The organism is Cellulomonas sp. SG140 (assembly GCF_025770785.1).
Classification (GTDB): Bacteria; Actinomycetota; Actinomycetes; order Actinomycetales; family Cellulomonadaceae; genus Cellulomonas.
Window position 1 is genome coordinate 1 of the sequence record NZ_JANZLA010000010.1, and the last position, 57,671, is coordinate 57,671.

53 protein-coding genes (1 of these 53 running past the window's edge) are annotated in these 57,671 nt (G+C 73.7%); 11 read left to right on the plus strand and 42 right to left on the minus strand.

Going from position 1 to position 57,671, the window contains the following annotated elements; all coding sequences use genetic code 11:
* A partial coding sequence (gene infC / locus N0B34_RS16080) for a translation initiation factor IF-3 (RefSeq protein ID WP_263732287.1) occupies positions 1-848 on the minus strand: 848 nt, incomplete at its 3' end.
* A 317-nt stretch (positions 849-1,165) separates the two neighbouring features.
* Here infC and N0B34_RS16085 point away from each other — a divergent pair.
* From N0B34_RS16085 to N0B34_RS16095, 3 genes are read left to right on the plus strand one after another with little or no spacing between them, the layout of a single operon-like run.
* On the plus strand, positions 1,166-1,600 hold the full coding sequence (locus N0B34_RS16085; protein WP_263732288.1) for a DUF1844 domain-containing protein: 435 nt from the start codon (positions 1,166-1,168) through the stop codon (positions 1,598-1,600).
* A gap of 24 nt (positions 1,601-1,624) precedes the next feature.
* Positions 1,625-2,227 (plus strand): hypothetical protein, encoded by a 603-nt coding sequence (locus tag N0B34_RS16090; protein WP_263732289.1) that lies wholly within the window; start codon positions 1,625-1,627, stop codon positions 2,225-2,227.
* Positions 2,224-2,955 carry a S1C family serine protease gene (locus N0B34_RS16095; protein ID WP_263732290.1) on the plus strand — a complete coding sequence of 244 codons (732 nt, stop codon included), beginning with the start codon at positions 2,224-2,226 and terminating at the stop codon, positions 2,953-2,955. The genes N0B34_RS16090 and N0B34_RS16095 overlap by 4 nt, the downstream gene beginning before the upstream one ends.
* Positions 2,956-2,989: 34 nt before the next feature.
* Here N0B34_RS16095 and N0B34_RS16100 read toward each other — a convergent pair whose 3' ends face one another.
* The 27 genes from N0B34_RS16100 to mraZ all read right to left on the minus strand — a co-directional run bounded on the left by N0B34_RS16100 (position 2,990) and on the right by mraZ (position 33,649).
* Positions 2,990-3,712, minus strand: coding sequence for an SseB family protein (locus N0B34_RS16100; RefSeq protein WP_263732291.1), 723 nt, complete (start codon positions 3,710-3,712; stop codon positions 2,990-2,992).
* Positions 3,709-4,452, minus strand: coding sequence for a bifunctional 1-(5-phosphoribosyl)-5-((5-phosphoribosylamino)methylideneamino)imidazole-4-carboxamide isomerase/phosphoribosylanthranilate isomerase PriA (gene priA / locus N0B34_RS16105; RefSeq protein WP_263732292.1), 744 nt, complete (start codon positions 4,450-4,452; stop codon positions 3,709-3,711). The genes N0B34_RS16100 and priA overlap by 4 nt, the downstream gene beginning before the upstream one ends.
* Before the next feature lie 52 nt (positions 4,453-4,504).
* Positions 4,505-5,176, minus strand: coding sequence for an imidazole glycerol phosphate synthase subunit HisH (gene hisH, locus N0B34_RS16110; protein ID WP_263732293.1), 672 nt, complete (start codon positions 5,174-5,176; stop codon positions 4,505-4,507).
* A gap of 49 nt (positions 5,177-5,225) precedes the next feature.
* Positions 5,226-5,729 carry a hypothetical protein gene (locus N0B34_RS16115; RefSeq protein ID WP_263732294.1) on the minus strand — a complete coding sequence of 168 codons (504 nt, stop codon included), beginning with the start codon at positions 5,727-5,729 and terminating at the stop codon, positions 5,226-5,228.
* A complete protein-coding gene (gene hisB / locus N0B34_RS16120) occupies positions 5,726-6,328 on the minus strand; it encodes an imidazoleglycerol-phosphate dehydratase HisB (RefSeq protein ID WP_263732295.1) in 603 nt (200 codons plus the stop codon). Before hisB ends, N0B34_RS16115 begins: the two co-directional genes overlap by 4 nt.
* Positions 6,325-7,440 carry a histidinol-phosphate transaminase gene (locus N0B34_RS16125; protein WP_263732296.1) on the minus strand — a complete coding sequence of 372 codons (1,116 nt, stop codon included), beginning with the start codon at positions 7,438-7,440 and terminating at the stop codon, positions 6,325-6,327. Before N0B34_RS16125 ends, hisB begins: the two co-directional genes overlap by 4 nt.
* A 118-nt stretch (positions 7,441-7,558) precedes the next feature.
* Positions 7,559-8,881 carry a histidinol dehydrogenase gene (gene hisD / locus N0B34_RS16130; RefSeq protein WP_263732297.1) on the minus strand — a complete coding sequence of 441 codons (1,323 nt, stop codon included), beginning with the start codon at positions 8,879-8,881 and terminating at the stop codon, positions 7,559-7,561.
* A gap of 72 nt (positions 8,882-8,953) precedes the next feature.
* Positions 8,954-12,523, minus strand: a complete 3,570-nt coding sequence (gene dnaE / locus N0B34_RS16135) for a DNA polymerase III subunit alpha (protein WP_263732298.1) — start codon at positions 12,521-12,523, stop codon at positions 8,954-8,956.
* 64 nt (positions 12,524-12,587) lie between these two features.
* Positions 12,588-13,523 carry an RluA family pseudouridine synthase gene (locus N0B34_RS16140; protein ID WP_263732299.1) on the minus strand — a complete coding sequence of 312 codons (936 nt, stop codon included), beginning with the start codon at positions 13,521-13,523 and terminating at the stop codon, positions 12,588-12,590.
* Positions 13,520-14,155: a signal peptidase II gene (gene lspA / locus N0B34_RS16145; protein ID WP_263732300.1), complete on the minus strand. Its 636-nt coding sequence runs from the start codon at positions 14,153-14,155 to the stop codon at positions 13,520-13,522. Before lspA ends, N0B34_RS16140 begins: the two co-directional genes overlap by 4 nt.
* A gap of 20 nt (positions 14,156-14,175) precedes the next feature.
* Positions 14,176-14,631, minus strand: coding sequence for a TraR/DksA family transcriptional regulator (locus N0B34_RS16150; RefSeq protein WP_263732301.1), 456 nt, complete (start codon positions 14,629-14,631; stop codon positions 14,176-14,178).
* A 284-nt stretch (positions 14,632-14,915) separates the two neighbouring features.
* On the minus strand, positions 14,916-15,596 hold the full coding sequence (locus N0B34_RS16155) for a DivIVA domain-containing protein (RefSeq protein ID WP_263732302.1): 681 nt from the start codon (positions 15,594-15,596) through the stop codon (positions 14,916-14,918).
* 199 nt (positions 15,597-15,795) lie between these two features.
* Positions 15,796-16,071, minus strand: a complete 276-nt coding sequence (locus N0B34_RS16160) for a YggT family protein (protein ID WP_263732303.1) — start codon at positions 16,069-16,071, stop codon at positions 15,796-15,798.
* 3 nt (positions 16,072-16,074) lie between these two features.
* Positions 16,075-16,551 carry a cell division protein SepF gene (locus tag N0B34_RS16165; protein WP_263732304.1) on the minus strand — a complete coding sequence of 159 codons (477 nt, stop codon included), beginning with the start codon at positions 16,549-16,551 and terminating at the stop codon, positions 16,075-16,077.
* Between the two features lie 97 nt (positions 16,552-16,648).
* Positions 16,649-17,467, minus strand: a complete 819-nt coding sequence (pgeF, locus tag N0B34_RS16170; RefSeq protein WP_263732305.1) for a peptidoglycan editing factor PgeF — start codon at positions 17,465-17,467, stop codon at positions 16,649-16,651.
* Between the two features lie 3 nt (positions 17,468-17,470).
* Entirely contained in the window at positions 17,471-18,724 is a 1,254-nt protein-coding gene (gene ftsZ / locus N0B34_RS16175; protein WP_263732306.1) for a cell division protein FtsZ, read from the minus strand.
* Positions 18,725-18,933: 209 nt separating this feature from the next.
* Positions 18,934-19,872 (minus strand): cell division protein FtsQ/DivIB, encoded by a 939-nt coding sequence (locus N0B34_RS16180; RefSeq protein WP_263732307.1) that lies wholly within the window; start codon positions 19,870-19,872, stop codon positions 18,934-18,936.
* Positions 19,873-20,021: 149 nt separating this feature from the next.
* Complete coding sequence (gene murC, locus N0B34_RS18075; RefSeq protein ID WP_318529998.1) at positions 20,022-22,676, minus strand: UDP-N-acetylmuramate--L-alanine ligase; 2,655 nt, start codon at positions 22,674-22,676, stop codon at positions 20,022-20,024.
* Positions 22,669-23,916 (minus strand): putative lipid II flippase FtsW, encoded by a 1,248-nt coding sequence (ftsW, locus tag N0B34_RS16195; protein WP_412175760.1) that lies wholly within the window; start codon positions 23,914-23,916, stop codon positions 22,669-22,671. The genes murC and ftsW overlap by 8 nt, the downstream gene beginning before the upstream one ends.
* Positions 23,913-25,385, minus strand: coding sequence for a UDP-N-acetylmuramoyl-L-alanine--D-glutamate ligase (murD, locus tag N0B34_RS16200; protein ID WP_263732377.1), 1,473 nt, complete (start codon positions 25,383-25,385; stop codon positions 23,913-23,915). Before murD ends, ftsW begins: the two co-directional genes overlap by 4 nt.
* 33 nt (positions 25,386-25,418) lie before the next feature.
* Positions 25,419-26,501 (minus strand): phospho-N-acetylmuramoyl-pentapeptide-transferase, encoded by a 1,083-nt coding sequence (gene mraY, locus N0B34_RS16205; RefSeq protein WP_263732308.1) that lies wholly within the window; start codon positions 26,499-26,501, stop codon positions 25,419-25,421.
* The gene (locus tag N0B34_RS16210) at positions 26,498-27,943 is read right to left on the minus strand and encodes a UDP-N-acetylmuramoyl-tripeptide--D-alanyl-D-alanine ligase (protein ID WP_263732309.1); all 1,446 of its coding nucleotides are present in this window, start codon (positions 27,941-27,943) and stop codon (positions 26,498-26,500) included. The genes mraY and N0B34_RS16210 overlap by 4 nt, the downstream gene beginning before the upstream one ends.
* Positions 27,940-29,541 carry a UDP-N-acetylmuramoyl-L-alanyl-D-glutamate--2,6-diaminopimelate ligase gene (locus N0B34_RS16215; protein WP_263732310.1) on the minus strand — a complete coding sequence of 534 codons (1,602 nt, stop codon included), beginning with the start codon at positions 29,539-29,541 and terminating at the stop codon, positions 27,940-27,942. The genes N0B34_RS16210 and N0B34_RS16215 overlap by 4 nt, the downstream gene beginning before the upstream one ends.
* 35 nt (positions 29,542-29,576) lie before the next feature.
* A complete protein-coding gene (locus N0B34_RS16220; RefSeq protein ID WP_263732311.1) occupies positions 29,577-31,403 on the minus strand; it encodes a peptidoglycan D,D-transpeptidase FtsI family protein in 1,827 nt (608 codons plus the stop codon).
* A 101-nt stretch (positions 31,404-31,504) separates the two neighbouring features.
* A complete protein-coding gene (locus N0B34_RS16225; RefSeq protein ID WP_263732312.1) occupies positions 31,505-31,912 on the minus strand; it encodes a hypothetical protein in 408 nt (135 codons plus the stop codon).
* Positions 31,909-32,925: a 16S rRNA (cytosine(1402)-N(4))-methyltransferase RsmH gene (gene rsmH / locus N0B34_RS16230; RefSeq protein WP_263732313.1), complete on the minus strand. Its 1,017-nt coding sequence runs from the start codon at positions 32,923-32,925 to the stop codon at positions 31,909-31,911. The genes N0B34_RS16225 and rsmH overlap by 4 nt, the downstream gene beginning before the upstream one ends.
* 277 nt (positions 32,926-33,202) lie before the next feature.
* Positions 33,203-33,649 carry a division/cell wall cluster transcriptional repressor MraZ gene (mraZ, locus tag N0B34_RS16235; RefSeq protein WP_263732378.1) on the minus strand — a complete coding sequence of 149 codons (447 nt, stop codon included), beginning with the start codon at positions 33,647-33,649 and terminating at the stop codon, positions 33,203-33,205.
* A 424-nt stretch (positions 33,650-34,073) separates the two neighbouring features.
* Here mraZ and N0B34_RS16240 point away from each other — a divergent pair, with 424 nt between their 5' ends.
* From N0B34_RS16240 to N0B34_RS16250, 3 genes are read left to right on the plus strand one after another with little or no spacing between them, the layout of a single operon-like run.
* Entirely contained in the window at positions 34,074-35,078 is a 1,005-nt protein-coding gene (locus N0B34_RS16240; RefSeq protein ID WP_263732314.1) for an AAA family ATPase, read from the plus strand.
* Positions 35,078-36,337 carry a DUF58 domain-containing protein gene (locus tag N0B34_RS16245; RefSeq protein WP_263732315.1) on the plus strand — a complete coding sequence of 420 codons (1,260 nt, stop codon included), beginning with the start codon at positions 35,078-35,080 and terminating at the stop codon, positions 36,335-36,337. Before N0B34_RS16240 ends, N0B34_RS16245 begins: the two co-directional genes overlap by 1 nt.
* Positions 36,334-38,586: a DUF3488 and transglutaminase-like domain-containing protein gene (locus N0B34_RS16250; RefSeq protein ID WP_263732316.1), complete on the plus strand. Its 2,253-nt coding sequence runs from the start codon at positions 36,334-36,336 to the stop codon at positions 38,584-38,586. Before N0B34_RS16245 ends, N0B34_RS16250 begins: the two co-directional genes overlap by 4 nt.
* Here the strand turns inward: N0B34_RS16250 and N0B34_RS16255 are convergent.
* From N0B34_RS16255 to N0B34_RS16265, 3 genes are read right to left on the minus strand one after another with little or no spacing between them, the layout of a single operon-like run.
* Positions 38,531-38,923: a DUF3040 domain-containing protein gene (locus N0B34_RS16255; protein ID WP_263732317.1), complete on the minus strand. Its 393-nt coding sequence runs from the start codon at positions 38,921-38,923 to the stop codon at positions 38,531-38,533. The genes N0B34_RS16250 and N0B34_RS16255 overlap by 56 nt on opposite strands.
* 42 nt (positions 38,924-38,965) lie before the next feature.
* The gene (gene dinB / locus N0B34_RS16260) at positions 38,966-40,231 is read right to left on the minus strand and encodes a DNA polymerase IV (RefSeq protein ID WP_263732318.1); all 1,266 of its coding nucleotides are present in this window, start codon (positions 40,229-40,231) and stop codon (positions 38,966-38,968) included.
* Positions 40,228-40,566: an SAV_6107 family HEPN domain-containing protein gene (locus N0B34_RS16265; RefSeq protein WP_263732319.1), complete on the minus strand. Its 339-nt coding sequence runs from the start codon at positions 40,564-40,566 to the stop codon at positions 40,228-40,230. The genes dinB and N0B34_RS16265 overlap by 4 nt, the downstream gene beginning before the upstream one ends.
* Before the next feature lie 286 nt (positions 40,567-40,852).
* Between N0B34_RS16265 and N0B34_RS16270 the strand changes: the two genes are divergently transcribed.
* Positions 40,853-41,623: a spermidine synthase gene (locus tag N0B34_RS16270; protein WP_263732320.1), complete on the plus strand. Its 771-nt coding sequence runs from the start codon at positions 40,853-40,855 to the stop codon at positions 41,621-41,623.
* Positions 41,624-41,717: 94 nt separating this feature from the next.
* Here N0B34_RS16270 and N0B34_RS16275 read toward each other — a convergent pair whose 3' ends face one another.
* From N0B34_RS16275 to N0B34_RS16295, 5 genes are all read right to left on the minus strand, one after another.
* Positions 41,718-41,921 carry a cold-shock protein gene (locus N0B34_RS16275; protein WP_263732321.1) on the minus strand — a complete coding sequence of 68 codons (204 nt, stop codon included), beginning with the start codon at positions 41,919-41,921 and terminating at the stop codon, positions 41,718-41,720.
* A 212-nt stretch (positions 41,922-42,133) separates the two neighbouring features.
* On the minus strand, positions 42,134-43,063 hold the full coding sequence (locus N0B34_RS16280) for a proteasome assembly chaperone family protein (protein WP_263732322.1): 930 nt from the start codon (positions 43,061-43,063) through the stop codon (positions 42,134-42,136).
* A 116-nt stretch (positions 43,064-43,179) separates the two neighbouring features.
* Complete coding sequence (locus N0B34_RS16285) at positions 43,180-43,617, minus strand: response regulator (protein ID WP_263732323.1); 438 nt, start codon at positions 43,615-43,617, stop codon at positions 43,180-43,182.
* 118 nt (positions 43,618-43,735) lie between these two features.
* Positions 43,736-45,409 (minus strand): sensor histidine kinase, encoded by a 1,674-nt coding sequence (locus tag N0B34_RS16290; protein WP_263732324.1) that lies wholly within the window; start codon positions 45,407-45,409, stop codon positions 43,736-43,738.
* Positions 45,397-46,623 (minus strand): PP2C family protein-serine/threonine phosphatase, encoded by a 1,227-nt coding sequence (locus N0B34_RS16295; RefSeq protein ID WP_263732325.1) that lies wholly within the window; start codon positions 46,621-46,623, stop codon positions 45,397-45,399. Before N0B34_RS16295 ends, N0B34_RS16290 begins: the two co-directional genes overlap by 13 nt.
* Positions 46,624-46,837: 214 nt before the next feature.
* Between N0B34_RS16295 and N0B34_RS16300 the strand changes: the two genes are divergently transcribed.
* Both N0B34_RS16300 and serA read left to right on the plus strand, forming a co-directional pair.
* A complete protein-coding gene (locus tag N0B34_RS16300) occupies positions 46,838-49,081 on the plus strand; it encodes a HelD family protein (protein WP_263732326.1) in 2,244 nt (747 codons plus the stop codon).
* Positions 49,082-49,149: 68 nt separating this feature from the next.
* Positions 49,150-50,349: a phosphoglycerate dehydrogenase gene (gene serA, locus N0B34_RS16305; RefSeq protein ID WP_263732327.1), complete on the plus strand. Its 1,200-nt coding sequence runs from the start codon at positions 49,150-49,152 to the stop codon at positions 50,347-50,349.
* 191 nt (positions 50,350-50,540) lie between these two features.
* Here the strand turns inward: serA and N0B34_RS16310 are convergent, their stop codons facing one another.
* Positions 50,541-50,729, minus strand: a complete 189-nt coding sequence (locus tag N0B34_RS16310; RefSeq protein WP_263732328.1) for a DUF5302 domain-containing protein — start codon at positions 50,727-50,729, stop codon at positions 50,541-50,543.
* A 155-nt stretch (positions 50,730-50,884) separates the two neighbouring features.
* Between N0B34_RS16310 and N0B34_RS16315 the strand changes: the two genes are divergently transcribed.
* Positions 50,885-51,910 carry an aldo/keto reductase gene (locus tag N0B34_RS16315; protein WP_263732329.1) on the plus strand — a complete coding sequence of 342 codons (1,026 nt, stop codon included), beginning with the start codon at positions 50,885-50,887 and terminating at the stop codon, positions 51,908-51,910.
* On the opposite strand, the gene nrdR is transcribed toward N0B34_RS16315, so the two are convergent.
* Positions 51,890-52,456: a transcriptional regulator NrdR gene (nrdR, locus tag N0B34_RS16320; RefSeq protein WP_263732330.1), complete on the minus strand. Its 567-nt coding sequence runs from the start codon at positions 52,454-52,456 to the stop codon at positions 51,890-51,892. The genes N0B34_RS16315 and nrdR overlap by 21 nt on opposite strands.
* 126 nt (positions 52,457-52,582) lie before the next feature.
* Positions 52,583-53,026, minus strand: coding sequence for a LysM peptidoglycan-binding domain-containing protein (locus tag N0B34_RS16325; RefSeq protein WP_263732331.1), 444 nt, complete (start codon positions 53,024-53,026; stop codon positions 52,583-52,585).
* Positions 53,027-53,311: 285 nt separating this feature from the next.
* Between N0B34_RS16325 and lexA the strand changes: the two genes are divergently transcribed.
* Positions 53,312-54,058 (plus strand): transcriptional repressor LexA, encoded by a 747-nt coding sequence (gene lexA, locus N0B34_RS16330; RefSeq protein ID WP_263732332.1) that lies wholly within the window; start codon positions 53,312-53,314, stop codon positions 54,056-54,058.
* A gap of 83 nt (positions 54,059-54,141) precedes the next feature.
* Here the strand turns inward: lexA and N0B34_RS16335 are convergent, their stop codons facing one another.
* From N0B34_RS16335 to hflX, 3 genes are all read right to left on the minus strand, one after another.
* Complete coding sequence (locus N0B34_RS16335) at positions 54,142-55,146, minus strand: L-lactate dehydrogenase (protein WP_263732333.1); 1,005 nt, start codon at positions 55,144-55,146, stop codon at positions 54,142-54,144.
* A gap of 86 nt (positions 55,147-55,232) precedes the next feature.
* Positions 55,233-57,317, minus strand: a complete 2,085-nt coding sequence (locus tag N0B34_RS16340; protein WP_263732334.1) for an ATP-dependent DNA helicase — start codon at positions 57,315-57,317, stop codon at positions 55,233-55,235.
* A gap of 87 nt (positions 57,318-57,404) precedes the next feature.
* On the minus strand, positions 57,405-57,671 hold the end of the coding sequence (hflX, locus tag N0B34_RS16345) for a GTPase HflX (RefSeq protein ID WP_412175761.1). The gene runs 1,311 nt beyond the window's last position; the window shows 267 of its 1,578 coding nt (coding positions 1,312-1,578); its start codon lies beyond the right edge, outside the window; it ends in the stop codon at positions 57,405-57,407.

The window sequence follows — 57,671 nt, forward strand, 5'->3', positions numbered from 1 at the left end:
CTCGGCCGAGGCGTCGACGCCGGCGCAGCTGCCGGGCGCGCGGCGGACGGAACCGCCCGTGCGGGTGCAGCAGCAGCCGGAGCCGCAGCTGCGGGGGCCGCGGCTGCAGGTGCCGGCGCGGCAGCAGGTACGGGCGCCGCGGCGGGTGCCGTCGTGGGAGCCGCACCGGCCGCCTGCTCGTCGGCGGGAGCCGCTGCCGGCTGCTGAGGGGCAGCCGCCTCGGCGGGCTTGGCCGCTGCCTGGGCCCGGCGCTGCTCGCTGCGCTGGTCCGCCTTCTTCTTGGTCGGCCCGAGCACCATGATCATGTTGCGGCCGTCCTGCTTGGGCATCGACTCGATGAAGCCCAGCTCGGTCACGTCGTCGGCCAGGCGCTGCAGCAGGCGCACGCCCATCTCCGGGCGCGACTGCTCGCGACCCCGGAACATGATCATGACCTTGACCTTGTCGCCGCCCTTGAGGAAGCGCTCGACGTGCCCCTTCTTCGTGGCGTAGTCGTGCGGGTCGATCTTCAGGCGGAACCGGATCTCCTTGAGGACCGTGTTCGTCTGGTTCCGGCGAGCCTCACGGGCCTTCATGTCGGCCTCGTACTTGAACTTGCCGTAGTCCATGATCTTGACGACCGGCGGGCGGGCGTCGGGGGCCACCTCGACGAGGTCGAGGTCGGCGTCCTGGGCAAGGCGCAGTGCGTCCTCCACGCGGACGATGCCGACCTGCTCGCCGTTGGGGCCGACCAGGCGGACCTCGGCGACGCGGATCCGATCGTTGATGCGGGGCTCGCTGATGTGGTGCTCCTCGAGAGTCGTGACGGACGACCGCCCGGGAACGAGGAAGGCCCCCGCCCTGGGCACAGGCGGAGGCCTCGGCAGCACCGCACCGGTGGTTGGTGACCACGCGGCGGCACACGGCGCGGCCGTGTGCTGCGGACTGGACCCGGACCCTGTCGTCAGCACGTCCGGCGGACGTGCTGTGCGGTCGGGACCAAGGTGGGAGGTTCTCCACTTGTGCACCCGACGCGTGCGTCCGTCCGCACCCCCGCGGATGGTCCGTGGGAGCACAGGACAGGGCCTGCGCCAGGTCAGTCGTACCACAGGCTACCAGACGGCGGCGGCGGCCCCTCCCGAGCCGGTACGCGGGCGCCCGTGGACACGATGAGAGGATGCGTCCCATGACCGCGAACGCCAGCCCCGAGCAGCCGGTGAGCGCCTCCGCCGAGGCGCACGGCTCCGACGCCACGACGCGTCCTGCTCACGTGCACGAGTCGGTCGCCGAGGCGACGCGCGACATCGCCGACGTGTCGGCAGGCGAGGTGATCAGCACCGCGGCCGTGCACCTGATGAGCGCGGCGGCGGTGAAGTGCGGGCTCGCGGAGGACGGGCCCGCGGGAGCCGGTGCCGCGTACCTCGACCTGGACGAGGCCCGGAAGCTGATCACCGCGCTGGCGGCCCTGGTGACCGCGTCCGCGCCGGACCTCGGCGATCAGCACGCCCGGCCGCTGCGCGACGGGCTCCGGTCGCTGCAGCTGGCGTTCCGCGAGGCGTCCCCGTACCCGGACGCCCGTGGCGAGGGCCCCGGCGAGAAGTTCACCGGTCCCGTGTCCTGAGCGGCGCGCTCCTATCCTTGCCGCGTGAGCGATGAGCCGACCGGCCTCGTCTGGAGCCAGCCCCCGCACCGGGACGACGAGACGCGGCCGCTCCCGGTCGTCGAGCCGGGTCGCCGCGGGCGTCGGCGCCCCGCGCCCCTGGTCGTCGTGCTCGTCGTCGCCCTGGTCGTCGCCCTCGTCGCGGTCGGCCGGATGATCCAGGTGACGACCGCGTGGCAGCGCTCGTCCGCGCAGTGGCAGGCGCTGGCACACACCCACGGGGACCAGCTCGCCCAGGCCCAGGCGGATCTCAAGGCGGCGCAGGACGAGCTGACCGCCACCCGCTCCCAGCTCGACACCGCACAGCAGCGGATCACCCAGCTGGCCGACGAGAAGGCCAAGCTCGGCGACACCACCGCCGCCCAGCAGCAGCTCGCCGACTACCAGGCACGGGTGTCGCAGGCGGCCGGCAAGGTCGCGACCTCCCTCGCCACCTGCATCGACGGCCAGAACAAGCTGATCAGCTACCTGACCAACGCCTCCGCCTACGACCCGGCGTCCCTGGCGAGCTATCGCAACGACGTGCAGTCGTACTGCGGGCAGGCGACCGCCGCGAACACCGCGCTGCAGCGGGAGCTGTCGCGGTGAGACGTCCCGTCGCCGTCGCACTCGTGGGCGGCGCCGCCCTGCTGGCCGGCTGCGGGGTGCTGCCCGGGATGCCGCCCCCCGTCCCGACCAGTGTCGTACCGACCAGCCTGCCGACGCCGTCGATCTCCGCAGGCACGTCGACGCTGTCGGCGGACGGGTTCGACGCCGTACGGCGGATGGCGGTCCGCGTCCGCAACGTCGGCTGCGGCCAGGTCTCCACCGGGTCCGGCTTCGCACTGACGGACCACGAGCTGGTGACCAACAAGCACGTCGTCGCCGACTCGGCATCCCTGCAGGTGTCGACGTACGACGGCCGCGACGTAGCGGTCACCGCGGCCAGCACCGCGAAGCTGGCGGACCTGGCGATCGTCCGGACCGCCGACGCGCTGCCGTCGGCGCCCCAGCTGGCCGCCCACGACCCGCAGACCGGTGACCCCGTGACGGTCGTCGGCTACCCGCTGGGCAGCCGGCTCACGCTGACCGACGGGCACGTCATCGGGTCCACGACCGACCCGCTGAACGCGACGCTCGGGCAGGTGCTGGTGACCGACGCCCCGGTGGAACCGGGCAGCTCCGGGTCGGCGGCGCTCGGTGCCGACGGCACCGTGATCGGCGTCGTCTACGCCAAGAGCACGGACGGGCACAGCTACCTGGTACCGGTCAGCACGCTGCGCCGCATGCTCGACGACAGCTCGGCCTTCAGCCCCGCGCCGACCTGCACCGGCTGACCGGCCCCCGGTCCGGCGCGCTCCACCGGTCGCGTCAGGCGCTGCGCAGCCTGAGCTCGAACGAGTCGACCCGCTCCGCGGCCACGGGGTCCGCCGCGAGCCGCTCGCCGACCCGCTGCAGCAGCGCGTCGAGCTGCTGGCGGTCCAGGCCCGCCCGCAACGTGAGGTCCACGGCGACCTCGGCACGCCCGCCCGGCACCGCCGCGCAGGCCACCACACCGTCGAGCCCGTCGAGGGCGGCGCGAACGGCGTCCCGGACCGTTACCACCACGGCTCCGTCTGCGACCGCCGGTTCCCAGGGGCGGCCCTCCGCCAGCGCCACCACCGCCGGACGAGGCACCGTCACGGCCGTCGGGCCCGCAGGGTCCAGCACCAGCACGGGCCAGCCGTCGGACACGGCGGACTGCGCCGCACGCGACGCCTCGGCCGGTACCGGCCGAGCGTCCTGGCGCCACGCCGCCAGGGTGGCGACGCTGCTGAACACCGGCAGCGCGGTGCGCCCGTCTTCGATCTGCAGCCCGACGACGCCGGCCGAGGCCGTCGAGTCGCCGGCGTGCTCGGCGGCAGCCTGCTCGGCGGACACCTCGGCGTGGGCCAGCACCGGCACCAGCACCCTGGTGGCGCTCAGCGCGACCACGACGTCGGCCAACGACGACCGTCCCTGTGCGTAGGCGCTGACCACGGCCGCGAGCGCCGGGTCCGCGGAGCCGTCGTCGTGCGCGAACGCCGAGGTCGGCGGGAGCTCGCGCGGGCTCACGGGCGCCCGGCGACCTGCAGCGCCGCCTCCAGCGTGAAGGCACCGGCGTACAGCGCCTTGCCCACGATGGCACCCTCGACGCCGACCGGGACGAGCGCGCGCAGCGTGCGCAGGTCGTCCAGGCTCGAGACGCCGCCCGAGGCGACCACCGGCGCGGACGTGCGGCCGCACACCTGGCGGAGAAGGTCGACGTTGGGGCCTCGCAGGGTGCCGTCCTTGGTCACGTCCGTCACGACGTAGCGGGCGCAGCCCGCGTCATCGAGGCGGGCGAGGACCTCCCACAGGTCCCCGCCGTCCTTCGTCCAGCCCCGTGCGGCGAGCGTGGTGCCCCGCACGTCGAGTCCCACCGCGACGCGGTCGCCGTGCGCCGCGATGGCCGAGGCCGTCCACCCCGGGTCCTCGAGCGCCGCCGTGCCCAGGTTCACCCGTGCCGCGCCGGTCGCGAGCGCCCTGTCGAGGGAGGCGTCGTCGCGGATGCCGCCGGACAGCTCGACCCGGACCCCCCGCTCGGCGAGCTGAGCCGCGACGTCGGCGAGCAGCGCGGCGTTGGACCCGCGGCCGAAGGCCGCGTCGAGGTCCACCAGGTGCACCCACTCGGCGCCCGCCTGCTGCCAGGCGAGCGCCGCATCCAGAGCGTCGCCGTACCCGGTCTCGGAACCGGCCTCCCCCTGCACCAGCCTGACGGCCTGGCCGTCCACCACGTCGACCGCCGGCAGCAGCTGCAGGCGCGGCTCGCTCATCTCGTCGTGCTCCTCACGTCGGAAACCAGGGGACTGCCGTGCGCGACGCGTGTCAGCGCAGGGAGGCGACCCAGTGGGACAGCAGCTGCGCCCCGGCGTCGCCGGACTTCTCGGGATGGAACTGGGTCGCTGCCAGGGGACCGTTCTCCACGGCGGCGACGAACCGGTCACCGTGCTCGGCCCACGTCACCAACGGCGGTGCCATCGGGCTGGGACGCGCCGCCGATCCCGTGAGCGGGAACGACCGCGCGGCGTAGGAGTGCACGAAGTAGAAGCGCTCGTCCTCGAGCCCGGCGAAGAGCGTCGACCCCTCCGGAGGCTGCACGGTGGCCCAGCCCATGTGCGGAACGACCGGTGCCTCGAGGCGGTCCACCAGCCCGGGCCACTCCCCCAGCCCCGCGGTGCGCACACCGTGCTCGACGCCCTCCGCGAACATCACCTGCATCCCGACGCAGATGCCGAGCACCGGCCGGCCACCGGCGAGGCGGCGGTCGACGACCTGGTCACCCCCGACGGCGCGCAGCCCGGCCATCACGGCGGCGAATGCGCCGACGCCGGGCACGACGAGGCCGTCGGCCTGCTGGGCGCGGTCCTTGTCGGCGGTCAGCTCGACCTGCGCCCCGACCCTCTCGAGCGCGCGCACGGCGGAGCGCACGTTGCCGAAGCCGTAGTCCAGGACCACGACGTGGGGCTGCTGAGGCACGCCGTCAGGGTACCTGCGCATCGCGCGCCGTCTCCGCGGCGCCCGCGTCCGGGTCCGGCGCGCGGCGGCGTCAGTCCCGCGAGCGCCGCCCGGCGAGGGTTCGCAGGGCCCGCCACCGGGTCATGCCGACGCTGGTCACCGTGCCCGGCACGTCGGCTGCTCGCAGGCCCCCGAGCAGCAGGTCCTCGAGGAGCTGGGGCGCGTCGGACAGCACCAGGCCCGGTGGGAGGTCCCGCGTGCGTTCGCCAGCGACCCAGTGCGTGGCGGACACCTGCTCCTCACGGCGCTCCAGCAGCACGACCGGCACGGCGCGCAGCAGCTCGGAGATCGCCGCGGCCCCCTGCTCACCGGCGCCCGGGTCGCGCAGCACGGCGATCGCGCCGACGTCCGACGGGACGGCGTCGACGTCGACCTTGGCCAGCGCACAGGTGGCCGCGAGCGGCGCCGGGTCGGCCACGGGTGTCACGACGAGCGCGACCGAGGGGACCTCGTCGTCCAGCTCCGAGAGGTCGTCCGGGATCTCCAGACCCGCGAGCGGGTCGTCGTCAGCCCCCGACGGCACGGCGCCGCTCACAGGGCGCCCTTGGTGGACGGCACACCCTCCACCCGCGGGTCGAGCGCCACGGCCGCGCGCAGCGCGCGTGCCAGCGCCTTGAACTGCGCCTCGACGATGTGGTGGGGGTCGCGGCCGGCCAGCACGCGCACGTGGATGGTCATCGCCGCGTGGTGTGCGATCGACTCGAGCACGTGCGCCGTCAGGGAGCCGGTGAAGTGGCCCCCGATGAGGTGGTACTGCTGCCCGGCCGGCTCACCGGAGTGCACGAAGTACGGGCGCCCGGACACGTCGACCACCGCCTGGGCGAGCGCCTCGTCGAGCGGCACGGTGGCGTCCCCGAACCGGGCGATCCCGCGCTTGTCGCCCAGCGCCTCACGCAGCGCCTCGCCGAGCACGATGGCCGTGTCCTCGACCGTGTGGTGCGCGTCGATGTGCGTGTCGCCCCGCGACTGCACCGTCAGGTCGAGCAACGCGTGCTTGCCGAGCGCCGTGAGCATGTGGTCGTAGAACGGCACGCCGGTGTCGATCGTCGTCCGCCCGGACCCGTCGAGGTCCAGCTCGACCACCACGCTCGACTCGCTCGTCGAGCGCTCCACCCGCGCCGTGCGACCGCTCACAGTCCCGCCACCTCCACCAGGGCGGCCTTGAAGGCCGCCGTCTCCTGCGGGGTGCCGACCGACACCCGCAGCCATCCGGCCGGGCCGACCTCACGGATCAGCACGCCACGGTCGAGCAGACCCTGCCAGACGCGGTGCGCGTCGTCGAGGACCCCGAACAGCACGAAGTTGGCGTCCGAGTCGGCCGCCGTGAGCCCCTTGTCCCGCAGCCACGCCACGAGCCGGTCACGCTCGTCCCGCAGCGCCCCGACCTGGGCCATCAGCTCCTCGGAGTGCGCCAGCGCGGCGCGCGCGACCGCCTGCGTCACCGCCGACAGGTGGTACGGCAGCCGCACCACGCGCAGCGCGTCGACCAGGTCTGAGGCGGCGGCGAGGTACCCGACCCGCCCGCCGGCGAGGCCGAACGCCTTGGACATCGTGCGGCTCACGGCGAGGTTGGGGTGGTCGACGAGCAGCTCGAGCGCTGACGGCGTGCCGCGACGGCGGAACTCGCCGTACGCCTCGTCGACGACGACGACGCAGCCGTCGGGCACCTCGGCGGCCGCCGCGAGCACGGCCTCGACGGTCGCGAGAGGCAGCGCGGTTCCCGTGGGGTTGTTGGGGCTGGCGAGGAGCACGACGCTCGGCCGCTCCTCGGCGATCACGTCGTGCGCGTGCGCCGGGTCGAGGCTGAAGTCCTCCGCGCGGCGGCCGGTGACCCACCGGGTCGACGTGTCACGGGCGTACTCGGGATACATCGAGTACGTGGGGGCGAACGACACCGCGGTCCGCCCCGGGCCGCCGAAGGCCTGCAGCAGGTGCAGCATCACCTCGTTGGACCCGTTGGCCGCCCAGATCTGAGACGGGCCGAGCCGGACGCCCGACTCCGCGAGCAGGTAGGTCGCCAGGTCTGCCCGGAGGTCGGCGAAGTCCCGGTCGGGGTACCGGTTGAGGGTCGCGGCAGCGGTGCGCACCGCGGCAGCGATGTCGTCGACCACGGCGGGCGAGGGAGGGTACGGGTTCTCGTTGACGTTCAGCCGCACGGGGACGTCCAGCTGCGGCGCGCCGTAGGGGTGCAGACCTGCCAGCTCGGGTCGTAGGGGCAGGGCGGCACGCGGCTGGTCGGCGGTCACCGGACGAGTCTAGGGAGCGCCTCGGAGCACCCCTGCAGCGGTCCGCCGTGCGGGCCGGCGCGCAACCTCGTGCGCCCACCGCCGCACCCCGCGGACCGCCTCACCCCGCGGACGGCCGTCAGAAGCGGGCCCGCACCGCCTCACCGTGAGCCGGCAGCCGCTCGGCGTCGGCGAGCGCGACGACCCGGTCCGCCACGGCGGCCAGGGCCTCGGCGTCGTACTCGACGACCTGCACCGGGCGGACGAACGAGTGGACCCCGAGCCCGCTCGTGAAGTGCGACGAGCCCCCGGTCGGCAGCACGTGGTTCGACCCGGCCATGTAGTCCCCGAGCGACACCGGCGAGTACGGGCCGACGAAGATCGCGCCGGCGCTCGTCACCTGCTCGGCGAGCGCGGCGGCGTCCTGCGTCTGGATCTCCAGGTGCTCGGCACCGTACGCGTTGACCACCTCGAGCCCCGCGGGGAGGTCGTCCACCAGCACGATCGCCGACTGCGTACCGGCCAGGGCCGTCCGCACGCGCTCCGCGTTCGCCGTCGCGGGCACCAGCTGAGCCAGCGCGGCGTCCACGGCGTCCGCGAGCGCCGACGACGGCGTGACCAGCACCGCCGCCGCCAGCGGGTCGTGCTCCGCCTGCGAGACCAGGTCCGAAGCGACGTGCCGCGCGTCCGCGGACTCGTCCGCGAGGATCGCGATCTCGGTGGGTCCCGCCTCCGCGTCGATGCCGACCCGCCCTCGGACCAGGCGCTTGGCGGCCGCGACGTAGACGTTGCCGGGTCCCGTGATCACGTCCACCGGCTCGCACAGCACCGCACCGTCGCGGTCGTCCTCCCCGACGGCGCCGTAGGCGAACATCGCCACCGCCTGGGCTCCTCCCACGGCGTACACCTCGTCCACGCCGAGCAGCGCGCAGGTGCCCAGCACCACGGGGTCCGGAAGGCCGCCACGGTCCTTCTGCGGCGGCGAGGCGACGGCCAGCGACCCGACCCCGGCCTCCTGCGCCGCGACGACGTTCATCACCACCGACGACGGGTAGACGGCCAGGCCGCCGGGGACGTACAGCCCGACCCGCCGCACCGGGATCCAGCGCTGCCGCACCTGGGCGCCGGGCGCGAGGTCCGTGACGAACGGCGCGGGCCGCTGGGCGGCGTGCACCTGGCGGACGCGACGGATCGTCTCCTCCAGGGCGTCGCGGATCTCCGGTGCCAGCGCCTCGACCGCTCGCGCCAGGACGTCCGCCGGCACCCGCAGGTGCTCGGGGCGCACGCCGTCGAACCGCTCCCCCAGCTCCCGGAGCGCAGCAGCACCGCGCGTCCGCACCGCCTCGAGCACGGGGAGCACCGCGGCGGCGGCGTGCTCGACGTCCAGCTCCGCCCGAGGAAGCGCGTCGATCAGCTCACGTCGGGACAGGGAACGGCCGCGCAGGTCGATGCGGGAGATCACGGGGCGCAGTCTAGGCGGGCCTCCGCGGCGGGTCCGGGGCGTCCGAGACCCGCGGCGTGCGGCGTTCCGTCCTCAGGAGGCCAGGCAGCTCGGTCCGAGCAGCGCCTTCAGGTCGCCGAAGAGGGCCGGGGTGCGCTCCACGCGCAGGCCGTCGCCGAGCCGCATCACCGTCGCGCGGCCCGGGCTCGTCAGCCGGAGCCGCACCTCGGTCACGCCGGGATGCGTTCCCAGCACCTCGCGCAGCCGCTCGACCACCGGCGGCGTGCACCGCGCCACCGGGAGCGAGACGAGCAGCGGAGCGTCGGTGCCCTGCGAGATGTCCGGCAGGGTCACCTCGTTGGCCTGCAGCTGCAGCTGCTCGTCCCGACGCCGCACCCGGCCTCGCACGACGAGGACGGCGTCCTCGGCCAGCACGGTGGAGTACGCCAGGTACGTCTCGCCGAAGAAGAGCACCTCGATCGAGCCCTCCATGTCCTCCAGCGTGATGACGGCCCACGGGTTCCCCTGCTTGGACATCTTGCGCTGCAGCGACGTGACCAGGCCGGCCACCACCACCATCGACCCGTCCGGTCGCGCCTCGTCGGCCAGCAGGGTGGCGATCGACACGTCGGCCGCCGTCGTCAGCACGTGCTCCAGCCCGGACAGCGGGTGGTCGGACACGTACAGGCCCAACATCTCGCGCTCGAACTGCAGCCGCTGCCGCTTGTCCCAGTCCGGCACGTCCGGCACGGTCACGGCGAAGCCCGGACCGCTGTCCGCGCCGCCACCCATCAGATCGGCGAACAGGTCGAACTGCCCCTCCGCCTCCTTGCGCTTCACGCCGATGACCGAGTCCACCGCCTGCTCGTGCACCAGCAGCAGCCCACGCCGGGTATGACCCAAGGAGTCGAACGCCCCCGCCTTGATCAGCGACTCGATCGTCCGCTTGTTGCAGACCACGGCGGGCACCTTGTCGAGGAAGTCGGTGAAGGAGGTGAACGCCCCCTTCTCCTCGCGGGCCTTCACGATCGCGTCCACCACGTTCGCGCCGACGTTGCGTACCGCCGTCAGGCCGAACCGGATGTCGTCGCCGACGGCGGTGAACAGGGCGGAGGAGGAGTTGACGTCCGGCGGCAGCACCGTGATGCCCATGTGCCGGCACTCGCCGAGGTACAGCGCCGACTTGTCCTTGTCGTCACGCACCGAGGTGAGCAGGGCGGCCATGTACTCGGTCGGGTAGTTCGCCTTGAGGAACGCCGTCCAGTAGGAGACGACGCCGTACGCCGCCGAGTGCGCCTTGTTGAACGCGTACCCCGCGAACGGGACGAGCGTGTCCCACACCGCCTGGATCGCCCCGTCGGAGTACCCGTTCGCGCGGCACCCGGCCTGGAACGGGATGAACTCCTTCTCGAGGATCTCCTTCTTCTTCTTGCCCATCGCGCGACGCAGCAGGTCGGCCTGGCCGAGCGTGTACCCGGCGAGCTTCTGGGCCGCTCGCTGCACCTGCTCCTGGTAGACGATCAGGCCGTAGGTGATGCCGACGACGTCCTGCAGCGGTTCCTCGAGCTCGGGGTGGATCGGCTCGACGTTCTGCAGCTTGTTCTTGCGTAGCGCGTAGTTGATATGCGAGTTCATGCCCATCGGGCCCGGCCGGTACAGGGCGATGACGGCGGAGATGTCCTCGAAGTTGTCCGGTCGCATCTGCCGCAGCAGCGAGCGCATCGGTCCGCCGTCCAGCTGGAACACCCCGAGCGTGTCGCCGCGCGCCAGCAGGTCGTACGTCGGCTGGTCGTCGAGCGGCGTGTCCTCGATGAGGATCGCCGGCTTGCCGTTCGCGACGATGTTCGCCAGCGCGTCGTCCAGGATCGTCAGGTTCCGCAGGCCGAGGAAGTCCATCTTGATCAGGCCCAGCGCCTCGGACGCCGGCTGGTCGAACTGCGTGATGATCGCGCCGTCCTGCGGCCGCTTCATGATCGGGACGACGTCGGTCAGCGGGACGCTCGACATGATCACGCCGGCGGCGTGGACGCCCCACTGCCGCTTGAGGTTCTCCAGCCCGCGCGCCGTCTCCAGCACCCGCTGCGCCTCGGGGTCGGCCGCGACGACCTGGCGGAACTCCTCTGCCTCCGCATAGCGCGGGTGCTCGGGGTCGTACATGCCGGACAGCGGGATGTCCTTGCCCATGACCGCCGGCGGCATCGCCTTCGTGAGCTTGTCACCCATGGCGAAGGGGAACCCGAGCACGCGCGAGGAGTCCTTGAGCGCCTGCTTCGCCTTGATGGTGCCGTAGGTGACGATCTGCGAGACCCGGTCCTCGCCGTACTTCTCCGTGACGTAACGGATCACCTCGCCGCGCCGGCGCTCGTCGAAGTCCACGTCGACGTCCGGCCAGGAGATGCGCTCGGGGTTGAGGAAGCGCTCGAAGATCAGCCCGTGCTTCAGCGGGTCGAGCTCGGTGATGCCCATCGCGTAGGACGCCATCGAGCCCGCCGCGGACCCACGGCCGGGCCCGACCCGGATGCCCTGGGACTTCGACCAGTTGATGAAGTCGGCGACGACGAGGAAGTAGCCGGAGAACCCGAGCTGGGTGATCACGCCGGTCTCGTACTCCGCCTGGCGGCGCACGTCCTCAGGCACCTGCCCGTGGTACCGCCGCTGCAGGCCGCGCTCCACCTCCTTGATGAACCAGGAGTCCTCGTTCTCCCCGGGCGGGGTGTCGAACCGGGGCATGTAGTTGACGCCGGTGGTGAACTCGACCTCGCACTGCTCGGCGATGCGCAGGGTGTTGTCGCACGCCTCGGGCAGCTCCGCCCAGGTGGCTCGCATCTGCGCCGCCGACTGCAGGTAGTAGCCCGTCCCGCCGAAGGCGAACCGGCTGCCGCCCTGGTCGGAGGTCGGCTCGTCGAGCGTCGAGCCGGACTGCACGGCCAGCAGAACCTCGTGCGCGTGGGCGTCCTCCTCGCGCGTGTAGTGCAGGTCGTTGGTGGCGACGAGCGGTGCGTCCAGGGCCTCGGCGATGCGCAGGAGGTCCTTGATCACCCGGCGCTCGATGTCGAGGCCGTGGTCCATCAGCTCGACGTAGAAGTACTCCTTGCCGAAGATGTCCTGCAGCTCGCCGGCGGCGCGCAGCGCCTCGTCGAACTGGCCGAGCCGCAACCTCGTCTGCACCTCGCTGGAGGGGCAGCCGGAGGTGGCGATCAAGCCCTCCGCGTACCGCGAGAGCAGCTCGCGGTCCATCCGGGGCCACTTGCCCATCTGGCCCTCGAGGGACGCCTCCGAGCCGAGCCGGAAGAGGTTGTGCATGCCGGCGGTGGTCCGGGACAGCAGCGTCAGGTGCGTGTACGCGCCACGCGCGGAGACGTCGTCGGCCGCCTGGTGCGCCTCGCCCCACCGGACCCTCGTCTGGTCGAACCGGCTGGTGCCCGGCGTGACGTACGCCTCGACGCCGATGATCGGCTTGATCCCGTGCGCCTTGGCCTTCTGCCAGAACTCGAACGCACCGAACAGGTAGCCGTGGTCGGTGATCGCCATGGCCTTCTGGCCGAGGCGTTCCGCCTCGTCGAACAGCTCGCCGATCCGGGCCGCACCGTCCAGCATCGAGTACTCGGTGTGCACGTGGAGGTGGACGAAGTCGGTGCTCTTCGAGCCACCCGCCGCTGCCATGCGGGCGATCCTACGTCGCCCCACCGACGCCCCCCGGTGTGTCGTCGGGCGTGCCGCGGCAGGGTCAGCGATACGTCGATCGCAGCTCGTCCAGGGCGTGCTGGAGGTCCTGCGGGTACTCGCTGACGACCTCGAGCCAGCTTCCCGTCGCCGGGTGCTCGAAGCCGAGGCGGACCGCGTGCAGCCACTGCCGGGTGAGCCCCAGCCGCTGCGCGAGCGCCGGGTCCGCGCCGTAGGTGACGTCCCCGACCAGCGGGTGGCGCAGCGCCGCGAAGTGCACGCGGATCTGGTGGGTCCGGCCCGTCTCGAGGTGGACCTCCGCGAGCGAGGCACCCGGAAGCGCCTCGATCACCTCGTAGTGCGTGACCGACGGCTTCCCGTCGGCGACCACCGCGAACTTCCAGTCCGACGACGGGTGCCGCCCGATGGGGGCGTCGATCGTGCCGGTCGCCGGCGACGGATGCCCCTGGGCCAGGGCGTGGTAGACCTTCTCGACCGTGCGCTCCTTGAACGCCCGCTTGAGCGCCGTGTACGCCCTCTCGCTCTTGGCGACGACCATCAGCCCCGAGGTGCCGACGTCCAGCCGGTGCACGACACCCTGCCGCTCGGCGGCCCCCGACGTGGAGACCCGGTACCCCGCAGCGGCGAGCGCCCCCACCACCGTCGGACCGGTCCAGCCCGGCGACGGGTGCGCCGCCACCCCCACGGGCTTGTCGACGACCACGAGGTCGTCGTCGTCGTACCGGACCACCATCCCCGGCACCGGTTCCGGCGGCGGAACGGCCGCGGACGAGGCCACGTCGGGCAGCTCCACCTCGAGCCACCCGCCCGCGACGAGACGGTCCGACTTGCCGAGTGGCCGGCCGTCCAGGGCCACGGCGCCCGCCTCGACCAGGTCGGCCGCGCGCGTGCGGGACAGGCCGAGCAGCCGTGCCACGGCAGCGTCCGCCCGTTCCCCGGCGAGACCGTCCGGCACGGGCAGGCTCCGTCGCTCGCTCACTGCGGGACGTCGTCCGCCGACGCGGCCGCCCCCCCGCGCGCGACGCGCTCCGGCCTGCCCCCGTCCAGCTGGACACCACGCATGGTCTGGAGCACCACCAGCACGGCGGCCACGACGATCGCCACGTCGGCGACGTTGCCGACGAAGAGGTGGCCGTACGCGATGAAGTCGACGACGTGCCCGCGCGCCGGTCCGGGCGCCCGGACCAGCCGGTCGACCAGGTTGCCCACAGCGCCGCCGAGCAGCAGGCCGAACGCCAGCGCCCACCCGGTGGAGCCGAGCCGCCGCGACACCCGCACGACGACCACCACGACGGTAGCCGCGATGATCGTCAGCACCCAGGTCATGCCGGTCGCGATCGACAGCGCGGCACCGGGGTTGAACACCAGCTGGAGCCCCAGGAGGCTGTCGAGCACCGGACGGCGCAGTCCGTCCGCCAGTGCACGGAGCGCCCACGCCTTCGTCAGCTGGTCGACGACCAGCACCAGCGCCGCCAGCACCACGACCAGGACGAGCAGCCGCCGGTGCGCCGGCGCCCCGGCCGCACTCCCGGTCGATGCGGACCGCGAGGAGTCTGGATCGGCCTGCTGGGCGGTACCGGCGATCGGTCGTGGCTCGTCAGGCGTGGGCACCGCAGGAGTCTACGGGCGCGTCAGCGCCGTTCCTCGCGCTGCTTGCACTCGACGCAGAGCGTGGCTCGCGGGAAGGCCTGCAGCCGAGCCTTGCCGATCGGCTTGCCGCAGGACTCGCAGGCGCCGTACGTGCCCGCCGCGATGCGCTCCAAGGCGTGACGCGTCTGCTCGAGCAGGTCGCGGGTGTTGTTCACCAGCGTCAGCTCGTGCTCCCGCTCGAGCGCCGAGGACCCGTAGTCGGCCTGGTCGTCACCGGCTCCGTCGCCGGAGTGCCGCAACAGCTCGGACAGCTCGGCGTCGGCGTTCACCAGCTCGCCCTCGAGCCGCTCGCGCTCCGCCGTCAGCTCGTCGGCGACCTCCGTCACCTCGGCCGCCGTCCACGGCTTCTCGCCGTCCCGTACGGGGAACTGCTTCACCATCGTGCTCAGGTCCTTGGTCTCGCCGCTCGCGGTGAGCGTGGTGAGTGCCTCGTTCATGGCCGTCGGTCCCCCCTCGCTGGAGTCACGCGAATGTATTCGTGCGCAGGCCGGAGCACAACAGGACACGCACCCGTTCGCCCGCGGTGACCGGCTGAAGTCTCGCGGAACCCGCGTCGATTGCCGCGTCCGGGCCTAGGCGCAGGTCAGGGAAGCGGTCGACGACGACCTCGCACCGGCCGGACCACGAGGTGGCGACGCCGCACGCGCACGACCGCCCGGCACCCCAGAGGGGGCGCCGGGCGGCGCGACGACGACGTTGCGGACTGCGGGAGGCCGCGGACTCAGATGCCCTGGACCTCACCGACGGGCTGCGCCTGGCCGCTGCGCGGAGGCAGCGCGTTGCCTCGGTTGTCCAGGTCGCCGAGGAGGTTCTCGAGGTAGCTCTTCAGGCGCGTGCGGTAGTCGCGCTCGAACACCCGGAGCTCGTCGATCTTGCGCTCGAGCAGCGACCGCTCCTGCTCCAGCTGACCGAGAGTCCGCTGGGAGGTCTCCTCCGCCTCGCGGACGATGTGCGTGGCACGAGACTTGGCCTCGTTGATGAGGCGGTCGGACTCCTCCTGACCGCTGCGCACGTAGTCGTCGTGCAGCTTCTGCGCCAGCGCGAGCATCCCGGTGGCGGACTCGGGCTCGTTGCGAGGCGCCGGTGCGGTGACCGCCGGGATGGGGGGCGCGACTGCGGCGACCGGTGCGGGCGCGGGGGCCTGGACGGGCTCCGGAACCGGCGCCGGCTCGGGCTTCGGCGCGGGCGGCTGCTGCTGCGCACCGGTGCGGCTCAGCTCCGCGATCCGACGCTCGGCTGCCGCGAGCTTCGTCTTGAGGTCCTCGTTCTCGTTCTGCAGCTCACGCAGGGTGTTGACGATCTCGTCGAGAAAGTCGTCGACCTCGTCCTGGTCGTACCCCTCGCGGAACTTCGTCGACTGGAACTTCTTGTTCAGGACGTCGTCTGCGGTCAGCAGTGCCATCGTCGTCACCTCTGTCGGTCGTGCTGCTAGGCCGGCGGCAGTCCACCGACCGCCTCGGGCCACCGTAGCGGACAAACGGCGAGCCGGACTCCCCCCGACACGCGTGCCGTCCGGGAGAGGAGCCCGGTCAAGGGGCCGCTCTCGGAGGCCACTTCACGGCTGTTCGCCCGTTCGCGACCGGCAGTCGGCCCCTTCTGTCCTATATGACCGAGAGCAGCACGATGCAGATGAGGAACAGCACGGTGAACGCCAGGTCGAGCTGCACCGGTCCGAGCCGCAGCGGGGGCAAGAACCGCCGCAGCAGGCGCAGCGGCGGGTCCGTGACCGTGTACGTCGCCTCGGCGACCACCAGAGCCACGCCCGTCGGGCGCCACGTGCGGGCGAAGACCTGGACCCAGTCGAGCACCATCCGCACGAGCAGGATCAGGAAGAAGACCAGGACCGCCAGGTGCAGGACGGCGCGGACCAGGCCCACCGGTCAGCTCTGGTTGTAGAAGCCGGGACGCCCCGCCGCGTCGGAGCCGTGCCCCTCGCCGGAGACCTCGACCGTCGCCGGGGAGAGCAGGAACACCTTGCTGGTGACGCGCTCGATCGCACCGTGCAGGCCGAAGATCAAGCCGGCGGAGAAGTCCACCAGGCGCTTGGCGTCCGCGTCGTCCATGTCCGTGAGGTTCATGATCACCGGGACCCCGTCCCGGAACGCCTCACCGATCTTGCGCGCGTCGTTGTACGAGCGCGGGTGGATGGTGGTGATGCGGCGCAGCTCGCTGGACGTCGCCGCAGCGACGGCGGCACCGGTGACGCGGGTGGGTCGCCGCAGCGGGGTGACCTGAGCCTCGAACTGGTCCGGCACCTCGGCCTCCTCGACGTCGTCCTCGACCCACTCGTCCTGCTCCTCGGGCCGCTCGTCGGCCAGACCGAGGTACAGCATCGTCTTCCGCAACGCTCCAGCCATCGCGTCTGCTCCCATCCTCCGGACGTCTCCGGTCCCCCACCCGTCCGGGTCGACCCCCGGAGACGGCGCAGCGCCACCGGCGGAAGCACTGCGCTCGTCACGCTAGCAAGGCGTCCTCGCTGGTCGGCGCCGCGACACGCGGTGCCGCGGGCAGCAGCCGGACGATCCCGCAGGAGCGGCCCGTCGTCGTGCCGGCCGCGGTCGCCCGGCGGTGCGAGTAGAGGCCCGGATCCCGGAAGGTGTCGCGATCCAGGCGGTGGACCCGGTGCACCCCTGATGCCGCCAGGACGGCGACGACGCCCGCGGGGAGGTCGAGCGCGGGCGTGCCCCACGACGTTGTCGCCGCGCTGGCCGGCACCACCTGAGCCACCGCGTCGCGCAGGTCGGCCGGCACCTCGTACGACCGCCCGGCGACCGACGGTCCCACCGCCGCGACGACCCGGTCGAGGCGGGCGCCGAGGCCGGTCATCACGTCGAGCGCCGCCTGGACCACGCCGGCCACGAGGCCGCCACGGCCGGCGTGCACCGCCGCCACCACCCCGGCGTCGGGGTCGGCGAGCAGCACGGGGACGCAGTCGGCGACGAGGACCGCCAGCGCCACGTCGGTCCGCGCGGTCACCAGGGCGTCGGCGACCGCGACCGAGTCCGTCCCGTCCGCAGGAGGGCCGTCGACGACCACGACGTCGCGCCCGTGCACCTGCGTGGCGAAGGCCACCGGGACCCCGGCCCACTCCGCCAGGAGCTCGCGGTTGCGGCGCACCCGGTCCGGGTCGTCACCCACCGCCAGGCCGAGGTTGAGGCCGTCCCACGGCGGGAGGCTCACGCCACCGGCTCGCGTGGTGAACCCGGCACGGACCGACGCACCGAGGCCGGCCTCGAGCACGTCGAGACCGGCCTGGGGTGCGCTGGAGCTCATCGACTACTTGAGGAAGTCCGGCACGTCCAGGTCGTCCGTCTCGCGACGGGGCGGCTCCTCGGTGAAGACCCGCGGCACCTCGAGGGGGCCCGTGAGCGGCCGGGGCTCCGCCTCGGTCGACAGGAAGGCGGGGACCGGCGAGGTGGCCGGCGCCTGGACGGGCTCGAGCGGCTCAGGCACGTAGGTCCGCGGCGCGGGGACCACGGGCGTCTGGTGAGCACCCGGCAGGGCGGCCGGGCGCGCCGCCGCGGACTGCTGGCTGCCACCGCTCACCTGGCCCAGGGCCCGCGCGTCCCGTCGCACCTGAGGCGAACCACCGTCGAAACCGGCCGCGATGACCGTGACCCGCACCTCGTCGCCGAGCGCGTCGTCGATGACCGCGCCGAAGATGATGTTCGCCTCGGGGTGCGCCGCCTCCTGCACCAGCCGTGCGGCCTCGTTGATCTCGAAGAGGCCGAGGTCCGAGCCGCCCTGGATCGACAGGAGGACGCCGTGGGCGCCGTCGATGCTCGCCTCGAGCAGCGGCGAGGAGATCGCCATCTCGGCCGCCTGCACCGCGCGGTCCTCGCCTCGGGCGAAGCCGATGCCCATCAGGGCGGAGCCGGCGCCCTGCATCACGGACTTCACGTCCGCGAAGTCGAGGTTGATCAGGCCCGGTGTGGTGATCAGGTCGGTGATGCCCTGCACACCCGAGAGGAGCACCTGGTCGGCGGAGTGGAACGCGTCGAGGACGCTGACCGAGCGGTCCGAGATCGACAGCAGGCGGTCGTTGGGGATCACGATCAGCGTGTCGACCTCGGCGCGCAGGGCGTCGATGCCGGAGTCCGCCTGGTTGGAGCGGCGGCGACCCTCGAAGGTGAACGGCCGGGTGACGACACCGATCGTCAGGGCGCCGAGCGAACGGGCGATCCGTGCGACCACCGGCGCACCGCCGGTGCCGGTGCCGCCGCCCTCGCCCGCCGTGACGAAGACCATGTCCGCCCCGCGCAGGACGTCCTCGATCTCCTCGGTGTGGTCCTCCGCGGCCTTCTTGCCGACCTCCGGGTCGGCGCCGGCGCCGAGCCCGCGGGTCAGCTCGCGGCCGACGTCGAGCTTGACGTCCGCGTCGGACATGAGCAGGGCCTGTGCATCGGTGTTGATCGCGATGAACTCGACGCCCTTGAGACCGACCTCGATCATGCGGTTCACGGCGTTCACGCCGCCGCCGCCGATGCCGACGACCTTGATGACCGCCAGGTAGTTCTGCGGAGCTGCCACGGTGGGTGCCTCTCGTTCTCGCGTCGTGCGGGTCGCGGCCGGGCCGCGGTCGCCGCTCCGACACGCGGAGCGTCGCTTCAACCTTCACCCTCAAGTTGAGGGTTAGAGTTATGTCAGGTCTGTCGTCAGTGCGTGACGCTAGGTCCGCGCCCCATCCCGATCAACGACCGCGCCGCGCGTGTCGGCGGGTGATCCGTGACGGGCTCGGCTCAGCGGGTGATCGGCAGGCGGGGCGCCGACACGTCGTAGACGTGCGCCCCCTTCGCCGTCGGCGAGGCCCGGAGCGCGGTGAGGACCGCGATCTTCAGCGCCGTCTCCTGGGAGCTCCCCCAGTCCACCTCGACGCCGTCGCGCAGGTGCATGGTCACGGTGTCCTGGGTCTGGGCCGCCACGCCGGCGACCTCGGCCAGGAGTGCCGGTGGCAGCTGGCGCAGCACGCCGAGGACCGCCTGCAGCGTGCGCGCGTCACCGGCCGGCACGTCGACGACGGGCAGCCCGGCAGGCGCCGCATCGGCACGGCCCACCTGGACGCCTTCCTCGTCGAGGAGGGCGAAGCCCGGCGCGGCCGCGCCGACCGGCGCCTGCTTCTCCGGGACGGCTGCCACGGGCTCGCGCGCGACGAGCTGCACGGTGAGCCCGTGCGGCCAGTCCCGCGTGACGCGAGCCTCCCGGACTCCGGGCACCTGGAGCAGCCTGTCGCGCAGTGCCACGGTCCCGAGGCGCGGCAGCGGGACGCCGGTGTCCTTCGCGACGACGGCCCGCACCTGGTCGACGGCCACGACGGTGCCGGCTCCGGCGACGGTCACGTCCGCGGGCCGCAACGCCAGCACCGGGGACCAGAGCAGCAACCAGGCCAGTGCGCCGACGAGCAGGACGGCAGCCGCCGCGAGGGCGATCTGCCGACGCGCGAGCGTGCGGCGTGCGCGTGCCCGCTCGGCGAAGCGCTGCACCGAGCGCGTGGACACGACGGGCGGACGAACCGGGCCCCCGAACCGGCGCACCTGGTAGGTGGTGGCGCTCTGGTACCGGCTCTGAGCAGGTGCGGCGGGTAGCGCGGACGAGCCGTTCGGCGCGGGGACCGCAGCGGAGCCGGTCGGTGCGTCAGCCTTCTTCGACGGTGCCGCGGCCGCGTGGCCGGCCGTCGGCACGCCCGTCTCAGCGCGCGGTTCGCGGACCGGTTCGCGGACCGCGTCGCCGACCGGCGGGCGCGCACCCTCGGGTCGTGCAGCGCTCCGTGGCGCCGTTCGACCCGGCGACGGCGGCCGGGTACGGGGAGCGGGTGGGCGGGACGGGCTCATCAGGTCGGCTCCGGCCCGCCCGGGTCCACCCCACCGGCGCCCAGCCGGGCGTGCAGGGCCGCGAGCACCACGGGCGCCAGCTGCGTCACGTCACCCGCGCCGACGGTGAGCACCAGGTCGCCCGGACGCGCGAGGGACACGACGGCGGACGCCGCCTCGGTCCGGTCCGCGACGAACCGGCCGCGGCCCGGCGTGGTCATGCGGTCGACGATCAGGGCACCCGTCACGCCGGGCTCGGGATCCTCGCGCGCGGCGTAGACGTCGGTGACCACCACGGCGTCGGCGAGCTCGAGCGCGTGCGCGAACTCGTCGGCGAACGTCCGTGTGCGGGAGTAGAGGTGCGGCTGGAACAGCACGAGGACCCGGCCGGCGCCGACGACCTGACGCGCGGCGCCCAGCAGCGCCGCGATCTCCGTCGGGTGGTGGGCGTAGTCGTCGACCACGCGCACCCCGCCTGCGGTCCCCCGGTCCTCGAACCGCCGTCCCGTGCCCCGGAAGGCAGCCAGCGCCTCTGCGGCCGCCGTCGCGTCGAGGCCGAGACGGCGCAGCACCGCCCACGCAGCGGCGGCGTTCAGGCCGTTGTGCGCGCCGGGGACGGCGAGCTGCACCACGACCCGCTCGGCGCCCGCGGTCAGCTCGGTCTCCCAGCCGTCTGCCGTCGCGCGGGTCGGGCCGACGTGCACGTCCGACCCGGCCGAGCGGCCGTAGGTGACCAACTGGACCCCACGGGCGGCGAGCCGGTCCGCCACGGTCCGCACCAGACGGGCCGCGCCGGGGTCGTCCGAGCACGCCACGAGCTGGCCACCGGGACGGATCCGGTCCGCGAACGCCGCGAAGGCGGCCTCGAACGCCTCCCTGGTCCCGTAGTGGTCGAGATGGTCCGGTTCGACGTTGGTCACCACGGAGACGAGAGGCCGGTAGGCGAGGAACGACCCGTCGGACTCGTCCGCCTCGGCGACGAACGGTCCGTCGCCGTGCCGTCCACCACCGACCGGTCCGTCCGCGGTCAGCACCGTGCCGCCGATGGCGAACGACGGGTCCGCCCCGGCGTGCATCAGGGCGGTCGCCACCATCGCGGAGGTGGTCGTCTTGCCGTGCGCACCCGCCACGGCGACGGAGTCCCGACCGGCCATCAGGGCGGCCAGCGCCTGGGAGCGGTGCAGGACGCGCAGACCGGCCGCACGCGCGGCCGCCAGCTCAGGGTTGGTCTCCCGTACCGCGGAGGAGACCACCACGGTGTCGACGTCCCGGACCGCCGACGCATCGTGCCCGACGTGCACGCGAACGCCGGCCTCGCGCAGGCCGGGCAGCGCAGGACCGTCCTGGGCGTCGGAGCCCGAGACGTCCAGGCCGCGGGCGGCCAGCAGCGCCGCGACGGCGGACATGCCCGCACCACCGACGCCGATCAGGTGCACCCGGCCGAGGGAGTCGACGGAGGGCACCTCGTCGCCCTGCTCCTCAGGACCGGTGGGGTCGGGCTCGCCGGACTCCGACGCCTCGGACGGCGACGCCGGCGGTGCGGCGGGCGGCAGCTGGTCGAGCACCAGCTGGGCCACCCGCTGCGCCGCGTCGCGGACGCCCACCGATGCGGCCGCCCGCGCCATCTGCGCCCGCTGCCGTGCCGCGCCCGCTCCGACCAGCAGCGGCAGCACGTGGGCGCGCAGCCATGAGGCGTCCAGCGCCGTGTCGTCCACCAGGAGGCCACCGCCGGCGGCGACGACCGAGGCGGCGTTCAGGCGCTGCTCCCCGTTGCCGACCGGCAGCGGCACGTACACCGCCGGGATGCCGAGGGCAGCGAGCTCGCACACGGTGCCCGCGCCCGCGCGGCCGACCACCAGGTCCGCCACCGCGAGCGCCAGCTCCATCCGGGACAGGTACTCCAGCACGTGGTAGCGCTCCGCGCCGGGCAGGTCCTCCGTGGCCCGGCGGACGGGGTCGGCCTTGCCGCGGCCGGTGAGGTGCAGCACCTGCACGCCGGATCCGAGCAGGTCGCTCGCCGCCGCCGAGACCGCCCGGTTGATGCTGAGCGCACCGAGCGACCCACCGGTGACCAGGAACGTCGGCAGGTCGGGGTCGAGGCCCAGGTCGGCGGCCGCCCGACGACGCGCGCCCGCGGGGTCGCTCGCGCGCTCCTCCAGGAGCGCTGCGACGGCAGCGCGCAGCGGCAGACCCGTCACCTGGGCGTGCGGCAGCACGGTTCCCGGGAACGTCACCGCGACCGCACGCGCCCAGCGGGCTCCGAGCCGGTTCGCCAGGCCCGGACGAGCGTTCTGCTCGTGCACCACGACGGGCAGCCCGCGGTGGCGCGCTGCGAGGTACGCCGGGGTGGAGACGTAGCCGCCGAAGCCCACGACGACCTGCGCCCCGGCGTCCTCCAGGGCGGACGTGGCGGCTCCGACCGCGGCGCGCAGCCGCGCCGGCAGGTGCAGCAGCGCCCCGCTCGGACGCCGCGGCAGCGGGACACGGGGGACGATCGCGAGCGGCAGGCCGTAGGCGGGGACCAGGTCCGACTCGAGGCCCTCCCGGGTGCCGAGCACGGTGATCCGGATCCCAGGACGCGCTGCGCGCAGCGCGTCGGCGACCGCCAGCAGCGGGTTCACGTGGCCCGCCGTGCCACCACCGGCGAGCAGGACGGAGCCCGGGTCGTCAGCCACGCGCGCGCCCCAGGACGGCCAGCGACCGGCGCACCACCGACGGTCGGGCCGCGAGCGCCTCGGCGGCACCCGGTTCGGATCGGGCGAACGCCAGCACCACACCGATCGCGGCCATCGTCATGATCAGGGCTGAACCTCCGGCGGAGACGAGCGGCAGCGGGACGCCGATGACGGGCAGCAGACCGATCACCACGGCGATGTTGATCATCGCCTGGCCGACGATCCAGCACAGGATCGCGCCCGTGGTGATGCGGGCCATGGGGTCGGGGTGCCGCCGGATGACGCGAACCATCGCGAAGGCGAGCAGCGCGAACAGGGCGAGCACCAGCAGGGTGCCGATCAGGCCGAGCTCCTCGCCGATGATCGCGAAGATGAAGTCGTTGTGGGCGGCCGGCAGGTACGACCACTTCTCGCGGCTCTCCCCCAGGCCGAGGCCGCCCCAGCCGCCGCTCGCGAGCCCCCAGCCGCCGTGCAGCGTCTGGTAGCACTCGTTCTGCACGTCGCAGCTGCCGGACAGCCAGGAGCGGATGCGGCCGACGCGGTTGTGGCCGAGGGTCACCAGCGGGATGACCGCCGCGACGCCGCCGACGACCAGCGCCACTAGGTACCGCCGCGGCACCGCGGCTATCCACATCGCGCCGAACAGCAGGAGCAGCAGCACCATCGCGGTGCCCAGGTCCTGGCCGAGCAGCACGGTGCCGATCGGGATGACGCCCCCGATCGGGATGACCGGGACCAGGGCGTGCTGCCAGCGGTGCAGCAGCGGCAGCTTGCGTGCGAGCACCGCGCCGAGCCACAGGGCGAGCGCCAGCTTCAGCGCCTCGGACGGCTGACCGGAGAAACCGGGAAGGCACACCCAGTTCTGGTTGCCGCCCGCCCCGCAGCCGAGGCCGGGCACGAACACCATCAGCTGGAACACGACGCCGGCGCCGAGCGCCGGCCAGGCCAGCTTGCGCAGCACCCGCACGGGCAGCCGCGACGCGATCAGCATGAGCGGCAGGCCGATCAGCGCGAACTTGGTCTGGTCCAGGAAGACGGCGTACGCCGAGTTGCCCTTCTGCAGGGACTCGACGCTGGAGCTCGACAGCACCATCACCAGGCCGATGACGAGCAGCAGGGCCGACGACCCCGCCAGCACGTAGTAGCTGGTGACGGCGCTGTTCCAGTGCCCGAGCGCGGAACGGCGCCGCGCCGGGTCCGCCGCGACGGCGTCCGGCTGGGCGGAGACCACGGGGTTCACGACTGCCCGGACAGGCCCCGGACGGCGGCAGCGAAGGCGTCGCCGCGCTCCGCGTAGGACGTGAACTGGTCCATGGACGCGCACGCGGGGGCGAGCAGCACGTTCACCTGGGTGCCGGCGGGCGCCTGGGCGGCGAGCCGCTCGGCGGTCTGCACGGCACGGGTCATCACCGGTTCAGTGTCACCGGCGACCACCTCGACCACCGGGACCTGCGGCGCGTGTCGGGCCAGGGCGTCCCGCAGCGGTGCACGGTCGACGCCGATCAGCACGACGGCGCGGAGCCGGTCGCGGCGCTGCTGCACGAGCTCGTCGAACGTGGCGCCCTTCGCGAGGCCGCCGGCGATCCACACCACGCTCTCCTCGCCGAACGCCGCGAGCGAGGCGGCGGCGGCGTGCGCGTTCGTCGCCTTCGAGTCGTCGATCCAGGCCACGGAGCCGCGCTGCGCGACCGTCACGATGCGGTGCGCCCCCGGTGCGAAGGCGCGCAGGCCGTCGCGGACGTCGACCGGCGCGACGCCGTGGGCGAGGGCCAGCGCGGCGGCCGCCAGGGCGTTGGACACCACGTGCGGCGGCACCTGCCCGTCCGGGCCGGCCAGCTGGGCGAGGTCGTCCAGGGTCGCCAGCTCCTGCGCGTGCGTGTGCCGCAGCCTGGCGAATCCCCGGTCGACCAGCACGTCCTCCACCACGCCGACCTGACCGACCGACGGCACGCCGAGCGTGAACCCGACGGCGACGGCACCGTCGACCACGTCGGCCTCCTCGACCAGACGCCGCGTCACCGGATCGGCCGCCGAGTACACGCAGGCCCGCTCCACCCCGTCGAACACGCGGCCCTTGTCCGCCGCGTACGCCGCCATGGAGCCGTGCCAGTCGAGGTGGTCCGCCGCGACGTTGAGCACGGCCGCCGCCTGCGCCGCCATGCTGCTGGTGAAGTGCAGCTGGAAGCTGGACAGCTCGACGGCCAGCACGTCGTTGGCAGGGTCGGTCGCGGCGAGCACCAGCGGGTTGCCGACGTTGCCGGCGGACACCGCGTGCTCACCGGCGGCCCGCAGGATCGACTCCAGCATCCCGACCGTGGTCGTCTTCCCGTTGGTGCCCGTGACGGCCAGCCAGGGCGCGGGGCCCGCGCCGCCGGCACGGTCGACCCGGACCCGCCAGGCCAGCTCGACCTCGCTCCACACCGGTACGCCGCGCTCGACGGCAGCCGCGAGCAGGGGGTGCCGCGGCGGCAGGCCCGGCGACGTGACGACGAGGTCGAGCTCCGCGAGGCCGTCGCGCGACAGGAAGTCGTCCGCGTCGTGCTCGTCCGCGGCACCGGCGCGGTCGTCGAACGTCCGGACCTGCGCCCCGAGCCGCTCCAGCACCTGCACGGAGGCGCGCCCCGACAGTCCCAGCCCCGCCACCAGCACCCGCGCACCGGCCAACGTGACGTCCGGCGTGCCCGGCGACGCCGCCCTCGGACCGTCCACGCCGTCCGCCGAGCCGTCCACCGACGTCCGCACCTACCCCGCCACCCATTCCCCGTAGAACAACCCCACGCCGAGAGCCACGAACAGCCCGGCGATGATCCAGAACCGGATCACGATCGTCACCTCGCCCCACCCCGACAGCTCGAAGTGGTGGTGCAGCGGCGCCATCTTCAGCACCCGTCTGCCGGTCGCCTTGAAGAAGCCGATCTGGATCACGTCCGACATCACGATGACGACGAACATCCCTCCCAGGATCGCCGCGAGGATCTCGGTGCGCGTGAGGATCGAGAACCCCGCCAACGCACCCCCGAGCGCGAGGGAGCCGGTGTCGCCCATGAAGATCTGCGCCGGGCTGGCGTTCCACCACAGGAAGCCGAACAGCGCCCCGGTGATCGCGGCGGCGACCACGGCGAGCGCCAGCGGGTCCCGGGTCTCGTAGCAGCGCGGGCCCACCGACCCGAGGATCTGGCAGGACTGCTTGAACTGCCAGACGCCGACGACCACGTAGGCGCCGAACACGATCAGCGAGACGCCGGTCGCGAGGCCGTCGAGGCCGTCGGTCAGGTTCACCGCGTTGGACCAGGCCGTGATCAGGAAGTTCGCCCAGACGACGAACAGGACCAGGCCGATCGCCGCGCCGGCGAACGCCAGGTTGAGGTCCGTGTCCCGCACGAACGAGATGTGCGTCGAGGCCGGGGTGCGGAACCGCGCGTTGGGGAACTGCAGCGCCGCGACCGCGAAGGTGATGCCGACCACCCCTTGGCCGGCGATCTTCGCCGCCGGTGACAGCCCGAGACTGCGCTGCCGGGAGATCTTGATGAAGTCGTCGAGGAACCCGACGACGCCGAGCCCCGCCATGAGGAACAGCACGAGGATCGCCGACGCCGACGGCGCCGTCCCCGTGAGCAGCAGACCGGCCAGCCAGCCCACGATCGTCGCGACGATGATGACGACGCCGCCCATCGTCGGGGTGCCGCGCTTGGTGAAGTGCGCGGTGGGACCGTCCTGGCGGATGAACTGCCCGTAGCGGCGCCGCACCAGGAACCGGATCAGCAGCGGCGTGCCGAGCAGCGCGGCGACCATGGAGACGCCGCCGGAGATCAGGACCGCCTTCACTCGCCCGCTCCGACCAGCCGGTCGCCGAGCTGCCAGAGCCCGGAGCCGTACGAGGACTTGACCAGCACGACGTCGCCGGCGCGCAGCTCCTGCGCGAGGAACTGCTCCGCGGCGTCGATGTCGTCCGCCAGCACCACCTCGTCGCCCCACGAGCCCTCGTGGTTCGCGCCGTCGCGGATCGCCCGGGCACCGTCTCCGACCACCACGGTCAGTCCGATGTTGAGCCGGACGACGAGCCGGCCGATCGCGTCGTGGGCCTGACGCGCCTCGGCACCGAGCTCGAGCATCTCGCCGAGGACGGCGACCGAGCGGCGGTCCCGGCCGGCGAGCTGGGCGAGGGCCTTCAGCGCGGCGCGCATCGAGTCCGGGTTGGCGTTGTAGGAGTCGTCGACCACGGTGACGCCGTCCGGACGGTCCACCACGTGCATCCGGTGGGGGCTCAGGGCGTCCGCGGACGACAGCCCGGCGGCCACGTCGGCCAGCTCGAGGCCGCCGACCAGCCCGGTGGCGGCCGCGGCCAGCGCGTTGTGCACGTGGTGCTCCCCTACCAGCCGCAGTCGCACCGACGCCGACCGCGGGGCGTGCGGGGTGCGACCGTCGACCAGCGTGAACGCCGCGCGCCCGCGCTGGTCGAGCGTCACGTCGGTGGCGCGCACCTGCGCGGCCGGCGACGTGCCGAAGGTCACCACCGGTCCGGGGGCGAGCTCCGCCATCGCCATCACCCGATGGTCGTCGGCGTTCAGCACCGCGACGCCGTCGGACCGCAGACCGCGGACCAGCTCCGACTTCGCCCTGGCCGTCGCCTCGACCCCACCGAACTCGCCGAGGTGGGCCGCGCCGACGACCAGCACGACGGAGACGTCCGGCGGCGCGATCTGGGTGAGGTACTCGATGTGGCCGATGCCGGACGCGCCCATCTCGAGCACCAGGTGCGTCGTCGCCTCGTCGGCACGCAGCACCGTCAGGGGCAGGCCGATCTCGTTGTTGAACGAGCGCACGGGCGCGACCGTCGGCCCGTCGGCCGCGAACAGCTGCGCCAGCAGGTCCTTCGTCGTCGTCTTGCCGACCGACCCGGTCACGGCCACGACCTGCAGCGCCGCACCACCGGGCTCGGCCGCGGCCTCGCGGAGCCGAGCGAGCACCTCGCGGGCGAGGGCGCCGAGCGCCACCGTCACGTCGTCCACCAGCACGGCCGGCAGGGTTCCCCCTGCCGGGCGCGGCACTTCGTGCGCCGCGAGCACCAGCACCGCGCCCGCCTCCACCGCGCGCGCCGCGAAGGTGTGACCGTCCACGTGCTCGCCGGGCAGCGCGACGAAGAGCGCACCGGGGATCACCTCGCGCGAGTCCGACACCACCGGACCGCTCACCACGGTCCCCGGGTGCACCCCGGACAGCACGCCTCCCGTCGCGGCCGCGACCTCGGCCGCCGTGAGGGCGATCACGCGTGCAGCCCGGACGCCGCACCGGCCGCGGCGAGCCGCTCGTCCCGGACGGCCGTCAGCACGTCGCGGTCGTTGTAGCGGTGGAACACCCCCGCGATCTCCTGCGTCGGCTCGTGGCCCTTGCCCGTGATGATCACCGTGTCCTCGTCGCCTGCCAGGTCGAGGGCGCGCCGGACCGCGTCGGCACGGCTCGTCGTCACCTCGAGCACGTCCACCAGATCGGGCCGCTGCGCGCGGGCGCCCTCCAGGATCGCAGCCCGGATCGACGCCGGGTCCTCCGAACGCGGGTTCTCGTCCGTCACGACGACGACGTCCGCCAGCCGCGCCGCGATCTCGCCCATCATCGGCCGCTTGCCGCGGTCCCGGTCGCCGTCGGACCCGAGCACGATCACCAGGCGCCCGGGCGTGATCGGCCGGACCGCCTCCAGCGCCAGCACCAGAGCGTCCGGCGTGTGGGCGTAGTCCACGAGCGCCAGCGGGAAGCCGCCACCGCGCTCGATCACCCGCTCCATCCGGCCGGGGATCTCGTGCGCGTGCGCGACCGCCTCGATCGCTGCCGGCAACGGCACTCCCGCCGTGTGCGCCAGCACCACCGCCGCGGCGGCGTTGGAGACGTTCACCAGTCCGGGCAGCGGGCTGGCGGCGTGGTGCCGCGCGCCGTCCGGCCCTCGAAGCACGAAGCTCGAGCCGACGCCGTCGAGCCCGATCTGCGCCTCGACAACCGCCCAGTCGGCCGTCTCGCCCACCGGGTCCCCGACGTGCGTCGCGATCGTCTGCACCGGGATCGGGGCGGAGGCGGCCAGGCGCCGGCCCCACTCGTCGTCCACCACGACGACGCCCTGCCGCGCCTGGTCGGCTGCGAACAGCCGCGACTTGTCCGCGAAGTACGTCTCCATGTCGCCGTGGAAGTCGAGGTGGTCGCGCTGCAGGTTGGTGAAGCCCACCACGTCGAAGACGAGACCTCGGACGCGCCCCAGTGCGAGGGCGTGCGACGAGACCTCGGTGCTCATCGCCGTCGCGCCCCGCTCGGCCGCCAGCGCGAGGATCGCCTGCAGGACCGGCGCCTCGACGGTCGTGCGGGGGCTCTCGATCGCCTCGTCCCCGATCCGCAGCTCGACCGTGCCCAGCACGGCCGTGACGGCGTGCACGGCGCGCAGTGCCGCGTCCACGAAGTACGTGGTGGTCGTCTTGCCGTTGGTCCCGGTGACCCCGACGGTGACCAGCCCCTCGCCAGGGTCTCCGTGCACCCATGCGGCCACCGGCCCCGCCAGGCCGCGCGGATCGGCCGCGACCAGCACGGGAACCCGTGCCGCCACACCGGCGGAGACGGCTGCCGCCAGGCCCGCGTCGTCCGTCAGCACCGCGACGGCACCCCCGTCGACCGCCTGCGCGGCGTACCGCGCGCCGTGCACCGTGAAGCCGGGGACGGCGACGAAGAGGTCGCCGGGCTGCACGTCGCCGCTGGCCATGCTGACCCCGCTGACGACAGTCCCACCGACCGGCGCACCCTCTGCCACCAGGGGGAACGTCTCGACCAGATCGGCCACCCGACGGGCCGGGGGACTGAGCGGACGCATCCGTCCCTGGGGGGAGGTCATGGGGAGAATCTACCCGGCCGCTCTCTGGCGCCCGGTCACCAGGTGGTCGGGAACAGGGACGGTGTGCTGCCCGACGGCGCCACCCCCAGCTCGGACAGGGCGAACCCGGCCACGTCGCTGAACACCGGCGCGGCGACGACACCGCCGTAGATCGACGTCTTGGGGTTCTGCACGAAGACCCCCACGACCAGCCGGGGCGCGTCGGCGGGGACGACACCGATGAACGAGGCGGTGATGCCACCGGTCTGCATGTCCTGCGCCGTCCCGGTCTTGCCCGCGACCTGGTAGCCGGGAACGGCGGCCGACGTCCCCGTACCGTCGTTCACGACGCTGCCGAGCATGGTGAGCAGCGTCTGGGCGGTCTGGGGGGACACGGCGCGAACACCCGCGGCCGGCGGCGTCGGCGTGTACGTGCCGTCCGGGCCCGTCCACCCGGCGATCAGGTGGGGCTGCGGCCGGACACCGCCGTTCGCGACGGTCGCGTAGACGTTCGTGGCCTGCAGCGCGTTCACCGACAGGCCCTGCCCGAACAGCACGGTGTACTGCGTGCGTCCGTCCCACTGGTCGGCCGGGTGCAGGATCCCCGCCGTCTCACCGGGCAGCTCCACGCCCGTGGGCGTGCCGAGACCGAACTTCGTCAGGTACGAGTACCGCTGATCCTTGGTCAGCTGCTGGCCGACCATCACCGTGCCGGCGTTGGAGGACTGGGCCAGGATCCCCGTCGTCGTCCACTGCTCGACGCCGTGCTGCTCGGCGTCGTGGAACGCCTGACCGTTCGGCGTCGTGTACTGGTAGGGCACGGAGAACTGCGACGTCGGGGTGGTGAGGCCGGACTCGAGCAGGGCCGCCATGGTGATGACCTTGCCGGTCGACCCGGGCTCGAACGCGTCGGACACCGCCCGCGAGAGGGCATCCGCCGCTCCGGCGCCGGGCTTGTTCGGGTCGATCGAACCGGAGTCGGCCACCGCGTACAGGGCACCGGTCGCCACGTCCTCCACGACGACCGTCGCGGAGTCGGCACCCGTCGCAGCCTTCTGCGCGTCCGCGGCCTCCTGCGCCTTCCACTGCAGGTCCGACAGGATCGTCAGCCGTGCGGACTGACCCGCGACCGCCGGTGTGCCCGTCGAGTACCCGCCCGGGATCGCCTGGCCGCCGGCACCCCGTTCGTAGGTCTCCGAGCCTGCCGTCCCGGTCAACCGGGAGTTCAGGGTGTACTCCAGGCCCTGCAGGCCCTTCCCGTCGGCGTTGACGAACCCGACGATGTTCCCCGCCAGCGTCCCCTTGGGGTACACCCGGTCGGCGACCTTCTCGACCATGACGCCGTCGATCCGCAGTGCCTGCACGGAGCGCGCGACCTCCGGGAGCACCCCCTTGGCCACGTACCGGAACGTCGAGCTGCCGGCCAGCTCGCCGCCCAGCTCGGCCGGGTTCGCACCCAGCACCGGGGCCAGGCGCGCCGCGACGCCGGCAGCGCCGTCGGGCGCTCCCGTCCCACCCGTGCTGCGGTACTTCGCGATCGTGCGCTGGTTGACCGAGATGTCGTACCGCTCGACGGACGTGGCGAGCGGGACACCGGCCGCGTCGGTGATCTGGCCCCGCTGCCCGATCACCGTCACCGACGACAACCGCTTCTCGAGGGCCACCTTGGCGATCGCCGGACCGGCGATGCCCTGGACCCACACCAGACGCCCGGCGAACGTCCCGAGCACCAGGACCAGGACCACGACGAGCGCGGTGACGCGGCCACGTGGGCCCGCCTCGCGCACCGGCCGCGGGCCGCGCTGGGTCGGCACCTGGAGCAGCCGCGCCGCCTCGCCGACCACGCGCCGGCCGGCAGGGGTGCGAGCCGCGGTCCTCGCCATGCCCGCCACGGTGCCACGGCGCGGCCGACCTCCGGTCGCGCCGCGCGGCACCGGACGACCGGCTCCGCGTGACGACGCAGCCGGCGTGCGCGTCGGCGTGCTCATCCCGCCGCAGCCGGCGCCGGTGCGCCCTGGACGGAGCCGTCGGACAGCCGCAGCCAGCCCGTGCCGTTGGCCGGCACCATCCCGATGCCGCGAGCCGCCTGCGCCAGGCTGGCCGGGGCGGAGCGGGCGTCGAGCTGAGCGACGAGGTCGAGCTGGTCCTGCTGCAGGCGACCGAGGCGGCTGGTCAGCGACGAACGCTCGAACGCACCGCCGGCCATGGAGGTGTTGAGCAGCAGGGCGGACAGCAGCGCCGCGCCGAGGATCGCCATGCAGAGGAAGACGAACGGCACGCGGGTGCGCGCCTGCTGAGGTGCCCGGACCACGCGCAGCCGAGGACGCGCGGCCGGCGCGGGGCGGGGTGCCAGGGAGACGGGCGTGCCCGCCCGCAACGGCGATGCGCTCACGCGGCGGCTCCTCTCGAGGACGTACGGCCCGGTAGCAGGTGCGTCGGTGTGGCTCGCAGGCGTTCGGCGGCGCGCAGCCGCACGGACTGCGCTCGCGGGTTCGCGGCCACCTCGTCCGGGCCGGCGAGCTCGGCACCGCGGGTCAGCAGCCGCAGGTACGGCGCGTGGTCGGCGGGCTCCACCGGCAGCCCCGCCGGTGCGCTCGAGGTGGCACCGACGGCGAGCTCCCGCTTGACCAGCTTGTCCTCGAGCGACTGGTAGGCCTCGACGACGATGCGCCCTCCGACCGCGAGAGCCTCGACGGAGGCGGGCAGGGCACGAGCCAGGGCGTCCAGCTCCCCGTTCACCTCGATGCGCAGGGCCTGGAACGTGCGCTTGGCGGGGTGGCCGCCCTGCGCCCGCGCCGCAGCAGGGATGGAGGCGCGCACGACGTCCACCAGCTCGCTGGTGCGCGTCAAGGGCCGCCTGCTGCGCTCGCGCACCACCGCGCGGGCGATGCGCGGCGCGAACCGCTCCTCGCCGTAGGTGCGCAGCACGCGAACCAGCTGCTGCTCGTCGTAGGTCGCCAGCACGTCCGCCGCCGTCCGTCCGGTGCTCGGGTCCATGCGCATGTCCAGGGGGGCGTCGTGCGCGTAGGAGAAGCCCCGTTCGGCCTCGTCGAGCTGCAGCGACGAGACGCCGAGGTCCATCAGGACGCCCTGCACCAGGTCGATGCCGAGACCGTCGAGCACCGCCCGCACCTCGTCGTAGACCGCATGGACCGCCGTGAAGCGGTCGCCGAACGGTGCGAGCCGCCGGCTGGCCAGCTCGAGCGCCTGCGGGTCCCGGTCAAGACCCACCACCCGCGTCTGCGGGAAGGCGCGCAGCACACCCTCGGTGTGGCCGCCCATGCCGAGCGTCGAGTCCACCATCACGGCGCCCGGGCGGTCGAGCGCCGGGGCGAGGAGCTCGAGGCAGCGGGCCAGGAGGACGGGGACGTGCCGGGCTGCGGTGTCGTCGGTCGGCTGCTCCACGGCGCTCTCCTCTCCTGCTCGCTGGTCGGCTGCCGGGCCGCGCGTCGGGCGCGAGCTCGCGGGTGCTGCCTGTCGGTGTGCTGTCGGTGCTGGTGCTGCGGGTCGTTGCTGGTCGGAGGCCCTCCACCGTCCGACCAGATCCCCCACCGGCTGTGCTGGCGCGGGGAAGTGCGTCAGCACGGACGGGAGGAGGTCTCGCCGGGCGGTCGGGTGGAGCTGCGGGCTTCGTGCGGTGGTGCGGACTGCGGTGGTGCTGTGGTGCGCGTTGCGGTGACGGTCAGATGCCTTGCGGGAACACCTCCTCGGCGGTCTCGGCGTACTGCGCCTCCTGCTCGGCCAGGTACGTCTCCCACGCCTGCAGGTCCCAGAGCTCGACGCGGTTGCCGGCGCCGATCACGGCGACGTCGCGGTCGAGGCCGGCGTACTTGCGCAGCACCGGCGGGATGGAGATGCGGCCCTGCTTGTCCGGGAGCTCGTCGCTCGCCCCCGACAGCAGCACGCGCAGGTAGTCACGGGCCTGCTTGCTGGTCACCGGCGCCGCCTGGGCGTGCTCGTGCATCCGGCGGAACTCGTCCAGCGGCAGCAGGAACAGGCAGCGCTCCTGACCCCGGGTCAGCACCAGACCCGGCGCCAACCGGGTGCGGAACTTGGCGGGCAGGATCAGCCGCCCCTTGTCGTCCAGCCGGGGTGTGTACGTGCCCAGGAACGGCGCGACGGAGCCCAGGACCCCGCCGAACGGCTCCTCGGACACCACGCCTCCCCTCGCCCGAGCACTCCCGACCTCACCACCGCGCACCACGGTACTCCACTTCCCTCCACCCAGCCCGGTAGCCAGTGGCGTTTTCACCCCCACCACCCCGCGAATCCGCAGGTCAGCAGCGGTGGTGGGAAGTGGAGGGCGGAACACGCAAGGTGCGGGTTCCACCGCAGCGACGAGCGAGCCCGACAGCCGGCGCGACGGTCTCGCCGGTCCTCGGGATCGGCGCCGCACCGTCTCGGGCGTGGTGAGGTCGGCGCTGCCGGCCACGGACGTCGGGCGCACCCGCTCAGGTGGAGGGAAGTGGGGCGGCCAAGTGCCCCGACCGAGCCGCTGCGGGATCGGCGACACCGCACGTAGGCTCAGCCCACCTGCCCTGCGAGGAGGAGCGATGACGACCGACGTGCCATCCGGGTCGCAGCTGGACGACGTCGTCCACGTGACGGGCCGGATGCGCACGGGTATCGAGTCCGTGATCACGGGGCGTCCCGACCTCGTCCGGGTCAGCCTGGCGGTGCTGCTCGCCGAGGGACACCTGCTCCTCGAGGACGTGCCCGGCGTGGGCAAGACGACGCTGGCCAAGGCGATCGCCCGCTCGATCGACTGCACGGTCGGCCGGATCCAGTTCACCCCGGACCTGCTGCCGAGCGACCTGACCGGCGTGAACATCTACCGGTCGCAGACGCACGAGTTCGAGTTCCGCCCGGGTCCGGTCTTCGCCCACGTCGTGATCGGCGACGAGATCAACCGCGCCTCCCCCAAGACGCAGTCGGCGCTCCTGGAGTGCATGCAGGAGGCGCAGGCGACGGTCGACGGACGCTCGTACCCGCTGCCCCGCCCCTTCCTCGTCGTGGCGACCCAGAACCCCGTGGAGATGGAGGGGACGTACCCGCTCCCCGAGGCGCAGCGGGACCGCTTCATGGCACGCCTCGCGGTCGGTTACCCGAGCGTCGAGTCGGAGCTCGAGATGCTCGACCTGCAGGAGCGGTCCGACCCGATCGACCAGCTACGTCCGGCCACCGACGCCGAGCACGTCGCCGAGATGATCGAGGTGGTCCGGCGCCTGTACGCCTCCGGCGCCGTGAAGCGTTACGTGGTCGACCTGGTCGGGGCGACGCGGGACGACCCAGGCCTTCGCCTCGGCGCCTCGCCGCGCGCCGCCATCCAGCTGCTCCGCGCCGCCAAGGCGGTGGCCGCCATGGCCGGTCGGGACCATGTGCTCCCGGACGACGTGCAGCAGCTCGCGGTACCGGTCCTGGCGCACCGCCTGCTGCCGAGCACCGAGTCGCGACTGTCGGGGCGCACCACCGCGCGGATCGTCGAGGACGTCGTCGAGCGGACGCCGCTGCCCGCGCCGGCCGCCACCTCGGCCCGGGTGCGTCGCGCGGCCGGCTGATGGTCCCGCGGCCGACCGTCCGGGGCTGGGCGCTCGTCGCGGGCGGCCTGGTCGGCATGGTGCTCGGCGCGCTGCTCGGAACGGTCGACCTGGTGCGCATCGGCATCGTCGCCCTGGTCCTGGTCGCCGGTGCCGAGGTCGGTGTGGCCGTCACCGTCCCGGGGCGCGGACGGCACCCGATCGAGGTGCGCCGGTCCGTCGAGCCGAACCCGGTCCACGTCGGCGAGGACGCCGAGGTGCAGGTGGACGTGCTCGCACCGGACTCCGCCGCCCGGGTGCGGCTCGCCGGTCTCCGGTTCGCCGAGCAGGCTGCGACGGAGCTGTCCGGCGGCCGCCCGCTGCGGGCGCGGGTGACCCGCTCTCCGGGGCGGGTGACCGTGCGCTACCCCGTGCGGGCGACCCGGCGTGGCCGATGGCCGATCGGCCCCCTCGTCGTCACCCACGGTGACCCCTTCGGTGTGGTGCGCTCCCCCGCGACCCTGGGTGCGGCCGCCGACGTGGACGTCTGGCCGGAGGTCGTCGCGCTGCCGCCGCCGAGCGACGTCCTGGTCGACGAGCCGGACCGCGTGACCCTCGGTGCGCGCACCCCCTCCCCCGACGACGCGGCCCTGCGCGACTACCGGGAGGGCGACGACCTGCGACGCGTGCACTGGCGCAGCAGCGCCCGACGAGGCGCCCTGCTGGTGCGCTCCGACGAACGCGCGGGCATGAGGCCGGTCAGCGTGCTGCTCGACCAGCCGGTCCGGTCCAAGGCGCTGGAGTGGTCCATCTCGTTGGCCGCCTCGATGGCGCTGGCGATGCTCGAGGGCGGGCACCCGGTGCGCCTGGTCGGCCTCGAGCCGACCAGCGGCGACGACGTGTCGGAGATCCCCGAGTTCGTGCACTCCCGGAGCGGTCCGCAGGCGCGTGCCACCCTGCTGAACCGGACGATCGACCTGGTGGGGCCCCGCACCGACGCAGAGGCCGAGCAGCGTCTGCTCGACGGGGTACGGCTGCTCGAGACGGCCGAGGGCGGTGCGGAGATGGTCCTCGCCGTGCTCGGACCGCTGTCGGCACGCGCTCGAGCGGCACTGGTGCACGCCAGCAGCTCCTCGCACAGCTGGGCCGTGGTGCGGACGGACGGCCGCAACCCGGCGGAGGCCGCCGGCGCGGAGCACACCGTCCGGGCGCTGCAGCGCGCCGGCTGGCGGGTCAGTCGGGCGACGGTCGGTGAGGACCTGACCGTCTGCTGGCGACGTCTGCTCGGGAGCGCGGCGTGACGGCCGCACGCGTCGAGGGCAACGCGCGAGGCTGGGTCTCGTCGGCCCTCTGCGCGCTGGCCACGTGTGCGGCGCTGGTGGCCCTCGGCCGGCTCATCCAGCCGGGCCGCTGGGCGACGGTCGCCTGCGTGGCGGTGATCCTCCTGGCGGCGGTCGTCGCCGCCGTGCGGTCGTTCACCGGGTCGCCCTGGGTGCCCACGGTCGTCGGTGCCGTCGTCGCCTTCGCCGGTCTCGTCCTGCGGTACGGCGCACCGCCGGGCGGTACCCAGGTGCTGCCGACGCCGGACGCCGTTCGGCGCACGTGGGCGCTGGCGGGCGAAGGCGTCGCCCTGATCCAGAGCTCGCTGGTGCCGATGCCGTCGAACCGGTCGGCGGAGGTGCTGGTCGTGGCGGGCGCAGCGGCGGTGCTGCTCCTCGTCGACGCACTCGCGCTCGGAGCCGGCGCGCCCGCGCTCGTCGCGCTCCCCCTGAGCGCCCTGTGGGTGCCCGCCGTGGTGCTCGGCTACCCGGCGTCCGGCTGGGCGGTCTTCTGGACCGGCCTGGCGTACCTGATGCTGCTGGCGCTGACCACGGCACCCGGAGGTCCGCAGGCCGATCTGGTCCGCCGCTCGAGCACGGCCCTCGCCTCCGCTGCCGGGGCGGTGGTGCTCGCGCTCGTCGCGGCGCCCGCCGTCGCGGCGTTCCCCGGCTGGTCGAGCGTGCGGCTGCCGACCCTCGGCGACGGTCCGGGCGGTCCTCTGGTCCTCTCGAGCAACCTGGACCTGCGGGACAGCCTGGGGTCCCGGTCCAACCAGGTGGTGCTCCGCTACACGGTGTCCCGCCCCGCACCGCAGGACGGCTCCGGACCCAGCCCGACGGCGACGTCCGCGGTGCCGTTGTCGATCGGTCCCCTGCGTGCGTTCACGCTCAGCTCGTTCGACGGCCGCCAGTGGTCCCGGGCAGGGGACGGCCCGGTGTTCCCGTTCGACGGCGGGTCGTGGCTCGGGATCGACTCCGCGACGCCGGACCCAGCCAGAGAGCTCGACGTGCAGGTCAGGCTGGAGTCCCTGCGCGAGACCCGCCTGCCCATCACCACCTTCCCGCGCACGGTGACGGTGGACGGCACCTGGCGCTACGACCCTCAGCGCGACGAGGTCGTCGGGACCCAGGCCACCGCCGCCGGACAGACGTACTCGATGCAGGTCGAGGTGCAGGACCTCAGCGCCGACCAGCTCGTCGCCGCGGGTGCCGGTGCGCCGTCGGGCAGCGAGAACTACCTGCAGGTACCTGCCACCCAGCACCTCGCGGACATCACGGCGCGCGCCAACCAGATCGTCGGGAACGCCACGACGGCCTACGACAAGGCGATGGCGCTGCAGCAGTACTTCCGCTCGGGGGCGAACTTCACCTACGACACCAAGGTGGCTCCGGCGACGTCCCAGGACGCCGTGTGGGACTTCCTGCAGTCCCGGCGCGGCTACTGCGTCCAGTTCTCCTCGGCCATGACGGTGATGGCACGGATCCTCGGCATCCCGGCACGCGTCGCTGTCGGCTTCCTGCCCGGGACGCCGACCGGCAACAACGGGGAGTACGTCGTCACCGGCAAGCAGGCGCACGCCTGGCCGGAGCTGTACTTCGCGGGCTACGGATGGGTCCGGTTCGAGCCGACACCAGCCGTCCAGACCGGTGCACCCCCCGCCTGGAGCGACCCGTTCGTCCGCTCGGCCGGTCCTGGTGCGCAGGGTCCCAACGACATCGGGCGCGCCGGAGAGGCCGCAACGGGTGCCGCGACGGGTGCGCCCGCGCAGGCGCCGCACCAGACGGTGACCACCACCGTCCACGGCAGCTGGGTGCCGACGGCGATCACGATGGGTGTGGTCCTGCTCGTCGCCGCTGCTGCGGTGCTCGTGTGGCGGCGCCTCCGGCGTCCCCCCGAGCTCAACGCCGAACGGGCGTGGCACACGCTACGGCGCCGCCTCGCGAAGCGGCACATCACCTGGGCCGACTCGACCACCCCACGAGGGTGCGTCCGCACGGTCCAGGACACGCTGCTGGAGCTGACCGGCCGCGAGCTTCAGGGCGCTGCGCTGGAGGGGCTCACGGGGCTCGCGCGGACGCTCGAGGACGAGCGCTACGCGCCCGCCCAGAACCCACGGACGTCGAGCCAGCTGCACCACTGGATCGGTGAGACCCTCCGCGGGGTCGACGAGCTGGTCAGCGACCGCCCTGGTCGCGCCGCCGCTCCCAGCGGGCCTCCAGCCGCGCCATGAAGCCCTGCTTCGAGACGGACCTCCGCACGGGCCGGTGAACCTTGCCGTCGGTGCCCACCACTCCCTGAGGACCGGCTGACCGCCGGGGCATCGCGAAGGCGAGGGCGACCGAGGCGAACATCAGCACGAAGCCGATCGCCCCGAGCCACGGCTTCGAGTTCGCCGCACCAAGGATCAGCAGCAGCAGCCCGACCACGGCGCCCGCGCCCGTGAGGACGAACCGCACCACGGGACGACGTCGGCGCTGGGTGAGGGTGTTCGCCAGACGCGGATCGTCTGAAGCGAGCTGGCGCTCCATCTGCTCGAGCACTCGCTGCTCGTACTCGGAGAGTGGCATGGCGACCTCCGATGCACCGATGGACCACGGCCTCTGGTCGCCTCAGGATAGATCGACCGGAACGAAGGTGGTAGTCGAGCGAGCGGGCGCCGGCTCAGCCGAACCGGTCCGGATGGCCTGGGTGCCGAAACGGGACCGGACCGCGTCCATGGCCCGCTCGGCGTCTCGACGCCCCGAGGTCTGGGCCGCGGCCTCCTCGAGGGTCGGCTGACGGACGGTCGTCGCGGCAGGCGACAGGCCTTCGGCACGGACGCCGACGAGCCGGACCGGGAGACCGCCGAGGTCGACGCCAGCCAGCAGCGCCCGTGCCGCCAGGTAGATCTCGCGGCCGACGTCGGTCGGCGTGGTGAGCGTCCGGGCACGGCTCAGCGTCCGGAAGTCGGAGGTCCGCACCTTGATCGCGACGGTGCGCGCGACCATGCCGTGCCGTCGCAACCGGGCCGCGCACCGGTCCGCCAGCTCCAGCACCTTGGTCTGCACGACCGCGAGATCGGACACGTCCGCGACGAACGTCTCCTCCGCGCCGATCGACTTCTCCTCGCGCCCCGGCTGAACGGGCCGTGGATCCCTGCCCCACGCGAGGTCGTACAGGTGCTCGCCGGCCACCTTGCCCACCGCGCGTCGCACGGTGTCCACCTCGCTGTCCGCCAGCTCGGCGACGGTCCTGATGCCCCACCGGGCGAGGGCGGCCTCGGTGCGCTCGCCGACGCCCCACAGCGCGCCGACGGGAAGGATCCGCAGGAAGTCCACGGTCGCTGCCCGGGGGACGAGCAGGACCCCGTCAGGCTTGGCGTGGCCGGACGCGAGCTTGGCGACGAACTTGGTCGAGGCGATGCCGACGGAGCACGTGATGCCGTAGCGCTCCCGCACCCGGGTGCGGATCAGTGCCGCGATCGCCGTCGGTGGCCCGATGCGACGCCGGGCCCCCGCCACGTCGAGGAAGGCCTCGTCCACGCTCACCTGCTCCACGAGCGCCGTCACGTCGCGGAGCACCGACATCACGCCCTCGGACACCTCGTGGTAGGCGTGGTGGTCGGGCGGGACGACGACGGCCTGCGGGCACATGCGCAGCGCTGTGGACATCGGCATCGCGGAGTGGACGCCGAACGCCCGCGCCTCGTAGGTCGCGGCGAGCACGACCCCCCGCTGGGCACCGCCGACGATCACGGGCAGCCCGCGCAGCTGAGGCCGACGCGCGAGCTCGACGGAGGCGAAGAACGCGTCCATGTCGACGTGGAGGATGGTGCACCCGTCCTCCTCGCTGCCCCAGTCCCGCTTGGCTGCGGCGGACCGGGGACCGCGGCTCATGAGGCCCTCGCGGCGTGGACCTCGCCGTCGAGGTACGTCCGCACCACGTCGACGAAGTCCTCCGCCTCGACGAGGGCCTGCTCCGCGCGAGCGCCGGTGACGAGGTCGAACCGGCCCGCCTCGACCGCCGCCCGCAGCGGCGCCGCGTCCGCGAAGACCGCCCCCCACCCGCTCAACGACGGCGCCACCGACCCGAGCTGGCCCCACACGGTACGAGGTGCCGAGCGCCCGGCCGGTGCACCCTCGGCCGCGACGACAGCCGCCGCCGCCCGTACGGCGGCGAGATGCGCGTGGGACAGCTGCTCCCAGGGCTCAGCGGAGAACTGGGCCGCCACGAGCTCCGCGTCGGCGCGGGCGAGCAGCTGTCTGACGCGCGAGGGAACCGGTGCACCGCCTGTGGTCCCCGACCTCCGAGCCGTCGCTCTCATCTCCGCACCTCCCGCCCTCATCATCGAACACCTGTTCGATCGCCGTCAACCCGGACGGTACGCTGGCCGCGTGCCGCCATCCCCGGGGCGTCCCCGACGGCGCCCACCTTCGCACCGACCACCCACACGCTCCGTCGCGAGCGACGAGCGGTGGCCCCGTGAGCCGGTCCGGATCAGCACGGGGACGGCGCAGGTGGTCCAGGCGGCCGACGACCCGGACGGGGTCACGCTGCTGGTCAACGGCGTGCCGAGCTCCCACCTGGACCTCGCCGACCCCACGCGGCTCGAGTTCGAGTACATGCAGCAGATGACGGCCGTGCTGGACGCCTTCCGGCCTCCGCCCACGGCCCTCACGGTGGTGCACCTCGGCGCTGGAGCGTGCGCGCTCGCGCGAGCCGTGCACGCGGCGCGGCCCGAGTCCCGGCAGCTGGCCGTGGAGCTCGACGGGCAGCTCGCGGCGCTGGTGCGCACGTGGTTCGACCTGCCGCGGTCACCCGCGCTGCGCATCCGCGTCGGCGACGCCCGCACCGAGCTGGGCCGCCTGCCGGACGCCTCGGCGGACGTCGTCGTCCGCGACGTCTTCGCTCTCGACCGCACCCCCGACGCGCTCACCACGGCCGAGCTGACCGCGGACGTCAGCCGGGTGCTGCGGCCCGGCGGGCTCTACCTCGCCAACTGCGCCGACCGTCCGCCGCTGACGCTGGCACGCTCGGAGGCGGCGACGGTCGCCTCGGTGTTCACCCACGTCGCCGCCATCGCGGAGCCGGCTCAGCTCAAGGGGCGCCGGTACGGCAACGTCGTCCTCGCCGCGACCGACTCACCGGATGTGCTGGACTCTCCGGCGCTGGCCAGGGCGCTGCGGTCGCTCGCCGTCCCCGCGCACCTGCTGCACGGCGCCGAGCTGACCAGCTTCGTGGGCGGGGCGCTCGTCCGCCACGACGTGAGCGACGCACCACGCCCCTGACCGCCGGACACACGTCGGGGCCGCACCCCTGCGAGGTGCGGCCCCGACGTTCTGGATGTGGTCCTCTACCGGAGAGCCCCGCAGGGGCCGCCGATCAGAGGGGACGGACGTGCTCGGCCTGCGGGCCCTTCGCGCCCTGCGTGATCTCGAACTCGACGCGCTGGCCCTCGTCCAGCGACCGGTAACCCTGGGTGTCGATCGCCGAGTAGTGGACGAAGACGTCGGCGCCGCCGCCGTCCTGGGCGATGAACCCGTAGCCCTTCTCGGCGTTGAACCACTTGACAGCACCCTGTGCCATGTCCTGATTCCTTCTGTCCCACCGGTGACGGCGCAGGCCCGCTGCCTCCGCCGTGCCGCAATGCCTCACGTGCTGCCCCGGGGTGGCACAGCCAAGCGCCGGTCAAGCGTCCGTACGTCACTGCAACGCAGGCATCCTTGCACGTGGGACGTGACGCACGCCACGGTTCTGGGACGAACGGGCCTCGCACCACGCAACGATCTGGTAAAGGGCTAACCCTCGTCGGACTGCTCGGCGAGGAACCGCTCGAACTCGGCGCCGAGCTCGTCGGCGGTCGGCAGCTCGTCGGTCGAGGCGAGCAGGTTCGTCCGCCCGATGCTCCGGGTGAAGGCGTCGTACTGCTCCTCGAGCGCGTGCACCAGGGAGGCGACCTCCTCGGAGCCGGCCACCTGCTCGTCGATCTGCCGCATCGTCTCGTGCGCGGCGGACTCCAGCGCCCCGACCTTCAGCTGCAGGCCGGTCGCGCGCTCCACCCGTCCGAGCGCCGCGATGGCGGCCTGCGGGAACGGCGACTGGGACAGGTAGTGCGGCACGTGCACCGCGAAGCCCATCGCGTCGTGCCCCGACTGACCGAGGCGGTACTCGAGGAGCGCCTGGGCGCTGGCCGGCACCTGCACGCTGCCGAACCACGCCGGCTGGTCCGCGACCAGCTCGGGTCGTGTGCCGTGCGCGGTGACGGACACCGGCCGCGTGTGCGGCAGGCCCATCGGGATGCCGTGCAGGCCGATGGTCAGCGGCACGTCGAAGCGCTCGACCACCTGCCGGACGGCGGCGACGTACCGCTCCCACTGCACGTCGGGCTCGGTGCCGTGCAGCAGCAGGAAGGGCACGCCCTGCTCGTCCTCGACCAGGTCGACCGCGAGCTCGGGCTCGTCGTAGGACGTCCAGGTGGTGGAGTCGAAGGTCATCGCCGGTCGACGGGACCGGTAGTCCATCAGCTGGTCGACGTCGAACGTGACCAGCCGGCGCGACCCGAGCTGCTCGGTCAGGTGCTCCGCGGCGAGCTGCCCGGCCTGGCCGGCGTCGACGAACCCGCGGACCGCGTGCACCAGCACCGGGCCGGAGCCCACGGTCGCACCGCGGGCGTCGACCTCCGCGGCGACCTGCGGGTCGACCTCGTAGATCTCGCTGGGATCCAGCATGGGGCGCCTCGCTCGTCCTCGTCCTGCGCCGGGCGGTGCACCCGGTCGAGGGTCACAACGCCGCGACGCCCGCGACTCTTCCCGCGACCGGTCCGCCGCTGCGGCGCCCGTTCGTGTCAGTGCGCAGGGAGCCGCACGATCTCGACGAAGAACTCGTCGATCTGGCGCACGACGTCGATGAACCGGTCGAAGTCCACCGGCTTGGTCACGTAGGCGTTCGCGTGCAGCGAGTAGCTGCGGACGACGTCCTCCTCGGCCTCCGAGGTGGTCAGCACCACGACGGGGATCTTGCGGAGCTCGTCGTCGGACTTCAGCGCCTGCAGCACCTCCCGGCCGTCCATCCGGGGGAGGTTGAGGTCGAGCAGGATCAGGTCCGGCGTCGGAGCCTGCGCGTGCTCCCCCTGCTTGCGCAGGAACTCCAGGGCGCTGACGCCGTCGGACACCACGGCGAGGCGGTTGCGCAGCTTGTTGTGCTCGAACGCCTCGCGCGTCATCAGGACGTCACCGGGGTCGTCCTCCACCAGCAGCACGTCGATGATCTTCTGGTCGGGCACGGGTGCACCGTCCTCTCTTCTCGTCAGGCCCCGGTCGGGCCGGTTCGGGTGGTGCCCGGCTCAGGTCGTGAGCGGGTCGAGCTGTGAGCGGGTCAGGTTGTGAACGGGTGTCGACGGGTCAGGTCGTGAGCGGGTCAGGCGTGAGCGGGTCGGGCGCCGGCAGGGGGAACGGTTGCACGGCTTCCGCACCCTCCGGCCCAGGCGGGCGTTCGACCTCGAGCCCCGGCAGCGTCCACCGGATCGACGTCCCGGCGTCCGCCGTGCCCTCGATCCAGATCCGGCCGCCGTGGTACTCGACGATCTTCTTGCACAGGGCGAGCCCGATGCCGGTGCCCTCGTACACGTCCTTGGCGTGCAGCCGCTGGAAGATGACGAACACCCGCTCGGCGTACTGCGGCTCGATGCCGATGCCGTTGTCCCGGCACTCCAGCTCCCAGAACCCGTCCTCCGCCGGCCTCGCGCTCACGTGGACCCGCGGCGCACGGTCGGGGTGACGGAACTTGATCGCGTTCCCGACCAGGTTCTGCAGGAGCTGCTCGAGCAGGGGCCGCTCCCCGCGGACCACCGGCAGCTCGTCGTGCGTCACCACCGCGTCGCTCTCCTGGACCCGCTCGGAGAGCGTGTCCAGCGCGACGTCGAGCGCGTCCTGCAGGGGCACGTCCGAGGTCTCGCCACCCAGCCGACCGACCCGGGAGAAGCCCAGCAGGTCCTGGATCAGCTGCTGCATCCGCTTCGCGCCGTCCACCGCGAACTGGATGTACTGGTCGGCGCGCTCGTCGAGCTGACCGCCGTACCGCTTGGCGAGCAGCTGGGTGAAGGACGCCACCTTGCGCAGAGGCTCCTGCAGGTCGTGGGAGGCGACGTAGGCGAACTGCTCGAGGTCGCGGTTGGACCGCCGCAGCTCCTCGGTCTGCTCCGTGAGCCGCGCGTGCGCCTCCTCCAGCCCGGCGCGCGACGCCTGGATCTGCTGCACCTGGACGACCAGGGCGTGCCGCATCGCCTCGACGTCGCGTGCCAGCACCTCGAACTCCCCCGGTCCGTCCAGCGTGACCTCGTGCAGCAGGTCGCCGGAGGTCACGGCGCGGGTGTCCGCCGTCAGCTGGTCGATCGGGCGGAGCACCCAGCCACGCAGGGCACGCCAGAGCAGGACGCCCGCGACGACGGCTGAGACGGCCAGGAGGGCGACCGAGGCCAGCAGCACCTGCGTGTACTGCGCGAGCCGGCGCAGCCCACCGTCGCGCTCGGCGCGGAGAGCGGCAGACAGGTTGCCTGCCTCTGTGCGCACGGCGTCGAAGAGGTGCTGACCGGCCTGGAGCTGCGGGGCGGAGACGGAACCGGCGCCCTGGGCCCGCACCTGCGCGACGACGGGGTCGACCCACCCGGACGTCCACGCCTGCGCCGCGGCCGCCGCTCGCCGGCCGGCGTCGACGGCAGCGGCGTCGCCCGATCCCGAGAGGTCGGCTCCCAGGGCGCCGAAGCCGCCGCCCGCCGCGCCGCGCACCGCCTCGACGGGTCCGAGCACCGACGGGTCCGCCGACGTGGCGTAGGACAGGACGGCCGACCGGGCGTCCGCCAGACCGGCGTAGGCGCTGTCCGCCCTGGTGATCTGGTCGAAGTACCGCTGCGTGACCGCGCGCTGCACCGACAGCAGCCGCACGGCGGCGAACGTCGCGACCAGCAGCACCACGGCGAGCACGACGGTCGCGGTCGTCAGCATGCCGGTCAGCCGGTCGCGCAGGGTGCGGGTGGCGGCCGCCGAGGCCGGACGCCGCTGGGCGGTCACGACGCCCACCCGATCACGATCACCGCCGCGTCGTCGACGAGGTCGCCGCCGTGCCGGTCCCGGACGGCGTCGAGCACCGTGGTGACCAGCGGGTCGTCACCGGCACCCGGCGGCACGGCGGGCGCGTGCCCGTGGGCGGCGGCCGCGTGTTCGACCACCCGGAGCAGGCCCTCCTTGCCGAGCCGTTCGCCCGCGCTGCCGACCGTCGCCTCGAGCAGACCGTCGGTGTAGAGCATCACCCGCCAGCGGTCGCCGAGCTCCAGCGGCAGCGGGTCCCAGCCACCCGGTACCGGGATTCCCAGGGCGCGGCCGCGGGCCGCGGCTGGCAGCAGCCGAGCGGGGTCGCCGACCAGCATGGGAACGGGATGTCCCGCCAGGTACAGGTCGGCGTGCCGCCGGTCCGGGTGCACCGCCAGCATCGAGACGGTGGTGAACAGCTCGGGCCGCGAGCGCTCGGTGGCCAGCACCAGCTCGAGCTGCCCGAGGATCTGCCCGGTCGGGACGCCGGTCACCACGAGCGTGCGCCACGCCGTGCGCAGGGTGGCGCCGAGAGCCGCCTCGTCCGGCCCGTGACCGCAGACGTCTCCCACCATCGCGAGCACGGTGCCGTCGGGCCGCTGCACCACGTCGTAGAAGTCGCCCCCCAGCAGACCGTCCCGGCCCGCCCGGTATCCCACACGCACCTCGAGGTCCGGGTCCTGCACCGACGGCCGCGGCAGGAGCGCCAGCTCGAGCCGCGCCGCCTCCGCGCCGCGCACGAGGCTGCGGTACAGCGCCCGGTCGGTGTCCTCCAGCCGGCGCCGCTGGACGGCGTAGCGGACCGAACGGCCGAGGCTCTCGCCGTCGACGTCGCCCTTCACCAGGTAGTCCTGGGCACCGGCGGCGACCGCAGCGAGCCCCACCCCGTCGCCGGCGAGCCCGGTGAGCACCACGACGGCGGGCGCTTGGTAGGACAGCAACCGCTCCAGACCTGCGAGGCCGACGGTGTCAGGCAGACCCAGGTCGAGCAGCACGCAGTCGACGTCGAGCCGCTCGAGCGCCTCGTCCAGGGTGCGCACCCACGTGAGGCGCGTCTCCAGGCCGGCGTCCGCGAGGTGCTCCCGCACGAGCAGGGCGTCACCGTCGTCGTCCTCCACCAGGAGGATGCGGAGCGGGCCGTCCGGCCGCGTGCCGACGGGGCCGAAGCGGGTGACGTCGTCCGACGCGGGCGGCGTGTGCCTCACAGGTCTCCTCTCCGGCCGGCCGTCTGGCGAAGCGTACGGCGGGGCACCGCCCGGCGCGCGGCGGGCGGTGGCGCAGCGAACCGCGCGGACACGCACGTGCAGCGCCCACGCCGGAGTCGGATAATGGACGGCCGCCCGCGGCGATCGACGCCCGGGCGACGTCCGTGCAGGACCCGGAACGACGGCCTCGGGCCGTCGGACAGGAGCGCAGCAGGTGGCAGGACGTCAGGATGAGCTCGCCGGCGAGCAGCACGTGGTCGACGAGCTCTACGCCCGGCTGGACCAGCAACGGGCCCAGACGCGAGACCGCCTGGCGGCGGTGCGACGGTCCGGCCCGTCGGGCTCCCCGCAGAACCGCAGCGAGCGCGACGCGTTCGCCACCCTGTACGAGGACCGGCTCGCCCAGCTGGAGGCCGTCGAGGACCGGCTCGCCTTCGGCCGGCTGGACCTGGACGACGGCCAGCGCCGCTACGTCGGACGCATCGGGCTGACCGACGCCGAGCAGACCCCGCTGCTGACCGACTGGCGCGCTCCCGCGGCGCGGGCGTTCTACCGGGCGACCGCCGCGCATCCCGAGGGCGTGGTGCAGCGCCGGCACCTGGTGACGTCCGGCCGCACCGTCACCGGTGTCGAGGACGAGGTGCTCGACCTGGACCGGCTGGACGCGTCGGACACCCCCGGGACGCTGAGCGGAGAGGGGGCCCTGCTGGCGGCCCTCGGCGCTCGGCGCACCGGCCGGATGGGCGACATCGTCGCCACGATCCAGGCGGAGCAGGACGCCGTCATCCGCGCCGACCTGCAGGGGACCCTGGTGGTGCAGGGCGGTCCGGGTACGGGCAAGACGGCCGTGGCCCTGCACCGGGCGGCCTACCTCCTGTATGCGCACCGCCGGCTCCTCGAGCGCGCGGGGGTCCTGCTCGTGGGCCCGAGCAGGACGTTCCTGCGGTACATCGACCAGGTCCTGCCTGCGCTCGGCGAGACCGGCGTGGTGACCACGACGCTGTCGGAGCTGTACCCGGGCGTCGTCGGCGTGGCGCCCGAGCCCGCCGACGTGGCGGAGCTGAAGGGCCGTGCCGTCATGGCCCGCGTCGTGGCACGGGCGGTCCGCGCGCGCGAGCGCGTTCCCGCCGCTCCGGTGAGCGTCCGCATCGACGGCCGGGTCGTCGAGGTGCGTCCGTCAGACGTCGCCTCGGCCATCGCGCGGGCGCAGCGCCAGCACCGGCCGCACAACCAGGCCCGCGTCGGCTTCGTCCGCGACATGCTCGGACGGCTCGCCGAGCAGTACGCCGCCCAGCTGGGCTTCGCCGTCCCGGCGGACGAACGCGCCGAGCTGATGGAGGAGCTGCGGACGACGCGGGAGATCCGGATCGCACTGAACCTCGCGTGGATGCCGCTGACGGCAGAGAAGCTGGTCTCCGACCTCTACGCCAAGCCGCACCGGCTGGCCGAGGCAGCACCGGAGCTGAGCGCGGCGCAGCGAGGGCTGCTCGCACGTCCGGCCGGTTCGCCCTGGACGACCGCCGACGTCCCGCTGCTCGACGAGGCGGCCGAGCTGCTCGGCGAGGACGACCAGGCCGCTCGGGCCCAGGCGCGCGACGCCGCCCGGCGCCGTGCGGACGAGGTCGACTACGCCCGGCAGGTGCTCGCGTCCACCGGGGCGGGCGGGCTCGTCTCGGCGGAGTCCCTCGCGGACCGCTTCGCCGGCACCGGACCCTCGCTCACCACGGCGGAACGAGCCGCTGCGGACCGCTCCTGGACCTACGGGCACGTCGTCGTGGACGAGGCGCAGGAGCTGTCCGCGATGGCGTGGCGAGCGCTGCTGCGGCGCGTGCCGACCCGGTCCATGACCGTGGTCGGCGACGTGGCGCAGACGTCGGCGCCGGGCGGTGCCAGCTCGTGGGCCGGGATGCTCGACCCCGTCCTCGGCGGCTCATGGCGACTGGCGGAGCTGACCGTCAACTACCGCACGCCGGCGGTCGTCGCGGAGGCCGCGGGTCGCATGGCGGCCGCGGTCGGCCTGCCCGTCAGCCCCCTGACCTCCGCCCGCGACGTCGAGGACGCCCTGGTGATCGAGGGGGTCGCTGCCGACGACCTCGCCGACGCGGCGGCGCAGCGAGCCCTCAAGGCGGTCGGCGACGTGTCGGACACCGCCGGCTCCGGTCGGGTCGCACTGGTGGCGGTCCCCCACCGCCTGCCCGAGGTTCGGACGGCGCTGGCCGCGCTCGGCCGGCCGGTCGCGGGCACGGAGGACGGCGGTGCGGTGGACCTCGGTGCGGACCTCGTGGTGCTCAGCCCGGTCCAGACGAAGGGCCTCGAGTTCGACGTGGTCGTGCTCGTCGAGCCGGCCGAGGTGCTTCAGGAGAGCGCCGGGGACCTGTACGTCGCCATGACCCGGCCGACGCAGCTGCTCCACGTCGTGCACGCGAACCCCCTGCCGGACGGTCTCCGGCAAGGCTGAGACCCACGGCGGCGTCCGCGGAGCGGACCGTCGCCCGTCCGAGGCGCGGACGGGCGCACCATGGTGTCGTGCTGAAGGCCCTGCTGCTGGAGAACATCCACCCCCACGCCCGCACCATCCTCACCGAGGCCGGCTTCGAGGTGGTCACGCGGTCCGGTGCGCTCGACGAGGACGAGCTGATCGAGGCGCTCGACGGCGTGCACATGCTCGGGATCCGCTCGAAGACCCAGGTCTCGGCTCGCGCGCTCGAGCACGCCCCGGACCTGCTCACCGTCGGCGCGTTCTGCATCGGCACCAACCAGATCGACCTGCGCGCCGCCGCGTCGCACGGCATCGCGGCCTTCAACGCGCCGTTCTCCAACACCCGGTCGGTGGTGGAGCTGGCGATCTCCGAGATCATCGCGCTCACCCGGCGGCTGGTGGACTTCGACCGGCAGATGCACGCCGGGGTGTGGAACAAGTCGGCCAGCGGCGCGCACGAGGTGCGCGGCCGGACCCTCGGCATCGTCGGCTACGGCAACATCGGCACGCAGCTGTCCGTGCTGGCCGAGAACCTCGGCATGTCGGTGGTGTTCTACGACACGGCCGAGAAGCTCGCCCTGGGCAACGCCCGCCGCATGCACTCGCTCGACGAGCTGCTCGAGGCAGCTGACGTGGTCACCCTCCACGTCGACGGTCGGTCCGGCAACGCCGGCCTGTTCGGTGCCAAGCAGTTCGCGCGGATGCGGGAGGGCGCGATCTTCCTCAACCTGTCCCGCGGTTTCGTCGTCGACTACCCGGCCCTGCAGGAGGCCATCACCTCCGGGCACGTCGCCGGTGCGGCCGTCGACGTGTTCGCGCACGAGCCGAAGCGCAACGGCGACCCGTTCGAGTCCGAGCTGCGCGGCCTGCCGAACGTCATCCTCACCCCGCACACCGGTGGCTCCACCGAGGAGGCGCAGGAGGCGATCGGGCAGTTCGTCGCCCACAAGGTGCGCGACTACCTGACGACCGGCTCGACGACCCTGTCGGTCAACGTGCCCAACCTCGCGCTGGACCAGGCACCGGACGTGCACCGCCTCGCCTACCTGCACCGCAACGTGCCCGGCGTGCTCGCGGCGGTGAACGCGACCCTGGCCGAGCACGGCGTCAACATCGAGGGCCAGCTGCTGGCCACGCGTGGCGAGCTGGGGTACGTGGTGACGGACGCCGGGAGCCTGGTCGACGAGGCCGCCGTGACGGCGCTGCGGGACCGCCCCGAGTCGGTCCGCCTGCGTCTGCTCTCCTGACAAGGCTCTACCGGGACCCTGCCGGCACTCTGGGCGCGCTGCGGTCCTCCCCCAGCGGAGCGCCCGGTGCCTCGAGCCGCGGCCGAACGACGGACGGCCGGCGCCGCACTCTGCGACGCCGGCCGTTGTCGTTCCCTGGGAGCTCGGACGTGCGCCCGATCAGGCCCCCATCGGTCGCCGATCCGCTTAGATCACGCCGAGCCGCTCTTGCGCTGGAACCGACGCTGCACGGGTCCGGACGTCTCGGACCCGCGCACCGCACCGCCGCCGGCCGAGCCGTCGGCCGTCCGGTGCTGTGCCGACTTCTTCCGCTCCAGAGCCTCCCGGAACTTCGCCTTGGCGTCCTCGCTCACCGTCGGTGCGTGCTCCTCGTCCGCCATGGCCCCTCCCTCGTCCTGCGGGCACCGCCCGCTGCCGCCCGTCCGGGTGGCCTGGGGCCAGCCTGGCCCGTCGGCGCGACGACGGGCAAGCCGGACAGCCGCGAGGTCCCTCCGGGCCGCCTCGGCTGCGCCGGCTCTGCCGTAGCGTCGGCCACGTGCACGCCTTCCCCGAACCGGTACCGACCCGACGCGCGGGCGGCCTGGTCCTCCCGTCGGTCTCTCTCGGGCTGTGGCAGAACTTCGGCCAGGACACCTCGTTCGACGCCCAGCGGGCCCTGGTGCTGCGCGCCGTCGACCGCAGGGTCTTCCACCTCGACCTGGCGAACAACTACGGGCCCCCACCCTTCGCCGCCGAGGAGGCGGTGGGACGGCTGCTCGACCGCGAGCTCGCAGCGCACCGTGACGACCTGGTGATCACCACCAAGGCGGGCTACCGCGCGTGGCCGGGGCCGTACGGGGAGCACGGCTCGGCGAAGTACCTGCGCGCCTCGCTCGACCGCTCGCTGCGGGCGTTGCGGACCGACCACGTCGACGTCTTCTACTCGCACCGGTACGACCCGGCGACGCCGCTGGCGGAGACGATCGGTGCACTCGCAGGTGCGGTCCGCGCCGGGAAGGCACGGTCGGTCGGCATCTCCTCGTACTCGGCGGACCGTACCCGGGAGGCGCTGGACGTGGCCGCCGAGCTCGGCGTCCGGCTCACGGTCCACCAGTCGGCCTACTCCATGCTGAACCGGTGGGTGGAGCGGCCCGGCAGCGACGGCCGGTCGCTGCTGGACGTGGTCGGTGACGCCGGGATGGCCATGGTGGCCTTCTCGCCCCTCGCGCAGGGGATGCTCAGCACCCGCTACCTGCACGGTGTACCGGCGGGCTCCCGCGCGGCACGCGGTGGTCCGCTCCGCCCCGAGTGGCTCACCGAGGGGGCACTGGGGCACGTGCGTGCCCTGGACGAGATCGCACGGGCAGCAGGGCGGACGCTGCCGCAGCTCGCGCTGGCGTGGGTGCTGCGCGACCCACGGGTCACGACCGTGCTGGTGGGTGCGCGTACGCCGCAGCAGCTGGACGAGAACCTGGCCGGTGCGGCGACCGCGCCGCTCACCCAGGACGAGCTCCTCGCGGTCGAACCTCACGCCGTCGACGCCGGCATCAACCTCTGGGGTTCACGCTCGAGCGACCTCTGACGGCGGACCCGGCGGCGTCGGGACCGACGGTCGACCGTCGGCCGAGCTCGCGGCAGGCTCGTCCGTCGCATCGGGAGCCACGTCGTCGCTGTCGTGGTCCTCGTGCGCGGCCCGCAGCACGGTGATCGCCGCCTCGAAGTCCTCCAGGGAGTCGAAGCCCTGGTACACCGAGGCGAACCGGAGGTACGCGACCTCGTCGAGCTCCCGCAGCGGACCGAGGATCGCCAGCCCGATCTCGTAGGCGTCCACCTCGGCCTGACCGGACGAGCGGAGCGTCTCCTCGACGCGCTGCGCGAGGAGGGCCAGGTCGTCCTCGCTGACCGGCCGACCCTGACAGGCCTTGCGGACACCGTTGACGACCTTCTCCCGGCTGAAGGGCTCGGTGGCGCCGGACCGCTTCACCACCGCGAGGCTCGTCGTCTCCAGCGTGGTGAACCGTCGTCCGCACTGGGGGCACTGACGTCGACGGCGGATCGATGCACCGTCGTCAGACGTCCGCGAGTCCACGACGCGCGAGTCGGGGTTCCGGCAGAAGGGGCAGTGCACAGGGGTCCTCTCACCTGTGCCGCCACCGGGAGCGGTCGGCGGCACCGTCGAACGACCCCTCCGACTCGTCGGGGTCGCAGGCGACGCTAAGCGACGCCTGCGGGCCGCGCAAGGAACGAACGGCCGTCAGCCGGCGGCGGGAACCACCAGCTCCTCGCCCGCCACGAGGCCCGAGTCGCCCATCCCGTTGAGCTTCTGCAGCTCGACCACCACGTCTCGCACGTCCTGACCGGGACGTGCGACCGACGCGGCGATGCCCCACAGCGTCTCCCCGGGCGTCACCACGTGCCGCTCGACCACCGGAGCGGAGGCGGGTCCGTCGGCAGCCGCCCTGCTCCCCAGCACGCCGACTCCGGCCACCAGCAGCAGCGAGAGCGCCGCCACCACGACACGTCCGCGCCTGGTCAGCCGCAGCGGCCTCTCGTGAGCCGACTGCTCGTGGGTCGCCGCCACCGGGTCGGGCACCAGCCGCAGGTGCCGCTCCCGCGCCCCGGCGACACCGCGTGGTGCCGCCGCACCACGCGGGACGGGAACGACCGCCGGCCGCGCCGTGACCAGGATCGCGCTCATGCTGCCCACCTCCGTCGCGGGCGGCACCTCGCGGTGCCGCCACCGGATCGAACATCCGTTCGTCGAACGTCTGTACGATGTCTACCAGACCGGACCGACATCCGTCGAGACACGCTCGAACAGGTGTTTGAGTCCGAGTGCCGCGGGCCATACGCTCGCTGCACGGCGACAGACCATCACCGACCACTGACACGACCCGCCCGGCGCTGGGACCAGGCCGGACGCGGACGGCAAGGTCGGTGGGCGAGACGGTCGGGCACGCCGCCAGCCACAGGGAGGACAGCGGTGACGGACAGCAGGCGGACGGACGAGGACGGGACCCTCGCCTCGGTGCACGCACTACCGGACGGCGCCCCCGACGACGAGGGGCTCACGCCGCGTCAGCGGTTGGTGCTGGCGACGATCAAGCAGTCCGTCGAGGGCCGCGGCTACCCCCCGAGCATGCGGGAGATCGGCGAGGCGGTCGGCCTGACCAGCCCGTCGTCCGTCAAGCACCAGCTGACCGTGCTCGAGCGCAAGGGCTACCTGCGCCGCGACCCGAACCGGCCCCGCGCGATCGAGGTGGTCCAGCCCGACGACTCCCGTGCGGTGCGCATCGGGACGGCGGAGTGGGCGGCCGGCCTCGACCCCGACCTGCCGGAGCTGGACCGGACGCCCGGGCCGGCGTACGTGCCCGTCGTCGGGCGGATCGCGGCCGGTGGCCCGATCCTCGCCGACCAGGTGGTGGAGGACGTCTTCCCGCTCCCGCGCCAGGTCGTGGGCGAGGGCGACCTCTTCCTGCTCCGCGTCCGTGGCGACTCGATGATCGACGCCGCCATCTGCGACGGCGACTGGGTGGTGGTCCGCCGCCAGCCGGTGGCGGAGAACGGCGAGATCGTCGCGGCGATGATCGACGGCGAGGCGACGGTCAAGACGCTCAAGCGCACCGACGGTCACGTCTGGCTGATGCCGCAGAACCCCGCGTACGCGCCCATCCCCGGCGACGACTCGACGGTGCTGGGTCGCGTGGTGAGCGTGCTGCGCAGCCTGTAGGGACCTGCGCGGCGGCCAGGACCCTGCGGGGCAGGCGAGACCCTGCGGGGCAGCCTCACGTCAGGCGGCCCCGCAGGTGTCGTCTAGAACCCGAACTGCCGCGCGACCGAGCGCACTGCGTCCGCGGAGCGACGCATGCCAGCGAGCTCGTCGCTGGACATCGGCACCGGCATGCGCTCCCCCACGCCGTCGGCCGCGACGACGGCCGGGACCGAGAGGCAGACGTCGCTGATGCCGTGGTAGCCCTCGAGCAGCGACGAGACGGGCAGGATGCGGTGCTCGTCCTTGAGGATCGCCTCGATGATGCGCGAGCCGGCGAGGCCGATGGCGTAGTTCGTCGCGCCCTTGCCCTCGATGATCTTGTAGGCGGACTCGACCACCTCGCGGGCGATCGCCTCGCGGACACCGGCGGTCAGCGGACCGCGGTCGCCGAACCCGTTCCAGTCCAGCAGCGGCACCGCGCCGAGGCTCGCCGAGCTCCAGAGCGGGATCTCCGTGTCCCCGTGCTCACCCGCCACGTAGGCGTGCACGTTCTGCACAGCCACCCCGGTGTGCTGGGCGATGAGGAAGCGCAGGCGCGAGGAGTCGAGCACCGTTCCGGAGCCGAACAGCTGCGACGGTGGCAGCCCGGAGATCTTCAGCGCCGCGTAGGTCACCACGTCGACGGGGTTGGTGACCATCACGTAGACGGCGTTGGGCGCCACACGGACGATGCTCGGCAGCACCTTCTGCACCAGGGAGATGGTCGCCCCGGCCAGGTCGAGGCGGCTCTGGCCCGGTTTCTGCTTGGCGCCGGCCGTGAACATCACCACGTCGGCGTCGGCGAGGACCTCGATGTCGTCCGAGCCGACGACCTCCGCCATCGCCATGAACTGGATCCCGTGCGACAGGTCGAGCGCCTCCGCCTCGACCTTCGCGCGGTTGATGTCGAACAGCGCCACGGTGCGCGCGGAACCGCGCATCAGCGCGGCGTAGGCCATGGTCGACCCCACCGCGCCCGCACCGACGATCGCCAGCTTCGAGGCCCTGCGGGGGGAGAAGACGGTCCCGTGCAGGCCGCCCTCGTCGATGTCGTCGCTCTCGCTCACGGCTCCTCCTCGCGGTGCGCCGCGACCTGGCGGCGGCAGCAGGACGTTGGTCACGCCCTGACCGGATCACCCCGGCACTCGGAAGGCTAGTCGGACGCCGCCAGCCGTTGCAGTGCGGAGAGAGCGACGTCACGCCGGGTCGTCGTCCAGAACGGCGGCATGCTCCTCGTCAGGAAGGTGCCGTACCGAGCGGTCGCCAGACGAGGGTCGAGTACCGCCACCACACCACGGTCGTCGACCGTGCGGATCAACCGGCCGGCGCCCTGCGCGAGGAGGAGCCCGGCGTGCGTCGCGGACACCGCCATGAAGCCGTTGCCCCCGGCCGCGGCGACCGCCTCCGTGCGGGCCGCCATCAGCGGGTCGTCCGGCCTCGGGAACGGGATGCGGTCGATGATCACCAACCGGCACGTCGCTCCCGGGACGTCGACGCCCTGCCACAGCGACAAGGTTCCGAACAGGCACGTCGACTCGTCGGCCGAGAACTGCGCGACCAACGTCGGCAGCTGGTCGTCGCCCTGCAGCAGCACCGTGACGTCGAGCCGCTGCCGCATCGCCTCGGCGGCCGCCTGTGCTGCCCGGCGGGACGAGAACAGGCCGAGCGTGCGACCGCCGGCGGCGCGCACCAGCGCCTCGATCTCGTCCAGCTGAGCCGCTGTCGCAGGTTCCCGACCGGGTGGCGGAAGGTGCCGTGCCACGTAGCAGATCCCCTGCTTGCCGTAGTCGAACGGGCTCCCGACGTCGAGGCCCCGCCACGGCTGGGCCGCCTCGTCGGCCGCCGCCGACCGGTCCGGCGCGACACCGGTCGCCACCGTCGGCTGGGCCGTCGTCTCGGGCGGCCCGGTGAGGCCCAGCGAGCGGGCGACCGGCTCGAACGAACCGCCGAGGGTCAACGTCGCCGACGTCAGCACGGCCGAGCGCCCCGCCAGCAGGTTGGTGCGGATGAGGCCGTGCACCGCGAGCGGGGCGACGAGCAGCCGGGTCGACGTGCTGCCGCGGCGGTCCTCGGACCGGCTGCACCACAGCACCTGCCGGCGGGCGTCCTCCGGGTCGGCCGTCATCCGCTCGGCGACCTCGAAGAGGGACAGCATCGCGGTGCTGGCCATCTTCACGCCGCCGTCCGGGCCGCCGGCTGCCGCCGTGCGGCTCGGGTCCGGCTTGAGGGCGCTGAGCAGGGCACGGGCGGCGTCCCGCACGGAGCCGACCACGTCGCGCACGGCCGGCGGCAGACCGTCGGGGAAGCGGGTCTCCGGAAGCTCGACCAGCGTGGCGGCGAGGGCGCGGCCGGCGGCGTCCAGGTCGGTCGTCGGGACGCCGCCATGGCGACGGGCCAGCCGGGCGGCGTGCTCCACGGTGGCCGACGACAGCTCGTCGGTCGCCTGCGCCGTCACCCTGTCCGTCAGCTCGTGCGCCTCGTCGACGATCAGCACCTGGTGCTCCGGCAGCACGTTGGACGACCCCGACGCCGCGATCCCGAGCATCGCGTGGTTGGTCACCACGACGTCGGCCGCACGCGCTGCGGCACGGGCGCGCTCCGGGAAGCACTCGTCGACCATCGGGCAGGTCGATCCCAGGCACTCCAGCGACGTGACGGACACCTGCCGCCACGCCCGGTCGCTGACCCCGGGCACGAGGTCGTCGCGGTCCCCGCTGTCGGTCTCCTGCGCCCACTCCCGCAGCCGCACCACCTGCTCACCGAGGCTCTCTCGACCCGCCTCGGCGTCGGGTGCCGGGTGGTCGGCGGCGCCCCGACGCTCTCCGAGGTCGAACAGGACCGCGGTGTCGTCCTCCGGGTACCCCCCGGCCACCTTGTGCACGCAGAGGTAGTTGTGCCAGCCCTTGAGCAGCGCCGTCGTCGGCCTGCGGGGCAGCCGGTCCGCCAGCGCGTCGGCCACCAGCGGCAGGTCCCGTGCGACCACCTGGCGCTGCAGGGCGAGCGTGGCGGTGGAGACGACCACGCGCTCGTCGGCCAGCACCGCGTGACGGACGGCCGGGACGAGGTAGCCGAGCGACTTCCCCGTGCCGGTCCCCGCCTGGACCAGCAGGTGCTCGCCACGGTCCACCGACTGGGCGACCGCCTCCGCCATCGCGTGCTGCCCGTCCCGGCGCGCTCCGCCGAGGGCCGTCACGGCCAGGTCGAGCAGCTCCGCGACGGGGGGCTCGGGGTCTGGCACCGCGTCAGCGTAGTCGCGGCGCGCGTCGGCCCGTGCCGGTGCCGCGACGAGCGCGAGCGGGGCGGTCCGACGCGCCGAGGGGTCGCATCAGGCGCGACGCACAGCCACCGAGTTCAGCTCGCCGGCGAGCGTCGCGTCGACCCGGGCGCGCAGCCACGTGCCGTCCGGCGTGTGCTCCTCGGCGTCGATGTCGCCGTGCTCGTGCACGCGGCTGACCAGGTCCCCACGCGAGTACGGCACCACCACGTCGACCGGCACACCGGGACGTGGCAGCTGGTCCGCGACCAGCTCCATCAGCTCGGCGATCCCCTCACCGGTGTGCGCCGAGACCACCACGGAGTGCACCTCGCGGGA

Bases quoted from the DNA above. Each gene is read 5' to 3' on its own strand.
- N0B34_RS16085 (WP_263732288.1), top strand. From the start codon at position 1,166: ATGACCGCGAACGCCAGCCCCGAGCAGCCGGTGAGCGCCTCCGCCGAG.
- priA (WP_263732292.1), bottom strand. From the start codon at position 4,452: ATGAGCGAGCCGCGCCTGCAGCTGCTGCCGGCGGTCGACGTGGTGGAC.
- hisH (WP_263732293.1), bottom strand. From the start codon at position 5,176: ATGCGCAGGTACCCTGACGGCGTGCCTCAGCAGCCCCACGTCGTGGTC.
- dnaE (WP_263732298.1), bottom strand. From the start codon at position 12,523: ATGGCAGCGGCGGGTGGCTCGAAGAGCACCGACTTCGTCCACCTCCAC.
- N0B34_RS16150 (WP_263732301.1), bottom strand. From the start codon at position 14,631: ATGAACGAGGCACTCACCACGCTCACCGCGAGCGGCGAGACCAAGGAC.
- N0B34_RS16155 (WP_263732302.1), bottom strand. From the start codon at position 15,596: ATGGCACTGCTGACCGCAGACGACGTCCTGAACAAGAAGTTCCAGTCG.
- N0B34_RS16165 (WP_263732304.1), bottom strand. From the start codon at position 16,551: ATGGCTGGAGCGTTGCGGAAGACGATGCTGTACCTCGGTCTGGCCGAC.
- pgeF (WP_263732305.1), bottom strand. From the start codon at position 17,467: ATGAGCTCCAGCGCACCCCAGGCCGGTCTCGACGTGCTCGAGGCCGGC.
- N0B34_RS16215 (WP_263732310.1), bottom strand. From the start codon at position 29,541: ATGACCTCCCCCCAGGGACGGATGCGTCCGCTCAGTCCCCCGGCCCGT.
- N0B34_RS16220 (WP_263732311.1), bottom strand. From the start codon at position 31,403: ATGGCGAGGACCGCGGCTCGCACCCCTGCCGGCCGGCGCGTGGTCGGC.
- N0B34_RS16240 (WP_263732314.1), top strand. From the start codon at position 34,074: ATGACGACCGACGTGCCATCCGGGTCGCAGCTGGACGACGTCGTCCAC.
- N0B34_RS16245 (WP_263732315.1), top strand. From the start codon at position 35,078: ATGGTCCCGCGGCCGACCGTCCGGGGCTGGGCGCTCGTCGCGGGCGGC.
- N0B34_RS16255 (WP_263732317.1), bottom strand. From the start codon at position 38,923: ATGCCACTCTCCGAGTACGAGCAGCGAGTGCTCGAGCAGATGGAGCGC.
- dinB (WP_263732318.1), bottom strand. From the start codon at position 40,231: ATGAGCCGCGGTCCCCGGTCCGCCGCAGCCAAGCGGGACTGGGGCAGC.
- N0B34_RS16275 (WP_263732321.1), bottom strand. From the start codon at position 41,921: ATGGCACAGGGTGCTGTCAAGTGGTTCAACGCCGAGAAGGGCTACGGG.
- N0B34_RS16280 (WP_263732322.1), bottom strand. From the start codon at position 43,063: ATGCTGGATCCCAGCGAGATCTACGAGGTCGACCCGCAGGTCGCCGCG.
- N0B34_RS16310 (WP_263732328.1), bottom strand. From the start codon at position 50,729: ATGGCGGACGAGGAGCACGCACCGACGGTGAGCGAGGACGCCAAGGCG.
- N0B34_RS16325 (WP_263732331.1), bottom strand. From the start codon at position 53,026: ATGAGCGCGATCCTGGTCACGGCGCGGCCGGCGGTCGTTCCCGTCCCG.